The sequence below is a fragment of the Parafannyhessea umbonata genome (assembly GCF_900111255.1).
In the GTDB taxonomy this organism is placed as follows: domain Bacteria; phylum Actinomycetota; class Coriobacteriia; order Coriobacteriales; family Atopobiaceae; genus Olsenella_J; species Olsenella_J umbonata_A.
In genome coordinates this window covers 501,400-558,566 of sequence record NZ_FOGP01000001.1, presented here as the reverse complement: position 1 = coordinate 558,566, position 57,167 = coordinate 501,400, and the positions used below count along the sequence as shown (strand labels likewise).

The window sequence follows — 57,167 nt, the reverse complement described above, 5'->3', positions numbered from 1 at the left end:
CTCCACGCTATCATCATAAACACGCGTAGGACAATCGCAAACAGAGCAAGTCGCTCAAGAAGAACAGTCGGTAATCCAACCCTCTTCCCAACCAGTTCCGCGCGACGGCGAGGACCACGTTGAATCGGCACTTCGATTGACGGCGCATTCTCAGACACTATGACAGCCCAGCCTTCCACCTTAAGTGACGCAAAACTCCATGCGCGTCGCGCGGCGATTCTTCGCATTGACCGACATCGGCTCAGGGACGCGCCCGACCCCTTTCACGAAGAGAAAACCAACTGCTCTTACGGCACCACGCTGAGCACATTACTCAACAATCAGTCCTCATCAGTTGAGTATAAACATACGATTCGGCTATCAGTCGCTTAATCCGACCACTTGTGGTTGATTTAAAGCGACGGATTTAAAGCGACGTCAACGTCGGGGAGCGCCATCTTCTATTATTATGGTTCGGGCATGAGAGGCTCATTCCATTCAGTCGCTCACTTCTTAAACTATTGCCCATGCCGAATTAGGCGGGATTTCAAGATGGACCTATCCGTTGTCATAACGATGTACAACACGGAAGCCTATGCCTCGCAGTGCCTCGACAGCGTTGCCTCGCTTCCCGGTGAAAGGTGCGAGATCATAGTCGTAGACGATGGCTCCACGGATGGCACGTCCTCCATCTGCAGGGAATGGGCATCTGGTCGCGACAACGCGCATTTCATTTCTCAGCACAATTCAGGCGTTTCCGTCGCACGCAACGTCGGCATTGGAAAGGCTTCCGCACCCTACATAGCCTTTCTGGATGGAGACGACTGGATCGAACCGGATCTTCTCATGTCGCTACTAGATTGCGCGCTGGAGCACGACCTGGACATCGCCATCGGAGCCTTCTCCTCTAGCTACCGAAACAGAATCGAGCGGTCACGTTTCTTCAACTTCAAACGCCACGTCTTCTCTCAAGACGAAAAGAAGTCACTGGTGAAGAACTGCATGGTGACATGTGACTTTGGCAGACAAGGAATACCCACGAACTGCGGGGTACCCTGGGGCAAGCTATACCGGAGCTCCTTCATTCATGACAAAAGGCTGGGCTTTGTGCCTGGGCTGAAGAGAATGCAGGACAGCGTGTTCAACATATCGGCCTATGCGCAAGCGACGTCCATAGAGGTATTCGATCTGCCCTTCTACAACTATCGCATCTCGTCCCAATCCTCGGTAAACAAATGCAACCCCCATTTCCGCGACGTCGCCATGAGCGTTCTGAAGAATATGAGATGCGCGCTCGCCGAGAACGGCCTGTTCGATTCATGCAGGGGCGTGTACACCACAAAAGAGTTTCTCCTGTTGCTAGAGACCATCCGGCTCGCGGTTATATCGGATGGAAGCCTCGGACTGCTTGGCAAGCGAAAGAAAATTGCCGAGCTTTCGAACGACAGCGTCTTTCGGGAGGGGGTCTGCAATTGCGATCCAGGCCTGCTCACGAGGAAAGAAAATGTGCAGCGCCAACTAATACAGCGACGCTTATACATGCCCTTTTGCATCACGTTGATGATCAGGAGATCCATTAAAAAGAAATCGATGTTCGCGTGAGGCCACCAACCCAAGCCAGCACAGGACAGCGGCTTCTTCGCGCCAAAGGCTAGCGACCGGTCGAGTGGAACAGGTGCCGAAGGGTCGTATACGCCGGTCCGTAGTCAAATGGCAGCACGATCATCGACTTCATGAAGCCGATCCTCCAGGTGGACCCAAAGAAGTCGCGCTTCAGCAGCGAGGGATGAGCGACGTAGTCCGCCCTCCCCCGTCTTTCGACGATATGCTTCGTCTCGCCGAAGTCGAGGAACTCAAGGTCGCCGAACAGCCTCACGAGGTCAACGGTGGGACGCGTCCCGCAACGATGCACGCCCGCAAGGGCATCCTCGCTGTCCATCGGGCCGACCTCGGCCAGGCCGAGCCGGACAGCGTCCGAAAGGAACCGTCTCGCGCCATCCTGCACCGACCGTATCAACTGCAGGCTTTCCGGAGCGAGCTCGCAGGATTCCATGAGCGGAACAATACGGGACCCCGACACGACGTAGCCGCTCGTTATGCCGTCGCCGCTGGCAAAGAACGACTCGAAGAGTCCCCAATACCCTGCCATCAGCGACTCGCCGTCGCGCGAGAGGTCGTTATATACATACCCCTCCGAGTCAAGGTCCTCCGTCTTGGTCGTTCCGATGTAGCGCCCCCGCAGGCGTCCCCGCACCACCCTCTCGAGCGCACGCTGCGCAGAACCATGCCACCCCACATCGACCAGGGCACACCCGTCAGAAAGCCCCTCCTGCCTCACGTACTCCTCGAGAAGGCGCCGCATCTGCGCCGCATTGCCGCGCACCGCCCGCAGAATGCCCTGCGAGGCACGGACGACGCGAGGGTCGGCGAAGAACGCGTCCCTGTCAAACGCCTCGTCGGCGGAAATCGAGTCGGAGGGATCAAGGGCGGGCACGAAATCCTCGTCGTACTTGATGCCCACTGCCGAGCAGAAGGCGTATGCGGTCATCACCCTGGGGAAGCCCACCGCATCTCGCAGATCTTCCAGAGTGCTGCATCCCTCCAACGCCGAGCTGTTCATCGTCCTGCGAGACACTCGCAGGTAGCGGGTGGTCGAGGACTCGGAGGGATACAGCAGCCTATAGCACTCGAGGATGAACTTCGCGTCGCGTGCGAGGAAGAAGGCCTCCCCCATGCCCTTCGCCGCAAGCTCCTCCTTCAGCCACTGGCAGAAGCCCAGCATCAACGGACCGAGGGTTCGGTATCCCACCTCGAACTCGGGCGACTCGCCGGAGCACCGATGTGACAGGAGTGGGTCGAGCCTATCGGACAGATCGACACGCGCGTGGTGGTGGCCGAGCTTGCCGAGCAGCTTGCTCTGAACGCGATCGCCGACATAGAAGGGCTTGACGCCAGAGAGGCGGGCGCCCCTCACGTCGGCCGCCAGCGAGTCGCCGACGTGGAGGACCCTGTCCGGCTCCACGCTCAGTTCGCGCGCAACGCTGGCCAGCAGCCGCCCGTCCGACTTCCCGCATCCCCACTCGCAGGACACGAAGATGCATTCCGTCTCCTCATAGCCGTTCTCCTCGAGCAGCCCGGACAAGACCTCGGACGAGAGGTACATGTCTGAGGTGACGACGATCCTCTTACCGCACGCGACCGCCTCGTCGTACATCGCACGCACGTCCGGCCTTGCAAAAAGCACCCTCCGCTCGCAATCGACCTCAAGCCGCTTGAGCTCATCGCGCTCGCTCGGAGTAAGAATGGGCAGGGAGCCGTATATCTCGTCGAGCGTCATGGGGCGACCATGCACCGATGTGTCGTCCGCGGCCGCCCTCGCCCTCGCAAACGCGCCATCGCACTCGAGCGGAAGCCCAGACCAACGGGCGAACGCCAGATCGAAAACGAAGTTTGGGCTGGAGCAGGCGCGCTGGAGGAGCGTGCCGAACACGTCGAACGAGACCACGTCGACGTCGGAGAGAAGCTCCGTGAACCTGCTCCTCGAGGCATCACCAGAAAGCTCATGCATGACGATAAACCTCCTCCAAATACGCAACACTGGCCCCCACAGAGAAGCCAGCGGCTGCCACGTCGTCCGAATAAGCACGCCTTTCAGAATGGCGCACCGCTTCATCAGAAACCGCCACCGCCCACGCGGCAGAGCCTTCGGAGAGCGGTACCATCCTCACCAGAGGCGTAACGCATGCCTCGTCCTGGATGGCCTCGCTCACGACACACGGGAGCCCCGAGCATTGAGCTTCGATAAGTGAGTAAGGAAGTCCTTCAAAAAATGACGGCATCAGAAACGCATCGAGGGCACAGTAGTAGTCCTCGGGATTCTCGACCGATGGGATGTGGGTGTACAGATCCGCGACCCCGAGTCTCTCTGCCAGCAACAACGTCTCCCCCTCAAGGCTGCCATCCCCTATGAGCAGAAGCCGTGCATCCACACCAGACGCGATAAGCTCAGCCAAGACGCGGACCGAGAAGAGCGGGTTCTTTTGCTCCGAGATTCTACCGAGGCTTCCCACGACGAGCGTCTTCTCTCCAACGCCGAGGTTCTTGCGCACGCTTCCACGCGCCTCGACGTCGAAGGCAAAGCGACTCGTGTCTATCCCGTTTGGGAGGAACTGGAATGGTGACCCCGCGAAGAGGTAGGCTCCCGCCTCCTCCGAGCACGCAAGCCTGACCGTCGCAGCCCTCTCCCAAAGCCTTTGGCCAATACGATGAAGCACAGACTTCAGCGCACGCGCCACACCGGTGAAGTCCGAATTATGCGAGTGCGCAACCCTCACGGGCACGCCACACTGGCGCGCAATGTCCACATAGGCAAGAGTCGAGCCGTTCATCGCATTAACGTGCACAATATCGACATCGCCCCTAGAGAGCCTCTCGCGCCACATTTTCGTCCCAACGCGAAAGCGGCGCACCAAACTGGGCATCTCACCCGGAAAGGCCGCGGTCCTCGGAACTCCAAGCGACGCAAGTTCGTCATCAAAACCGTCATACCAATCGTATGCAGACCAAATCTCAAACGAGTATCTCTCTGTACCTAGAACACGAATGGCATTCATGACAAACGTCTCAATACCACCGTGCCCCCAAGCCTCTTGAAAAATAAGAATGGTTATTCTGTCTTCATTCACGTCCACATTACCCTTCGTCAACGCATAAAGAACAAGGCAGCAGGAGAGAAAAGCGCGGCAAGCGAGACTGTCGAATGCCTCTTCGACTAGCCTTGCGACGAGCGCCCCTTAGAAGTTTCCTCAACAACTGGCTCATACCGCAAGCCCTCGGCTAAGCTGGAGTAAAGCGTCCTGAGCTTACCGATCCTGTCGCCTTTGGAGCGCAACAGAACGTTGGCTGTCGTAAACCCTGCCTTCGCCACGAGATACGCCCAGCCCTTGGCGCCATACCGACGGTAGAGGTGAACGTCGTTCCTGTACAAGTAGCGATAGCGCCAAACGCGGTCGGGCGAATCGCGGGCAAAGTCCACTTTCATGTTGACTGCCGTATTATGAAGTACGGTGCTACTCGGAACCATGTAACACGTGAACTGCTCTGAGATCCTCGAAGTGTATTCGTAGTCGTCGGAGTAGATAACGTAGTCGGCAATGGGATAGCCGATCTGTTTTACGGCATCAGCATTCAAATAGAGGGATGCCATGGCCGCAATCTTAACGGGCACCAAACCCAAATGACGGTCCCGATCCCCCACAAAAGAGAATACGCCAGTCTTCTGAATATTGGCTTTACACGGAGTGCCGTCTTTCCACCTGGCAAAGCTCGAGAGGAATCCCCAATCCCCTTCCAGAAACTCATCCGCATCCGCAAGCCTCTTCAGAGCAGTCGCATCGGGAACGACGTCATCATCCATGACCCAAATCCGAGAATAGCCAGCCTCGTATGCCTCTTTCACGCCATGATAGAAACCACCAGCAGAGCCGGTATTCTCGCCAGTGTCGACAAAACGAACACCCGAATCGGTGCAGCCGCTAAGAAACTCGGCGGTTCCATCCGTGCTTCCGTTGTTGACCACTAGGACGTCACAGGTCGCACCATCCTGATTTCGGATTGCCTGGATGCAGGCCTTGAGTTGATCGAGACGGTTATACGTCACTACGACAGCGACTATTTTTTTGTCAGGTGACATCAGTAGCTCCCGTCGCCGCGCAATACTGCACCAAAGGTCCTAGCGATAATCTTGACATCTGTCAAAATTGACATGTCCTGGATGTAGTCGAGGTCGAGCTCAACCCACTCCTCCCAGTCAATTCTAGATCGACCCATCACCTGCCAGTAGCAGGTGAGCCCAGGCTTAACGAGGAGTCTCTGCTCCTCGTGGGGCGTGAACTCCTTGGTGCGCTGAATGGCACGGGGCCCAACGATGGACATTTCGCCCTTGATGATATTCACAAGCTGGGGGAGCTCGTCAATGGAGGTCTTGCGGATGAAGTCCCCCACCTTAGTGATGCGGGGGTCGTTCTCGATCTTGAAGGCAGGCCCCGTCTGCTCGTTCTGCTTGAGCAGGTCCTTGAGCTTAGACTCCGCGTCACGGTACATCGAGCGGAACTTGTACATCTTGAAGGGCTTACCGTCGAGCCCCTCACGAGGCGCCGCATAGATGACGGGCCGACCGTCCTCGATCATGATCGCAATGGCAGCGCCGAGCAAAACTGGCGAGAGAACAACGAGGGCGCTACTCGAGAGCACAATGTCTGCGGCACGCTTGACGACCTTGTAGTAGAGAGGTTTGCCGTCGCGCACGAGCTTCATGTTCTCTCTGTCAACGAGGGCGCGACGAGCGAGACGCTCGGGACTAACCTGGAACTTCTTGGCTGGAGCCTCTTCGGCAGCCTCGTTGGCTGCAATCGTTGCTGCCTCTGACATACTCTCCCCCTAGCTCTAGTCGCGTCCAAAGAGGTCACGCGTATATACCTTATCCTGCACGTCGGCAAGTTCGCCGTTCCACCTGTTGGCAACGATCACGTCGCACCGATTCTTGAGCTCATCCAAGTCATGAGTCACCTCATGGCCAAAATAGCTCCCCCCATCGAACGTGGGCTCGAATACAAGCATGGGAACACGATGCTCTTGAAGCCTACGCATGATGCCCTGGATGGAGCTAGCGCGGAAGTTATCGCTCCCGCTCTTCATGGTAAGGCGATAGACGCCAACGAGAGGCGCCCTCCCCTCCTCGAACACAATACGCATGACCCGGTCCATGACCTCATCTGCAACGAAGTTCTTCCGTACCCTATTCGCCTCGACGATGGCACCAACGAGCGACTGCGGAACGTCCTCATAGTTGGCAAGCAGCTGCTTGGTGTCCTTGGGCAGGCAGTAACCGCCATAGCCGAAGGACGGGTTGTTGTAGTGGCTGCCCACGCGCGGGTCCAGGCACACGCCCTCGATGACCTTGCGGGCATCCAGGCCCTTCGAGGCGGCATAGGTGTCGAGCTCGTTGAAGTAGGAGACGCGAAGCGCCAGGTACGTGTTGGCGAAGAGCTTCACGGCCTCGGCCTCGGTCGACCCCATGACGAGGGTCGGCACGTCCTCGTCCTCGGCCCCTTCGGCGAGAAGCGCGGCAAACTCGTCGGCCTTGGCCTTCTGGGCCGCATCCTCCGCGTCACACCCCACCACGATGCGGCTGGGATGAAGGTTGTCGTAGAGGGCCTTGCCCTCGCGAAGGAACTCTGGCGAGAACAGGATGTTCCGATCCCCCAGCTGCTCGCGCAGGCGGGCCGTGTAGCCGACAGGGACCGTAGACTTGATAACGATGGTCGCGCCTTGGTTCACGGCCCTAGCGGCCTCCACAACGGCCTCGACGGCTGACGTATCGAAGAAGTTCGTGGTCGTATCGTAGTTCGTGGGAGCGGCGATGACGATCCAGTCGGCATCCGCATACCCATCAGCAGAGTCGCACGTGGCGCGAAGGCTCAGCGCTCCCGAAGAAAGGGCCTGATCTAGCTCAGAGTCTTGTATGGGCGAACGGCCAGCGTTGACAATCTCGACCTTGCTGGGAACCACATCGACCCCAACGACGTCGTGGTGACGCGCCAGCAGCGCCGCGACCGAGAGGCCCACGTATCCGAGCCCTGCCACCGCAACCTTCAAACCCAGCCTCCTCAGAACAGACCCGGCGAAGCCAGGCCCTGCAGTCTATGCATGAGCCAGACAAACGCCTTGGGGACCCCGCCCGCATCAGTCACGAAACAAACCTATAACTTTCAAATTTTTCACATCATATACAACAGTTATTGTCGGCACACACATAGAAGGACTCTTGTAGACCACATGTGGCCCGCGTGACCCTTCGACGGCCCTTTTCGCCGCCCGTTTAGTTGTCGATTTATCGTTTCTCGGTCCGCCAAGGGGCACCCCTAGAGCTCCATCTTTACAATTACGCTTTGGGCGGTAACGAGTCGCTCCATTCAGGCGCCCACGATTTAAACGCCCATCTTTAACGGTTGGCACCACGACTATCATTTGTATGTCAAATATGGGACCACCGCAGCCTTCACCCGTCGCCCGTCTCCCAATCGCAGCTCCCAACCCACCACCGGACGCCACGCGCCAACGTATCGACACGAATCGTCGCAGGCGTGGCACAGCGCTTGCGCGGGAAAACAACATCATCCGGCGCAAGCGCTAAGTAAACCTAAGAGTACATCACGTCAACATTAAACTGAGACTAGAGGAATGAGACGCGATATGTGCCTAACGGATACAGATTATCAGAGCTGTCGCCGCGTCTCACCCAACACACGTTGATACATTACATAGACGCTTTCGTTCGAATCGTGTGCCGCAAAGCGCCTCGAGGCTTCGACGAATTACTTAGAGATGCCCTCCATGTCAATCGACCCATCAAGAATGTCCTTCAAGCGCTTGCCCCAAAGAGGCTCAATGGACGGCCTCCTATGGCGAATGGATCGGCGGCCGAGCGGGTGTTCTCGTGGTATCGCCACTCGAGGCGGCGTTGGAAGTCGGCGCTGCCGATGTGCTCGATCTTGCGAACGATCCGCAAGTCGCAAACGCAATCGGAACGTCGTCATTCCTCGTACCAGCGGGCTTGACGCACAAACCATCGCCGACCATGCTCGAGCACGTAAACATACCGTACCGCTTGAACTCAAACGGGACCCCGAGCGCCTCGCCAACGGCCCGACCTCAGACGCAGTCGCACAAAGCTGCCTTCGTCTCTGGTCCGCGCACACGATCTCATCTGACTGATGTGACTAGATTTCAACGCGCGGATGATTGATGCCAGCCGCGACCTTACAATAGAGGGCCTGGCTCTTCTCGGCCGCTGGGATGGCGCTTTCCTACTTCCCGGTGGCGTCGAAGACGGCGGAGAAGGTGCGCAGGACGATGTTGAAGTCGAGCGTGGCGGATGCGTGGCGAGCATAGTAGAGCTCGAGCTGCTGGCGGCTGCCGTCGGCGTAGGTGGCGTCGTTTCTCGCCTGCACCTGCCACCAGCCCGTGACGCCGGGCTTGCAGCCGAGGAACTCGTCGAGGTCGTCGCCGTAGTGCGCGAGCTCCTCGTCGACGATCGGGCGCGGGCCGACGACGCTCATCTCACCCTTGAGGACGTTGACGAACTGGGGGAACTCGTCGAGGGAGGTCTTGCGCAGGATGCGGCCGACGGCCGTGATGCGCGGGTCGTCCTCCACCTTGCGCTCACGCTCCCACTCGGCGAGCTGCTCGGGCGTGAAGTACTTCTCGACGTCGTTGGCGTCGGCCACCATGGAGCGGAACTTGTAGAGGTTGAAGTGGCGGCCGTGCAGGCCGACGCGGCGCTGCGTGTAGAAGGGCGAACCCTTGCTCTGCAGGGCGATCACGAGGCAGAGGATCGCGCCCGGGATGACCATGAGCACCAGCACCACGAGGCTGAAGAGGATGTCGAACGCGCGCTTGAGGACGTGCGCGTAGAGCCACCCTCCCCTTCCGGCGTAGTTGATGGTGGACAGCTCGCCGAAGTAGCCGAGCGTAGCGCCCTGGATGGTAGGGTCGATGAGGTCGAGTGCGACGTGGCAGGTGGCGCCCATCTGCGCGGCGGCGTCCACGAGGGTGGTGAGGTGGACCTTGGTGGCGTGCGGGGTGGAGACGAAGACGTCATTGACATCGAGGTCGGAGAGTGCGGCGGAAAGGCCACCCAGCTCGCAGTCGATCGCCTTTCCCGAAACGTCGCCGCAGAGGCGTCCCTCAGGCCTGAACGTGAGCCAGCCCAAGACCTCGTAGGTTTGGCCAATGACGAACCTCTTCTCCAGCTCATCGCGCATGCCCTCATCGATCACCATGAGAACGGTAGAACGAGCGCCGGTACGGCCGAACAGGGCCCGCACAAGCCACTTGAACGTCACGCGAACCACGAACATCACGCCGATGCAAATCAGCGTGAACCAGATCAGAACCAGGCGAGACGGCATGGGCTCCGCATGCATGACAAGCGCCAGAAATGAAATACCAAGCACAAGCATGGCAACATAGGCAATCACGACGCCGAGCTCCTGAACGGCGCGACGCTTCATGAAGCCTCGATTAAGGTGGATGGCGTAGTTGAAAAACGTGACCAGCAACACCAGCGACAGGTAGACGATGCGATTGGTGCGAGCTTCAGACGGCTCGATGTGATCGCCGAAACGAATCGACACGGACGCCCAATATGCGGACAGTATGCATGCGACATCCATTGCCCAGAGTGCGAGCCTTCTTAGTGTTCCGCCCTTGTCCATTCGCTTCCCGTAGTCGAGTGATTAGTCATACTAATTCATATTAGCAGCCGGAGTCGACGAGCTTCCTCGCATGCGCCACAGAGGCGCTGACGTGTCGCAAAAAAGCATCGAAGCTACAACGACCCCGTGAGAGGCCGTTTCCACGTCGCATTCTCACGGGATTTCACTTTGCCAAAAGCATCCAATCCAAAAAGGGAGAACGTTTTGACTATCTTTCGGTGCGCGTTTGCAATTGTGAAGGGCGTCATTTCGGAACGAAACAATTATCCGATTACGCAAAACAATTCGCCGCGCACCAACAAAGCGAACGCGATTCAGATAATCCATCTTTGCGCTGATCGGTCGCAGGCAAGGGGCAGGCTCTTCTCCCCCGCTTGGGGCGTGGGGGAGACGGGGCTACTTGGCGTGCGTGGTGGAGACGGCCCACTGGCCGCAGCGCTTGAGCATATCCATGCGCATGGCGACGTAGGCCGCGACCACGCCGAGCTCCTGGACGGCGCGGCGGCGCATGAAGCCGCGGTTGATGTGGAGGGCGTAGTTGAGGAAGGTGACCAGCAGGACGAGCGAGAGGTAGACGATGCGGTTGGTGCGGACCTCTGCGGGGGCGACGCCGGCCTCGGCGAAGCGGACCTGGACGGCAGCCCAGAAGGACGCCAGGACGCAGGCAACGTCCATCGCCCAGAGGGCGAGCCTTCTGAGGGTTCCGCTTCTGTCCATTGGCTTCCTGTTGTTGGTGGCTGATTGGTCACACTAATGACAGCAGGCAGGGGCGATGGGGCGGACGCGGGGGCCTTTCTGCGCTGAGCCGGAAGGTCAAGCAGAAGGAATGGATCACTGTGCTGTCCCCGGAGGAATCAAAAAGTGTGATTCTGCAACTTTTGGGCGTTTCAAAAAGTGCGATATTGCAATAAGGCGTCGCGAGCAGAATTCTCACAGCTTGCTTAGGCTAGCCTAGTCGCCAGCCGCAAGGCCTAAGAATTGCAGCGCACTTATTGACGCTTCTCAAGCATTTTGGGCATGGCGGATAATCGGTGACTATGAAAGCTGTTCGCCGAGCCAATTGCAGAACTCGTTTGAATTCACGTAGAAGTTGGGATAAGCAATCTTCAAATCGTCCGCCGACGAGGCACGGGCAAGCAGGAAGATCCCTGCATCGTCACCCTCTTCCAACTCGGCATAACGCCTCACTGCCTTATTCGCGCAATCCGAATCATATACCTCAAGCTCAATCGTCTGATAAGCAAAGTAAGCCTTAATGACGCACAGGTTGGCGCGGCAAACCCCTTCAGCTCCATCAGTCATCGCATACATCGAGTCCGCAGTAGCTTCTAGCCGTTCAAACACATGCAGCTTTTCCTCAAGTACCTTTAGCTCCTCACGAAGCCCCTCGGCATCACTCGTAGACTCGGTCATGAGGTCGCTAATCAACCTGAAGTAGCGATCATAATCCTTCGGCGCTCGACCTCGTTTAAGTCCAACGTCGGACACCGTATCAAACAACTCAACAGTTGTCGCCCAAAGATGCTGTTTGTGAGACCGGATTTGAATCTCTGTCAGCATGTTCTGCAAATGGAGCTGGTCAAAGTTGCGCTTATAGGACAAGTGAATGCCCCTGTATCCATTCTCCTTTGGATCCTTGATGTAGTCGTTTATGACTCGAATATTTTTACCATCGAAGCCCTCAATCGCCTTACTTAATCGATAGACTTCTTCATCGTCGCGAACAATTAAGCGCGCGCCAGAGATATCACCCATGCGATCAAGATTATGCTTGGGGTCTGCTCTGAGCTTGTCGATAATGGTATCCAGGCGTTTGATTCTGCCAACAAGAATTGGCGAGCAAATGTCACCACAAGCAGACTCAAGCACGTCCAGAGCCTCTCGTAGCACCTCAATATGAATGAAGCGCCAGAGATTTACAGTTTCTAGCGCTTCATCTAATCTTGGCTGCTGGGTTCCGCCATCAGCTAAGAATTTACCTGCTTTTCTAACCTTCTTTTTCCCAACGCCATACGAGTCCATTAGGCAAAAAGAGGGTTGCTGGGATCGGGATAATATGAAGATATGGCCGATGGCTCTATCTCTCCGTTGCATCTCTCCGAAGGCGCGGCGTCTCCACGCGCATCCTTCCACGGCGCCTCGGCATGACTCAGTTCCCTAAGATCTTCACCCGAAAGCATGCCAAGCTTTTCCACAACAGTTCGAACAATCTCTTGATCCGCTTTAGACAACTTAGAGGAATCACCAATCGATTCAAAATCAGAAGGAGTCACCACATAGCGCCTGGCATGCGCCTTGAACAGAGCCGGAGAAACGGGACCATTCACCCATGCCTCTACCCTTTCGGGAAACATGACTTGTCCACGCTCCACCAAACTGAGGACTTGGCAATAATAGACCAGCTTCTCTAGCTTCATGGTTGAAACCGGACCCGAAGCGTCCAAGACGCCCTTTGCAACGTCAAATACAGATGCCATCATCCTCACCTCCCTGTGAATCTATGTATTAAAGCTACCCCCTCGACCGGACAATAATTACGTCGAATCATCAGAATGCTATAGATTAACGCATATTACACTTTTTTCGGTTCCCCACCACGCCGTCTCAGTTCGCCACCCAAAAGCGATATCCATGAGCAACCGTGACAATTGACCGGCGCATAGCCATTCGCGTACGAAACAACCAGATGCTTCGTTATCGCAAAAAACGGCCGTGAAAAGACCGGCGGTAATAACTCCACGCTCGCCAACGATAGTCATGGCGTAATGCCCCGCCAGCGGATTGTCGCTACTTAATAACTCGGCCAACTAATAAGTAGCTCAGTTCAGGGCCTTTTGAAACCCACAGTCACTATGACCTTCTCGGTGAGCGATGAGTGGGCGCTAGATCCTCTCAAACACAAGCGTCGCCTGGATGCGGTCGCCGCCGGCAAAGCCGCTACTGTGAGCAGATGCCGTAGTAATGGTGTGAAGCCTATAGCCCTTTGCAGCCTGACGATTGATGACGTTCTCAAGCTCAGTTAGATTTCCCGAACCCGTTCCAATGAACTTCTCTTTAAGCGTAACCTGGAGCACTACATACGGCTTCTGCTTTGAAGCCTTCGGTGAACGAGCGGGTTCCGATTGGCCGTCATTTACCGACGCCATCGTCGAGGATGCCTCTTCCATGATGCGATCCATGAGTCCCATAGCCTTATCTTCCTTCCCATAGTCACCGACGTGGCATCAGTTTACAACAGCAACTGAACTAATTGGCCTAAGCCATTGGGGCCTTAAGCAGGAACGACGTCCACGCAAAGCCCCAAGAGTCGACTCACCAGGAGGAGTTGAGCACGCTAGAGCAAGTCCTTGAAATCGGTCGTCTCCAGGGGATAGATCGGATAGCATCATGCGCGCGAGCAGGTCATTACCATCCTTAGCAACAGGCGTGATGTAGCTAGGTCGGAAGCATTTCAGCCGATTATGTAGCTAAGTCGGAAAGATTTCGCCCGATTATGTAGCTAAGTCGGAAAGATTTCGCCAGATTTTGTAGCTAAGTCGGAAAATGCGCGCAATGCAAGGAAGCGGTTCTTGAAGGAGCGGGGTCGCAAGTTTAGCATTGAAGCATAGAAAAAACGGTTCGACCGTTTTGCAGAGTGGTGGCCTCCCCCATGGAGGAAACCACTCATTTTATTTGCGCCAGGGACGAATCTCGAGCCCAAGCTCCAACACGGAATCAAGCTCGACGATGGTGCGCAACGTCACGTTTGCCTCGCCGGACAGAATGTGAGAGGCCTGACTGGGCTTCTTTCCAAGCTCGCTCGCCAGAAGTCGGCATCTCGAAGGTCTTCAGGGGATATCTCAACATCCCGACTGTCACCCAGGCGGTAGGCGTGTTCGTCTTCGTGCGCTATGCATGCGAACGCAATAACGTCGTGACGCAACGCATCACAGCCCTCTGCACCGCAATCGCCCCACAGACCTTTGGCGTGCACCTCATTCACTGGTACGTGCTGAACCTGATTAAGCGCAGCGGGATGGTTCCGATCCACTCCATTGTTTACCGTACGGTGGGATCGCTCCTCGTTTTCTGCCTCTGCATACTGCTCACGTGGTTGTTCAGGTCAGCCATCTCGGGGATTAGATTCATGTCGGCGCAAAGGAAAACCGAGGCCGCGTAGCTCACGGGTGCCAAGTGACGCACAGGACTCGATCAAGGCGAGGTCCTTCTCGGCAGCTTGGGTGCGCTTCGCTACTTGCCGGCTCCGTCGAAGACGACGGAGAAGGTGCGCAGGACGATGTTGAGGTCGAGCGTGGCCGAGGCGTGGCGGGCGTAGTAGAGCTCGAGCTGCTGGCGGCTGCCGTCGGCGTAAGTGGCGTCGTTTCTGGCCTGCACCTGCCACCAGCCCGTGACGCCGGGCTTGCAGCTGAGGAACTCGTCGAGGTCGTCGCCGTAGTGGGCGAGCTCATCGTCGACGATCGGGCGCGGGCCGACTGGAAATCAAGCCGAGATGGAGGGGTCATGATCAACGCGCTGGCCCTTGCTGGCTGGCTGACGCAGATGTTCGGAACGCTTGCCCTCTCGTCCCCCGAAGCCGGCATCTCCAAGGTCTTCAAGGGATACCTCAATATTCCGGCCGTCGCCCAGGCGATATGCGTGTTTGTCTTCGTGCGCCATGCGTGCGAGAGGAATGGCGCCGCGACGCAAAAAACCCGACAAATGACTGAACGGAAAAGTCAATTGAATGTCGGGTGATCATCCATTTCAAGCGCCAGTGACTCTGACTAATCTAAGGACTCATAGGTCGCGACTACAATCATCTCGTTTTGAATCTTCGCGTGCTTACAAATAACGTACTGCTTAACCACACTCAGGATGCATCATGAGGCATAGGGGGGTGTTCCCATAGTTTTGTCAACCAGGACGCCCGCACTTAGATTCGGTTAATCTGCATAGCGACACGGGCCCCTCCTCGAGGGGCCTTTCTCTTCCGTCTCTCGGTGGACTTGCTACAGTGTCTGGCGCCGCAACAGCGCGTCCTCTCGATAAGGCATGCGATCCCTCATCACGGCATATATGACTTTCATCCTCTTTCGCGCGGTGGCCTTCAACGCCGCCTTGTGCGTCATTCCTCGGAAGCGGCAGGAGTCGTAGTACTCGCGAAAGTACCCCTTGGCCCTTAGGAGGCTGTTGCAGCTGAATATCAGCACGTTCTTCAGCTGCTTGTTCCCCTGTCGCGACGCCGAGACGGAGTTCAGCGACGTGCCCGACTGCCGGTTCCTGGGAGTCAGCCCGCAGTAGCTCGCGAGGTGGTCGTGGTCTGCGAAGTCCTCGATCCTAACGTTGAGCACGAGCTGCGTCGCCGTCCTCCGGGCGATCCCGGGGATCGTCAGCAGGCATTGGTAGGTCTCTTCTTCCATGACCTGCTCGTCGATGAGCCTTTCGAGCTCCTCTATCTGCTCCGTGTCCTCGCGGATTCTGCGCGCGATCATCGGGACGAGGACCGTCTCGGCTTTCACTTGCTGCTCGGTGGGCCTCGTGGCCATCCCGAGGCTCCTCCATACCGCCTCGGCCCTCTCCCGGGGCGCCTGCGAGGCGGCGCGAAGGAAGCGCCGCCTTCCTGCGTCGAGGACGTTCCACGGCCCACCAAGCCTCTCGAGAACTGCGATGCACCACGCCGCCTCGGGTTCCAGCCTGCGCTCGAAGTCAGGATTGGACTCGAGCGGCAGGGAGCGCAGCCGATTGACCTGGTGCGTCCTGTCCTTGATCAGGTCTGCGCGTTGGGCCTCGAGCCTGCGGGTTCCCTCGAGGTCATCCTCCTCGGGAACCGGCCTCAGCGACTGCGGAACCCCCATCGCCGTTCTGGCGATGACCTCGGCGTCCCGCGCGTCGGTCTTCGCGTCACCGGGAAAGAGCGACGACGCCCTGTTCGCCGAGATGCCGGGAAGGTATGCGACCTCGACGCCCGCGGCACGGGCGCGCCTGATCGCCAGCATGCCGATGTTCCTGCGTTGGTCGACGACGACCAGGGGAGTCCCCAGCTCGGCCGCGTCCGCGATCACCCTGTCCATCGCGGCCTCGGAGTTGTCGACGCCCGTGCTGAAGGCGTCGCGACCGTCCGCCAGGACGGCGTGAGCGTGGTGGGCCCGCTTGCCGACGTCGAATCCGACGTAGAGGTCGTAGGGCCCTTCGAAGCCATGCATGATGTATCCTCCAACCAAGTCGGCCGGCCGAAGGCCCGCGCGAGGACACCCACATTACCGAGCCGTCTGGTGCGGCAGGTTCCCATTAGTCCACGACGCGCGCCGCGCCGCCCTCCGCTGGCAACACCCCCCGGGCCCTCGATGGGGCAGGGGCATACGGCCATGCGGGGGCGGCCGGTCGGCGGCCCCATGCTGGGGTTGAGAGAAAGATAGCCCCGGCCGTCGCCGGGGCTATAACTCAATCCGCGAGGGGCTATTTCGAACTGTAATGGGGTTGTCGACGACCTGACCGACGACGACCTGGTACTGGCCTTGGGCATGCATGACCTTGATGACGTCCCTGGTGGCCTGGAGCTTCTCGTCGTCGGCCTTCGACTCGTCCTTCGGCCTGACGCGAAGCCGAGTGATGCAGTGTGCGACGGAGTTGATGATCCACCTACCGCCAACGAGCCCGATGATCGTCTTCGCGAGCTCGGTGTAGTCCTTGACCACGGCAAGCCCCTTTCCCCTATCGCAACCAGACCCCATGTCTAGTGCATTTCAACAAATATGAAACTATCTATCTGCATTGCCCTTGCGGGACGCAAGCATTCCGCCAATCAGTTCGTGCTGGATATCAACCCGTTGACGTGCATCAAGAGATACAGGAGCTCCTCCTCATTGCAGCGCCAGCCCATCTCGTCACGCAGCCAGGCGTCAACCTTCGAGACACAGGCGTACGCATCGGGAAAGTCATCGACCGCCTGTCTGAACAGCGAACGATTGGTGGTCTCGCTAACGACTCCGCGGGAGAAGCGCCCGACCAGAAAGCGAACGTGGGCGGCGAAGCGGGCGAACTCGTAGGAGTGTCCGCAGCAATGGAGAAGGACTCTTCGATCAGCTCGACGATCTTCTCGATGACGCGCGTCGATTCCATGACGTAGTGCATGTTGGTGGGCACGGCGGAGTCCATGCCGGGCGCGCCCTCGGAGTTCACGATGTGAAGCGCATTGTTGACGGCCTCGGCCTCGGGAAGCTCGAACCCCGTACGGCTCTTGATCATGCCCACGCCCGTGCGGGCGATCTCGAGCTCCACGGGATAGACTCGACGGACCTCGGCCTCGAGGGAGCTGTGGATGTCGACCCCCTCCTGCAGACGCTTCTGGGCGTACTGGATGTGATCGGCAAGAGTGAACGGAAGGTTGGGGTTGGGCTTGCGGTTGAGCTCGAACGCCACAAGGTCGTTGATGTCGGCCGCGACAATAATGTTCTCGAACGAAAGCGACTTGACCGCAGCGGCGACAGACTTAGAGACCCCACAGAAGGAGCGCTCGACCAGGGAGTCGTCAACCAGCGTGTAGGGCGCCTTGGGAAAGCCGATCCCTTGCCGAAGACAACGACCTCGCTGTCGGAGTCATCCAGCACGAGGGCCACGTTGTTGTTTATCTTCTGGGAGATGAGCATAAAAAAATCCTCACAAGACACCAGGCATGGCAAGGACAGAGAGCGATGGCTCAGCTGACGCTCTTGCGCAAGTGATGCCTCCCGAGGAGTAACAATCTCGCTGGAAAAGACGATGGAAATGCACGCGCGCGATGGCAACAACAAATTCTTCATTTCTTGGCGGCGGTCGCCTAGCGGCATGATGAGTTGGTAAGCATCGCCAACAACCAGCGCCAGCACTCCCCCGTCTGCTACAATCACTCACGCGAAGTGGGCCAGACGATCGCGGGACGCGCTTGCGTGTCATGAGGAAAGTCCGGGCTCCACAGGGCAGGAAGCAGGCTAACGGCCTGGCGGGGTGACCCGACGGAAAGCGCCGCAGAAAAGAAGACTCCCGCTGCTCGCGCAAGCGAGTGAGAGAAAAGCTGAAACGGTGGTGCAAGAGACCACCAGCGTCGTGGCAACACGGCGGCTTGGCAAGCCCCTTCCGGAGCAATCGCAAATAGGAGCGTCATGGTGCGGCCCGCACCGCGCTCGGGTTGCGAGCTAGAGGGCGTCGGTAACGGCGTCAGTAGATAAATGATCGTCCACGACAGAACCCGGCTCATCGGCCCACTTCGCACTATCTTCCCCTGGAAAACCCACTGCACGAGCTCCCGCGCACCGCATCGGACGAGGCTCTTCTCCCCAAAAAACAGAACACTTGTACTACGTGGCTCCTCGCACTAGACTGTATAGAACAGTCGTTCTATTTTTGGAGGCCCTCGTGGACACGCTCGAAAAGCTCGAAATACTTGCCGAGGCGGCAAAGTACGACGTCGCATGTACCTCTTCGGGTGCCCGAAGGGGACCAAAGGCGGGAGCGCTGGGACAGGCGAGCCCGGCAGGATGCTGCCACAGCTTCACCGCGGACGGCCGCTGTGTCACCCTTCTCAAGGTGCTCATGAGCAACGCCTGCAGCTACGACTGCGCCTACTGCGTGAACAGAAGGGGCGCCTCGTGTAAGCGGGCCACCTTTTCGCCGCGTGAGCTCGCCGAGCTCACGGTCGACTTCTACAAGCGCAACTACATCGAGGGGCTGTTTCTGTCGTCCGGCGTGCTGGGCACACCGGACGAGACCACCGAGCGCATGATCTTGTGCCTCGAGATCCTTCGCGGCGAGCTGTGCTTCAACGGCTACGTGCACGCCAAGGTCATCCCGGGAACGTCGGCTGACCTCGTCGACAGGCTGGGGAGGCTCGCGGACAGGCTGAGCGTCAACCTCGAGCTGCCCAGCGCCAAGTCCCTCTCGCTCCTCTGCCCGGACAAGGGAGTCAACAACGTGAAGGCCCCGATGTCGCAGATCTGTTCCAAGAGAAAGCAGGAGGAAGGGGCCCTCACGGACGGGCACCCGAGCCTCCCCTCCCGCCGGAGCGCGTCCGGCGTGGGGCTCGCCACGAACGGTGCAAGGCTCACGCTCAGGAAGACCTCCTCGGTATCAAGCTCAAAGAGGACCTTCGCGCCGGCAGGGCAGTCGACGCAGATCATCATCGGCGCCACGCCAGAGGACGACAACCACATCCTGCAGCTCTCCAGCGCACTCTACCGGCGCTACGACCTCAAGCGCGTGTTCTTCTCGGCCTACATGCCCGTGATGGAGGACGACCGGCTACCCGGACGTGAGACACCCGTGCCGCTTCGTCGCGAGCATCGCCTGTACCAGGCAGACTGGCTCATGCGCTACTACGACTTCTCGGCAGACGAGCTTGCCTCGCCAGATGCCCCGTGGCTCGACCTCGAGGTGGACCCAAAGCTTGCCTGGGCGCTCGCGCACATCGACCGCTTCCCCGTCGAGGCGAACGACGCCCCGCTCGAGGCTCTCCTGCGTGTGCCGGGAATCGGTCCCATCGGGGCAAGGCGCATCATACAGGCAAGGAGGCGCCACCCGCTGGGATTCGACGACCTCAAGCGTCTCAACGTCACGCTCAAGCGGGCAAGGCACTTCCTCACCTGTCACGGCAAGCGCGACGAGAGCTGCCCACTGGACGAGGAGCTCATTCGCAAGAGGGTGGTGAGCGATGCGAGTGCGACAAGCTACAACAGGCGTCGGAGGCAGGCCGAGGGGCAACTCGCGCTCTTCTAGCACGTTGTCCCAGCGCGAGGCTCTCGCCCACAGGAGCGAACACGCAGACGAGGTAGCACCCGAAGTCCAGGAGATCGTCGAACGCGTCAGGAACGCGATATCAGGCTGCGACGGCCTGCTCGTGTCCACCCCGGCGACGCTCGAGGGGGTCCTTGCGGCCGTGGGCGTGGGCTACCTGGCGCACGTCCCCCACGAGCGGATGCGCCTATGCGTCACGAGCTCGGCGCAGCCGATGCTCGGCGAGGCGTTCGAGACGATCCCAGAAGTCCTTCCCGAGGGCCTAGCGGCCCTCGCTCGGCGCGTGTACGCCGGCCTGCAGACAAGGCTCGCCGCCACCTGCCCGCGCGCCCAGGAAGGCAGATGCCCCGCACGCTGCTCTGGCGAGTGCGCGTTCAAGCTCGCTTGGGCATGCGCCTCTGACAGCAAGGGGATGCCCGAAAGCGTCCACCGCTATGTCGTGAGGTGCTTCGCGGAGGGCGCGGGCGCGGCGCAGGATGCCACGGACCCCGTCACCGCAGAGGTTGACGCCCTCGCAAGGCAGGTCATGGGCGAGTGCGAGCACGCACGGCAGTTCGTCCGGTTCTCGCACATGGCCGACGACACGCTAGGCGCGTCCTTCTCGCCCAACGCCGACGTGCTGCCCTTCGTCTCGCGCCACTTCGCGAGGCGCATGCGAGAAGAGCGCTTCTACGTCGTCGATCCCGTCCATGCCACCGCGATATTCCACGACCGCGGGTGGAAAGCCTGCGAGGTCGCGCGTCTCGACGCACGGACGGTCACGGGACTCGCAGGTCGAGGGGACCTCGCCCCGGACGAGCGCTACGTGCGAGCCCTCTGGAAGAGGTTCTACGACGGACTGGAGCTCAAGGGCAGAAACGCTTCCCAGCGCGGCTATGACCTGCGCAAGGGCTGGATGCCCGTACGATTCTGGAGAGGGCTCTTCGAGCTTGACCCCCGCTCCGACGACCCGGGTCCCCACGTGCCCGAGCGCTACCGGGGAGGACACCGCAACAGGCCCGCCTAAGACGAAAAGGCCCCTCCCATGGGAGGGACCTTGCTTTGGAAGTCGCAATTCTGTCGGTGGGCCTTCGCTATACGCTAGTCGAGGTCGCTGAAGTCCATGTTGCCAGCAAAGCCGTTGGTGTCCTGCTCTGCGATCGGCGCGGGAGCGGCAACGGGAGCGGGGGCAACAGGAGTCTGCGCAGCGGGCTTTGAGCCGTTCGGGGTGCTGAGGCTCTGCTGCGGGAAGACGGCGTCGGCATCGTCGATGAAGTGCTGCAGGAGCTTCTTGTACTCGCTGCGGAAGTCCTCGCGGGACTGCTTCAGACGATCAATCTCATCAAGCTCGTTCTGCTTCTCGGCCAGGGCCTGGCGAATGACCTCGCGAGCCTTCTGGTCAGCCTCGTTGCGAATGTTCTCGGCGTTGGCGCGGGCGTCGGCGACAAGCTTGTCAGCGCTCTGCTGAGCGACGATGAGGACCTGGGAGATCTGGTGCTCGGAGGCGGAGTAGTCGGGTGCGGGAGCGGGAGCGGCAACGGGCGCGGGAGCGGTGCCCTGCTCCTTGAGCTGGGCAACCTGGGCCTGAGCGGCAGCGAGTTGCTGCTCGGTGGTGTTGAGACGACCCTTGAGGTCGGCGATCTTCTGGAGCATCGCGTCGACCTCGGTGGCAAGCTGGTCGAGGAATGCGTCGACCTCTTCGGTGTTGTAGCCGTCCTCATGCTTCTTGGCCTGGTCAAACGTCATCTGTTCAATGTCTGCTGGGGTGATAGCCATAATGTTCCCTTTCAACTATGTCTCATGCTACGTCAGCAGTGCGTTTTACCGCTTTAGGTAGTATAACCCGAATCCTAAATGAGTATTCGCTGCATCAGCCTAAGGATAACCTCAAGGACGAGTATCGCGAGGACGGGCGAGAAGTCCACTCCGCCAAGGGGCGGAACGAATCGCCTAAAGAGACCGACGTAGGGCTCGGTGAGCGTCAGGAGCGCGCCGCGGATGTCTTCCACGACGCCTCCGGCCGTAGAGAACCACGAGAGCACCGCGGCCGCGACTATGAGCCAGGAGTATATGTCGACGAGCCGATAGAACGCGGTAAGAAGCATGTCCTACTCCCCCGCCAGCTCAACGGTGCGCCTGAGAGCCGCGTCGATGGCACCCTGGACGCCCCCGATCAGCGCGGGCTCGAGCTCTCTCAGGCCCGCGGCCGTGGTTCCGCCCGGAGAGGTGACCTTCTCCATGTAGGCACGCGGATGCTCGCCCGACTCGAGAAGCTGGTCGCAGACGCCGCGCATGGTCGAGAGGACCATCTCGCGGCAGGCCTGGGCCGGAAGCCCCTTCTCGACGCCGGAGCGCGTCAGGGCATCCACCATGAGGGCAACGTAGGCGGGACCGCAGCCCACCACGGCGCCCTCGGCGTCCAGCTGGTCCTCACGCATGACCTTGGCGGAGCCGAGCGCGCCGAAGATCTGGAGCGCGACGTCCATGTCGGCATCGCTCGCCAGGTTGCCCCGACAGAGCGCGGATGCGCCGGAGAGCGCCTGGACCGGCAGGTTGGGCATGACGCGCACCACGCGGGAGTCGGAGAGCATCTCCTCGAGAGTCGCGATGCTCACGCCCGCGGCGATCGAGACGACGAGCTTCCCGGCAAGCTTGGCGCGAACCACCTCAACGGACTGGCGCAGGACCTGGGGCTTGATGGCGAGGACGACCACGTCGGGGTCGCACGCCAACATCTCGCCGGCATCGGGAAACGTGCGGACGCCCTTTGCCGAGAGGGCCGCGAGCTTGTCGTCGTTGTGGTCGCAGGCCATTACCCGAGAGGGGTCTGCGCAGCCGGAGTTGACCAGGCCGGCAGCAATGGCCCCTCCCATGGATCCAGCGCCGATTACGGCAACGGTTGCTTCGAGCATGCGCATCGCTACCTTTCGATGGTGCCGTCGGCGGCAAGCTTGTCGATGTCTGCCTGGGAGAGCTGGACGCCCTGGGGCATGACCACGAAGACGCGGTCGCCGAGCTCGTCGACCTGTCCGCTGATGCCGCAGGCGAGGCCGAACGAGAAGTCGAGGATGCGCTTGGCGGTGTCGATGTTGGTATTCTTGAAGACCAGGACAACAGGCTGGCCCGTGCGAACGCGACGGACGACCATCTGGACGTCGTCGTAGGAGACGGGCTTCAGCACGTAGGGCGGAAGCTGCCCGGAACTGACGCGCGGAACCGCCTTGAGCCCCCTGTCCGCGGGGGTGTTGCCGTTGGTGGTGTTGCCCAGGACGGAATCGTGGGCGGCTGCGTGAGCGGCGCCCTGCGGGATCTGCGTGGTCTCGTCAGAGGCAAAGCTGTCAGAGTACGAAGGGCGCGGGGCGTACTCGGTGCGCGGCGCGTAGTCGGGGTTGGGCGCGGGGTGCTGGTATCCGCCGGAGTAGCTCGAAGTGCCGCGCGCGGGCTCGTTGCCCAGGGGCCTGCCGGAGCGGGTGTAGACGGAGACGCTCTCGGCCTCGGGACGGGGGCTGTTGCCCAGAAGGCCCGTGCCCTCGTGGGTGTTCTGGCCGTAGTCGTCCATCGGCTCGTCGTAGTCGTCGTAGTAGTCGTCGCCGTAGTAGTTGTCGTCAGCGGGACGAAGCCTGTCCCTGAGGTTGTCGAGGAGACCCATATTATCCCCGCCTTCCCGGCCCGGACGTCACCCGGGTCAATCAACAATCGTCCTATTATTCCGTCACGAGGTCGTGGTTGGGATCGAAAACCGTTCTACCAAGCCTAACGAGGGTAGAGCCCTCCTCCACCGCGATGGCGAAATCATCACTCATTCCGCAGGAAAGTGTAGCAAGACCGAGGCCGCTCTCCGAGCTCAGCTGCTCCCGAAGTTCGCGCAGACCCGAAAACGTTCTGCGAGCGGCGTCGGGGTCGTTGGCGGGGGCCATGGTCATGAGGCCGCAGATCTCGATGCCGCCCATGCCAAGAAGGTCATCCATCTCGCTATGAACCTCCTCGGGGGTGAAGCCCGACTTGGACTCCTCGCCCGAGACGTTGACCTCGAGCAGGACGCGCTCGCTATGGCCGCGAACCTCGGCGCGCTTCGAGATGGCCTTCGCCAGGTGCGCGGACGAGACGGAGTGAATCAGCGACACCCTGCCAAGGACCTGGTTGATCTTGTTCGTCTGCAGGTTGCCGATCATGTCGAAGCGGACGCCGTCCATCTCGGGATGGCTCTCGATGCCCGCGAGCTTGCGCACGAGCTCCTGGGGACGGTTCTCACCGAAGGCACGCCATCCGGCCCGCCAGGCGAGCACCACCTCGTCCACCCCCACGGTCTTGGAGACCGCGATGGCCTCCACCTGATCGGCGCCGCGCCCAGAGACGCGAGCAGCCTCCTCGATGCGCGCCAGAATCCGCGCGCGGCGTGACGTCAGGAATTCGAGATATCCCTCGCGCTCCTCATCAGTCACAAGTGGTCACCTTCCCAAAAGATGTTGGTTGTGACGGCACCGGTATCGGAGCCGTCTCCGCGCATGAGCGCGATGGCGCCATGCCGGCCGCACGAGCCGCCCTCGGCGCGGTACGAGTAGAACCTGTCGGTGGAGCGAGGGGTCGAGACCCTGGAGTCCACGACGTTTTGCGGATCAACCCCGACATCAGCCAGGGCCAGCCCGATGGCGCAGGCAAGGTCGAGCCGCCGTCCGGGCAGCGCGACCTTCTCGCCGAACTCGTCGACGAAGCGAGTCAGGAGCTCCTCGGAGACCTCGTAGTCCTCCCCCGCGATGTGCGGGCCAATGTAGGCCACGGACGCAGCCGGGTCGGAACCGGTCACGCGCGAGAGCTCGAGCGTCGCCTTTGCGGCGATGCGGGCGATGGTGCCACGCCATCCGGAATGGGCGACGGCGAATCCGCCGGGCTGGGCCACGACAACCGGGACGCAGTCGGCAAAGCACAGGAGCACCGGCACGTCGGCGACGGTGCACACGACGGCATCGGCACCCTCGCGAGCCTCAAGCCGCGAACGCTCAACGGCCTCGTCGGAGGCCGACGTGACGCTCACGATGCGGTCGCCGTGGACCTGCCTGGGGTTGACCAGCCTGCCAAGGAGTCCCCCGGCGCCGACCGCGCAAAGCAGCCTGCGACGGTTCTCGGCCACGTCAGCGGGGTCGTCTCCGCAGGCGTCGCCCAGGTTGAGCGAAGAGAACTGCCCCTTCGAGACGCCACCGGTACGCTCGGTAAATGCGAACGTGACCCCGCACGGGCGAGAAAGGTCGCCCAGCAGGGTCACGCCGCAGGATTCGTATCTGTCAAGCCCCGCCACAATCGTCCCTAGAGACGGCTGTGCTTGAGGAACTCGGGGATGTCGAACTCCTTGTCGTTGTTGGAGCCCGAGCTGTGGGGCGCGGGGGCAGACGGCGCCGTGGGAGCGGGCGCGGGACGGCTGGAGGGGCGGGAGCTGCTGCCCAGGTTCAGCGTGGGGAGCGGCTGCTGCACGTTGCCGTCGTTAAAGCCGGTCGCGATGACCGTGACGCGAACCTGGTCGCCCAGGCTCTCGTCGACAACGGTGCCGAAGATGATGTTCGCGTCGGGGTCGACGTTCTGCGCAACGAGGTCGGCAGCGTCGTTGATCTCCTGAATGCCCAGGTCCTTGTTGCCCGCGATGGACAGAAGGACGCGCGTGGCACCGTCGATGGAGGTCTCGAGCAGCGGGCTCGAGATGGCCTCGGCGGCGGCGTCGGAGGCGCGGGTGTCGCCAGAGGCGAGGCCGACGCCCATCATTGCGGTTCCGGCGCCGCGCATGATGGTGCAGACGTCAGCGAAGTCGAGGTTGATCAGGCCGGGGACCGTAATCAGGTCGGTAATGCCCTGGGTGCCCTGGCACAGGACGTCGTCAGCCATGCGGAAGGCCTCGAGGAAGGAGGTCTTCTTCTCGGAGAGATCGAGCAGGCGGTCGTTCGGGATGACGATCAGCGCGTCGACGTTGTCGGACAGCGTCTGGATGCCGTCCTGGGCGCGGTTGGTGCGGGGACGGCCCTCGAAGGTGAAGGGCTTGGTCACGACGCCGACGGTGAGGGCACCCACGTCGTTCTTGGCGATGTCGGCCACAACGGGAGCCGCACCGGTGCCGGTGCCGCCGCCCTCGCCCGCCGTGATGAAGACCATGTCAGCGCCGGCAAGGGCCTGCTTGATCTCGTCATGAGAGTCCTCGGCCGCCTCTGCGCCGACCTCGGGGTTGGCGCCCGCGCCCAGGCCGCGGGTGATGTCCGCGCCGATGTGGACCTTGATGTCGGCATCGGAGATGGCAAGTGCCTGCGCGTCGGTGTTGATGGCCACGAACTCGACGCCGCGGATGCCCTCCTCGATCATGCGGTTGACAGCGTTCGTTCCGCCTCCGCCAACGCCTACGACCTTGATGACGGCAAGGTAGTTGCTCGAAATGTCGTTGTCGATCATGGTTCCTCCTCGCTTGGCGGCGGACTTGGGTGCGCTCGCCTCTTCCCTCACGGGCGCAGTCTGGACGCCGTCGATAGTCATCTCGGCCTGCTCCACGACTTCCTTCTGCTTGTTGCGCTTCGTATCCATAGGTTCGTTTCTGTTCGTTGTCTCACTGGTGTCGTCAGGCTCTGAAAAACCCTAAACCTCAGGTATAGGCATATGCCCATCTCAAAGCGACGTATATTTGCACACTTGAAGGTTGCACGTCAACAGATTTGTGTGAAATGTGAATTACAAAGATAGAAGGCGCGTTCCACCTGCGAAAACAATGTCGACCCTAACCTGAGCCTTAGGTTCCGTCCGTTCCGTCTCCCGAGGTGGAGTCGCCGTCGGCGGACGTCTGTCCGGACCCCCTGGATTCGCCGGCGATCCCCGAGGATGCGGCGGCCGACGACGAGGCGCTCGGGTCGCCGTAGGCGTAGTCGGTGCCGGACGTGCCGCTGCCCTGCCCAACGTAGTCCGAGTCAACCTTGCGGAAGGAGGGCTTGGAGGGCACGCGGACGTTGATGTAGGTAATCTTGCCGGCGTACTGGTCAAGGATCTCCTTGATCACGCTCTCCTTTGACGAGATGTTCGAGGGCGACCCCAGGGCGATCTCGACGCCGCTCGAGAGCGTGCACCTGATGCCCTCGAGGCTCGATGCCGAGAAGCTTACGATCTGGCTCGAGATGTCCTGCCCGAGCTCGTTGCGATAGCTCTCAACGGCCTTCAGGACGTCGTCGGTCGCAGTGGAGCCGGCAACGGGGCTCACCGTGGAGGGCACGTCGGTGACGAGCACGGCCCCCGCCTGCTGGGCCATGGCCAAGGCGACCGAGTCGCGAGACTGCCCCTCGGCCACCTGTATGGTGACCGGCTCGATCCACGTGTTGTCGGAACTGAGGTACCAGGCGACGTCACCGGTGCTCATGACCACGAGCGCGTCAGCCCTGCGCTCCTCCACCACGATGTTGAGGGAGTCCGGGAACTGCTTCTCGAAGGTGACGTTGCCTACCCAGGGGTTCTTGCGCAGGTTCTTGACGACGGCGTCCTCGTCGAGGTTGAGCAGCGTCGAGCCCTCGGGCAGTCCCGCGAGCTTCTCGACGTTCTCGGCGCTCACGTGCTCGGTGCCCTGGGCCCTCACGTGAGTGATGGTGAAGGCGGGCGTGTACGAGAGCAGGAGGTAGCCCAGAAGGACCACAAGGAGGATCGCCGCGACGACGATGCCAACGATGATCGCGATGCGCACGCGACCGGCGACCTGCGTGCTCTCGGCGCTCCCCTTGCGCGTGCGAGGCGCAGGGGTCTCGGAGGGGGCGCCGGCCTTGTCCTTGGCCCTCTTGCCGAAATGCGGCAGCCTGGGCGAGAAGTCCGTGGCCTTCGCGCTCGCGGCCGCCCTGACGGTCGCCACCTTGGCGACCTTGCGGCCGGCCGCGACGGGACGGCCCACGCCGGCGCGCACGCCCCTCTGCGGGACCGCCACGGCACGTCTCTGGGCGCGAGCAGCACCCGACGAGCCGCCGCCCAGGACGCTGGGACGGGGCTTCGCAGAACGCGCTGCCATGCCCCGCCTGGGGACCGCTCCGCCGGGGCGCGGGGTTCCCTTGGGGGCGTTTCGCTTTGTGGGCCTCCTCGTTGCCATCGTTGGGGCCTACGCCCTTCGCTTGTCGAAACCGAGGCACTTTACCTCGGGCTGGAGGTTGATTGAGTACTTCTCCAAGACCGTGTCATGCACGTGGCCCATGACGGCGATGACGTCGGAGGCGCTGGCGCCGCCCAGGTTGACGATGAAGTTCGCGTGCTGTGTGGAGACCTCGGCGTTGCCAACGCGGTAGCCCTTGAGGCCGCAGGAGTCGATGAGCTGGCCGACGGAGCGGTCGCCGGGGTTCTTGAAGACTGAGCCGCAGGAGGGCTTTCCCATGGGCTGGCGGCTGCGCCTGCGCGAGATGAGGCGCTCCATCTCGTCGGTGATGCGACGCTTCTCGGCGGGGGTCAGCTGGAAGGTCGCCTCGAGGATGATCTCGTCGGTGGGGATGGAGCACCAGCGATAGCCCCACTCGATGTCGCTCGCCTCGTAGCGCTGCAGACCGCCCTGGGGCCTGAGCGTGACGACGTGGTGCACGCGCGATCCGATCCAGTCGTGGCGGGTTCCAGCGTCCATCGAGACGGCACCGCCCACAGTGCCGGGGATGCCCACGCAGAACTCGAGACCGGAGAGCGAGTGCGAGATGGTCTCGCTCACGAGCTTGGAGAGGATTGCGCCGCCGCCGGCCGAGACCGTATCTCCCTCGAACGAGATGCGCGAGAACTCCTTGCCGAGCTTGATGACGCAGCCGTCGTAGCCCTCGTCGGCGACGAGGATGTTGGAGCCGCGCCCCATGACGACCCACTCGACGCCCTCCTTCCGGAGGATGTCGATGGTCTTGAGAAGTGCCTTGTAGCTGTGTGCGGTCACCATGAGCGCGGCCGGGCCGCCGATGCGGTAGGTCGTGTGGTGCGACAGGCGCTCGTCCCTCAGGACGTCAGCCTCGAAGGCGCCGGAGAGCGCCATGTATGCGTTGAAGACGCTCATTAGGCCTCGGGGTTCTCATCGAGCTCGCGCTTTGCGGCGATGAACATGGGACCGATGGCGGTGACGTCGCCGGCGCCCTGGGTAATCAGGAGGTCGCCGGGGCGGCAGGTCTCGACCAGGTGCTGGACGAGGTCCTTGCGCTTGGCGATGAAGCACACGTCGCCGACGGAGCCGGCCTCCTGGACCTTGCTCGAGACGGTCTTGCCGGTGACGCCGGGGATGGGCGTCTCGCCAGCCGAGAAGACCTCGGTAACGACGAGCACGTCGGCGTCGTCGAAAGCGGTGGCGAACTGGTCGGCCAGAGACTGCGTGCGAGAGTAGCGATGCGGCTGGAAGACGCAGACGATGCGGTCAAAGTCCAGGTCCTTGGCCGCGGCGAGGGTCGCCGCAATCTCGGTGGGATGGTGGCCGTAATCGTCCACGACGGTGATGCCGTCGATGTCGCCGACGTGGGTGAAGCGACGGTGCGCGCCCTTGAAGGTCGAAAGCGCGGCCGCGGCCTTGGCCACGTCGCAGCCGAGGGCCTCAGACACGGCGATGGCCGCCGTGGCGTTGGACATGTTGTGCCTACCGGGATTGGCGTGGATGGTAACGCGCACGACGTCTCCGGAGGGGGTGCGCACGCCGAAGTGACTCTCGAGCTTGTGGTGGGAGTCCTCGGGGAGGCAGACGTAGTCGCAGCTCTCGTCGAAGCCGTAGGTCACAACCTTGCGGCCGGTGGACTGGGCGAGCTCGACGTAGTGCCTCACGTCGCCGTTGATCACGATGGTGCCCGCGTCACCGACAAGGTCCATGAACTTGCAGAAGGTCTTCTCGATGTTCTCCAGGGTGCCGTAGTGGTCGAGGTGGTCAGCCTCGATGTTGGTAACCACCACGACGTCGGGGTCGAGATAGAGGAAGGAGCCGTCGGACTCGTCGGCCTCGCAGACGAAATAGCCTCCCCTGCCGTCGCGGCCGTTGGTACCGTACTCCTCGACGATGCCGCCGATGAGGAAGGAGGGGTCCATGCCCAGGTGGTCGAGCATGCTGGCGACCATCGAGGACGTCGTGGTCTTGCCGTGCGTGCCGGCAACGGCGACCGTGGTCGCGTCAAGGGAGAGGTACGAGAGCATCTTCGCTCGGGGCCAGACGGGGATGCCCAGCTCTCGCGCTCGGATGACCTCGGGGTTGGTCTCGGGGATGGCCGAGGAGGTCACGACGACGTCGGGGGCAACATCGTCGATGGTGGACGCCTGGTGGCCCAGGTGAACCTCGACGCCGGCCTCCTCGAGGTCGCGGGCGTAGCGCGACTCCTTGAGGTCGGAGCCGCTCACCTTGCAGCCTCGCTCGTGAAGGACAAGGGCGATGCCGCTCATGCCGGCGCCGCCGATACCGATGAAGTGGGCGCGCTCGACGTGCGCCGGAACCATGGTCTCAGTCATGAAAGCCTCTCTATGCAACGCTAGGGAGCCCGCGTCGCGCGGGCTCCCCACTACTGTACAAGAACGTGGGAGCTATGCCCTGAGCGAGGCGGCACTCTCCACTTGGTCTGCGAGTGCGCTGGCCGCCTTGTCCTGCCCCAGGCCACGCGCCGCATCGGACATAGCGCGGCGTCGATCAGGCTCGTCGATGAGCGAGAAGAGGCTCTTGGCGAACTCAGGCTCGTCGATGCGGTCGTCCGCCATCATGACGGCCGCGCCGGCGTCCACCAGGTAGCGGGCGTTCGTGGTCTGGTGATCGGCGGTGGCCAGCGGGTACGGGACCAGCATGCTGGGAATCGCAAGCGCCGCAATCTCAGCGACGGAGGAAGCGCCCGAGCGCGACAGCACGAGGTCCGCGGCGGCAAGCACTTCTCCCATGTTGTCGATGTAGGGCATGACGCGCCATCGGCGCGCCTCCTGTTCGCCGAGCGCGAGCTGCTCGACGACGGAGTCGTACTCGCCCTTGCCGGTTGAGTGGACCACGTAGAGGTCGTCACGCGAGAGCAGCTGCTCCTTCAGGCCCGCAACGACCTGGTTGAGGTGGCGCGCGCCGAGCGATCCGCCGAACACCAGCAGCATGGTGGCGTCCTCGGGGATGCCGAGGGAGGCGCGGCCGCGGGAGCGCTCCGCCTCGATGACGCTGCGGCGGACCGGGTTGCCGGTGACGATGATCTGCGTGCCAGCGCTCACGCGGTCGCGGAACGCGTCGATGGCGACGGGGAGCGAAACGCAGACGCTGCGGACCTTTCCCGCAGAGGTCTTGTTGGCGAGGCCGGGCACGGAGTTCTGCTCGTGTACGAGCGCGGGCACGCCGTGCGAGTGGCACCAGTTGATGAGCGGGAGCTCGATGTAGGCGCCAAAGCCGATTGCGACGTCCGGCCTGCCGCTCTGGGCGAAGTCGGCGCCAAGCGTGCGCTCGGCACGCTTCATCTTGACGAGCGCCTGTATGAGCGTCCAGGGGCGAGAGCGATCGAAGCCCTTGACGTCGATGGGGCTGAACGGGAAACCGGCCTGTGGGACCAGCGTCGCCTCGAGGCGCGTGGGTTGTCCGTAGAAGTGAACCTCGTGACCGCGGTCCGCAAGCTCCTCCGCGAGCGCGAGCGCCGGGTTGATGTGACCCGCCGTTCCTCCCGCCGCGATTGCGACCTTGAGCCTATCTGCCACGCCTACCACTCCTTCTGTCCCCGAGGTCATAGTTGGTCCCGCGGACCTCGGGCCTTGAATCATCTTTCCTCAGGCGGTCGCCGGCAGAGGGGCCAAGGTCTATGCGCCTGCGACCGTTTCGGTCGGTAGTATACCTTGCGCCCTTGGACCTCGCACGCTCTTCACGCTCTCGTCTGAGCGCCTCCGGGCTGTTCGCACGCTCGGTTCCTCGCGCGGCCATGCCCTCGCGATAGGCCTCGCGCCTGCCGGGACGCTCGCGGCGCTCGACCGAGTCGGCGTGGCCTTCTCGCCCACCGCCCAGTACGGTAAAGGAGTGGCGCGGGGCCTCGAAGGAGGTCTGCAGCAGGGAGTGCCCGCGGGCGCTGCGGGGCGTGGGGCGACCCGCGTGCGAGAAGCCGTCGGAGCGCTCGTCGGAGGTGGCGCCGTCGCAGTCGTAGTCGTCCTGGCCCTGGCGCAGCGCGAAGCTGCGGCGGCGCGCGTCGTGCTCGGTATCGGGCAGCGTCGAGCGCAGCGAGACGTTGACCACCAGGCCGGCGAGCAGCAGGCTGGCGATGACCGAGGAGCCACCGTACGAGATGAACGGGATGGGCTTGCCCGAGAGCGGGAACACGCCCAGGACGCCCGACACGTTCAGCAGCATCTGGACGATGAGCATCGTGGTGCATCCCGCCGCGACGAGAGTGCCCGTGAGGTCGGGGGCGTAGCGCGCGATGCGGAATCCCGCCCAGAGCAGGACCATGAACGCGCAGATCATGCCCAAGGTCCCCACCAGCCCGCACTCCTCTCCGATGACGGCGAAGATGAAGTCGTTGTAGGCCATGGGAAGAAAGCCGTACTTCTGCTTGGACATGCCGATGCCCACGCCGAACAGCCCGCCCGACCCAAACGCATAGAAGCCCTGGATCAGCTGGTAGCCGGTGTTGTAACGGTCTGCCCACGGGTTAAACAAGGTGACGATGCGCTGGCGCGAGTAGTCATCCTTGAGCGAGATGAACAGGAAGCCGGCGATGCCAGCAAAAAGAAGGCCGATGATGAACTTCGCCGGGACGCCGCCGAGCAGACACATCGCCAGGAGCGTGGCCACGCAGATCATGACCGTGCCCTTGTCGGGCTGCAGGAGGATGAGGACGAACGGCACCACAAGGCCCAGCCCTCCAACCATGCGGGCACGCCCCGCGTCCGCGAAGCGGTCGCGGGAGTACTGGGTGATGAGGACCGCGCCGGCGATGACGACGGTGGCCTTCGCGAACTCGGAGGGCTGTAGCGAGAAGCCGCCGACGCTGATCCATCGCGTCGCGCCGTAGGCGTCCTGTCCGGCCGATGGCAAAAAGACAAGAAGGAGCAGGAAAATGGACCCAAGCATGAGGAACGGGAGGCCACGCCCGACGATGGAGCGATAGTCCACCAGGGCCGCAATGCTCGCGAGCCCCAGGCCGACGATGACGAAGACTGCCTGGCGCTGCAGGTAGTGCGCGGGGTCATACCCACCCTCCGCCGTAGTGAGCGCGGTAATGGAGGACGACGAGAAGATCATGAGTAGGCCGAAGCCCACGAGCGCCGCAACGGCCCCGATGAATACCAGGCGCGGCACCATGAAGCGCGCGGGCGTGCCGAAGAGCGTGCGCTCCTGCGGACGCGATTCCGCGCGGCGCCTCCTGCCGATGCGCGAGACGGGGGCACCCATTTACAGCTCCGCCTTGTCGGAGTCCGATAGCCCGGCTACGAGGCCCTTGAAGACCCGGCCGCGCTCGGCCATGTTGCGGAACTCGTCAAACGAGGAGCAGGCGGGCGAGAGGAGCACGACATCGCCCTCGCGGGCGGCCTCATGGGCCGCGTCGAACGCCTCGCGCAGGTGCGGGGCACGAATGACGGCGAGGTTGGAGGACTCAAGGACCGCCGCGTCCTCGACGGCGCGCGCGATTCTCTCGCCGGCAGCGCCAAAGCACACGGCCGCCTTGCAGTGGCGCGCAACCAGCCTGGAGAGCGAGGCAAGGTCCGTCCCCTTGTCGTGGCCGCCCAGAAGCACGATGACGTGGCCCGCCTCATAGGCGACGAGGGCCTTCTCGACGGAGTCGGTGTTGGTCGCCTTGGAGTCGTTGACGTAGAGGACCCCGTCGACGGTGGCGACGGGCTCGTTGCGGTGCTCGAGCGCCTGGAAGCCCTGGAGCGCATCGGTGAGTTCGCGCGCATCACAGCCCAGCTCGAGAGCCATGGCGCACGAGAAGAGCGCGTTCACCACGTTGTGGGTCCCCTTGAGGGTGAGGTCCTCCACGCGAGAGAGCTCGCTCTCGCGGCCCGCGAGGCGCACGACGAGGACGCCGTCGCGGACGAAGGCCGCGTCCGGTCCCTCGGGCTCGACCGTGGCGCTGACCATGAGCGTACGGACGCCGCGCGTGGCGAGACGCGCGGCGACGCCGCGGCAGTACTCGTCGTCCTGGTACAGGACCGCAAGGTCCCCCCCGTCGAGGTTCTGGAAGATCTTCTCCTTTGCCTGGGCGTAGGCCTCGAGCGAGCCGTGCCACTCGACATGGTCCGGAGTGACGTTCAGGAGCGCCGCGACGCGGGGGTGCAGGAGCCTGGTGGTCGCAAGCTGGAAGCTGGAGAGCTCGGCGACGAACCACTCGCCATCGACTCGCCCGGAGACCTCGTCAGTGCAGAGGTTGCCGATGTTGCCAACGGCGACGGCCTGACGCCCAGCGGCATGCAGAAGCGCGGTGGTCAGCGAGGTCGTGGTGGTCTTGCCGTTCGACCCCGTGATGGCGACCCAGTCGCGGGGACTCTCGCGCCAGGCGAACTCGGGCTCGCCGATGATCTCTCGCGCATGGTCACGAGCAGAAAGGAAGAAGGGGCAGAACTCGGATATGCCGGGGCTTGCGATAGCGAGGTCGTAGCTCCCCTCGACGTCCTCGCTGCCCAGGACGACGCGGCCGCCCAGGGACTCGAGCTCGCGGGAGGCGTCTCCCTCGGTTGACGCGGATCCTCCGTAGACGGTGACCGAGCCGACGCGGTCGCCGAGGCCCAACAGGTAGCGGGCCACGTCCACGCCGGTCTTGCCCAGTCCGAGCACCAGGACATCCCCCAGGTTTTCCGCAGTGCGTGCGAGCGTCAAAACGAGCCTCCTAGCTCAGTTGGAAGTACAGTGCGAAGCCAAGTGCCGCAAATGCAGCGGAGACGATCCAGAAGCGGATGACGACCTTGGTCTCGCTCCAGCCCTTCTTCTCGAAGTGGTGGTGGATGGGAGCCATCAGGAAGACGCGCTTGCCCGTCGCCTTGAAGCTGATGACCTGGATGATGACGGAAAGCGCCTCGCAGATGAACAGGCCTCCCATGAGAAGTGACGTCACCTCGGTCTTGGTGAGGACCGCGAGGGCGGCGAACGCCGCGCCCAGCGCGAGCGAGCCCGTGTCGCCCATGAAGATGGACGCGGGGTAGCAGTTGTGCCAAAGGAAGCCGACCAGCGCACCCGCGATCGAGGCGGCAAACACGGCCAGGTTGACCTCGTTGTAGCGGAAGGCGACCATGGCCATGGCCATCATCACGACGAGCGTGCAGCCGCCCGCGAGGCCGTCGAGGCCGTCGGTCAGGTTGACGGCGTTGGAGAGGCCCGCCATGAGCAGGAACACGAAGAAGATGTAGAGCCAGGGCACGTAGAAGATGGTCCCCATGGCCGTGAAGGTCGTAGTGAGGACGCCCAGGTCGATGGTGAAGCCGCCGGGAAACTCGACCGTCGGACGGATTCCGCAGAGGCTGACCGCCAGAACGCCGAAGACGACGGAGATCAGGATGAGGCCGATCATCTTCTGGGAGGGCGTGAGGCCCAGCGAGCGCTTGTGGGCAACGGACTCGATGTCGTCCAGAAGGCCGAGCGAGCCGGTGAGGTAGGTCGCGATGACGGCGAGCGTCAAGTCGACCGTCCAGCTTGCCTGCAGGAAGCAGGTGATGAGGACGGCGAGAAGGAACACGACGCCGCCCATGGTGGGCGTGCCCTGCTTGATCAGGTGGCGCTGGGGGCCGTCGGCGCGGATCTGCTGGCCGACGCCCTCGTGGCGCATCAGCTTGATGAAGGGCGTCATCAAAAACGCGGTCAGCACGCCGGCGATGGCGGCGGCAAGGAACACCTGGTAGGTAGGATAGCTTGGGTTGCCGAACATTAGGCAAGCACCCCTTTCACGAACGCGTCAAGGCCGGCGGAGCGCGATGCCTTCACGAGCACGAGGTCGTCCTCGCGCAGGATGGGAGCGATGACGCGGAGCGCCTCGTTGACGTCAGAGACGACCTCGAGCCTGTCCTCCGAGAAGCCCATGGTGCGGGCGGCCTCGACGGCGTGGCGGATGTCCTTCTCGCCCACCCAGACCAGGAGGTCGAGGGGCTTTGCCGCGGCATACGCGCCGATGTAGCCGTGGAGACGGGCGGCCTCGTCGCCCAGCTCTCCAACCTCGCCCAGGATGGCGACGCGCCTGCCCTCGCAGGACATCGAGCACAGCACGTCGAGCGCCGCCGCGATGGAGCTGGGGCTGGCGTTGTACGAGTCGTCGATCATGCGGGGCTTGCCCTCGGCGGTGACCACCTCGAGGCGCATGTGCGTCTGCGGCATGGTCGCGATGGCAAGCGCCGCCGCGCGGCGGTCGACGCCCAGGCGGTCGCAGATGGCCATGGCGAGCAGGAAGTCGCTCACGACGTGGCGACCGGGAACGTTCAGGCTGACGCTCAGGCTCTGGCCGTCCGAGAAGACGAGGCCAAGCGTGGGAAGGCCCTCCTCGTCGAGCGCAAGGCCCTCGGCCCTGACGTCGTCGTCAGGCGAGAAGCCCACCCTCTGGGTCTCGACGCCGGCCGGCTTCGCGAAGCCGTCGTCGATGAAGTCCGCAAAGTCGTTGTCCGAGGTCATGACCAGGAGCGAGCGTGTGACGTCCCCGTCCGAGCTCGGGCGCATGCCCTCGATGATCTCGGCCTTGGCGCGGGCGATGTTCTCGCGAGAGCCGAGCAGGCCGATGTGGCTCGTGCCGACGTTGGTGATGACGGCGACGTCCGGGCGGGCGCAGGCGGTCAGGCGCGAGAGCTCGCCCTTGTGGTTCATGCCCATCTCGGCCACGACGACCTCGTCGGTCGCCTCGGCGCCGAGGATGGTCAGCGGCAGGCCGATCAGGTTGTTGAAGTTGCCGGCAGTAGCGTGGGTGCGGTAGCGCGCGGAGAGGCCCTGGGCCAGCATATCCTTAGTCGTGGTCTTACCCACCGAGCCCGTCACGCCGACGACCTTCCACTGCGGGTTGCGCCCGCGCCAGAGGCCGGCGAGCCTCAGCATGAACTCCTCGGGGTCGTCGCCCTCGGCGCGCAGGACACAGGAGCCCTTCTCGCGTGCCAGGGAGAGGAGCTCCGGGGAGGGCTCCGCGGTCACGACGACCGCGACCGCTCCGGCCTCGACGGCCTGAGGGGCGAAGCGGTTGCCGTCGACGCGCTCGCCGCGGAAGCACACGAAGACCGTGCCCTCGCCCACCTGGCGCGAGTCGGTCGCGACGTTGGTTGCCACGCGACCGTCCGCGCAGGCGAGCGCCTGGGCGCCCGTTGCGGCCACGATGTCGCTGACTGAGATGTCAAACATGAAATAGCCTCTATCCAAAAATCCAACGGAGCAGCGTTTTCGCTCCGAGCTTACGAGCTGGGCTCAACACCCATGTCAGAGAGGGCCTCACTCATGATAGTCGAGAAGAGCGGGGCAGACGAGCTCGACGCGAGGTACGGGGTGCCGTTCAGGCCAACGTAGACGAGCACCTTGGGGTTATCCGCCGGCGCAAAGCCGATGAGCGACGAGACGTACTTGTACTCGATGTAGCCGTTCTCGTCGGCCTGCTCGCCGGTACCGGTCTTGCCAGCGATGTCGTAGCCCTTGACCTGGGCAGCGGTTGCGGTGCCCGACTGGACGACGGTGCGCATCATGTCGGTCACGGCGTCGGCGGTCTCCTTCGAAACGGAAGTGCCCACGGGGTCCCAGGTGACCTCCTCGCCGCCCTTGCTGACGAGGAAGTGCGGCGTGACCAGGGTGCCGTCATTGGCAATGGAGCCGACCGCCTTCACCATCTGGACGAGCGGGATGGCGAGCGACTGTCCGAACGACATGGCGCCGATGCTCGCTCCGTCGTACTGGTTAAGCTGCTTGACCATGCCCTGGACCTCGCCAGGGAAGTCGATTCCCGTGGCTTGGCCGATCTGGAAGGCCGAGACGCCGTTGGCGAAGTTCGTCTCGCCGATCTCGTTCTGCGTGACCAGGGCTATGCCGGTGTTCGAGGACCTGCGAAGTATCTCTCTCAGGTCCATGGTCATGGTCTCGGTTCGACCATCGTCGTCGCGCACGATGTCGTCGCCGACCCTGACGCCGCCGGGAACCGAGAACGTGTCCATGGGACTGACCGAGCCGCTCTCCAGGCCTATGGCGGCCGTGAGCACCTTGAAGATCGAGCCGGGCTCGTAGGACGACGAGACGAGCTTGAGTGAGGTCGCGCCCTCCTCGATCGTGGACGTGTCGGTAACGTCGAACAGGGGCGTCGAGCAGGCCGCCAGAATCTCGCCGGTGGTGGGATCGGTCACCATGACCGAGCCGGAGTCGGCCTTGTACTGCTCGGTGCCCTTGACGATGGTCTCCTCGGCGACACGCTGGATGTCGATGTCGAGCGAGATGACGATGTCAGTGCCGTCCCGCGCCTCGTCAACCTCGGAGTGACCGCCCGCGATCGGCGTGCCGCCCTGCCCCGTCTCGAGGTACATGGTTCCGTTCTTGCCCTTGAGGATGTCGTTGTAGTAGTACTCGAGACCGGTCAGGCCGTCGCCGTCGATGCCGACGATGCCGAGCACCTGGCTTCCGATCGCGCCGTAGGGATAGACGCGCTTGGAGTCCTTCAGGCGATAGATGCCCTTGATGCCCTTCTCCTTGAGCTTCTGCTCTATCTCGTCGGCGTCGTCGGAGTCGACCTGGCGACTGATGTACGAGAACGTGCCCTGAACCCTCATCCTGCTGACGTAGTTTTTGGACTCGCCGCCCAGGACCTCCTCGAAGACGTCGCCGGCGCCGTTGGGGTCGTCGACCTCCTCGGGGTTGCAGTAGAACGTGGCACACTCCTTGCTCATCGCGAGCACGTTGCCGTTGCGGTCATAGATGGTGCCGCGCTTCGCCTGCAGCACGATGGCATTGCTGCGGCTCTGCTGGGCCTCTGCCGAAAGCGAGCTCGCAGTGACCACCTGGAGGTAGATCAGCTTGCCCACGACGAACGAGAGGACAAGCAGAAGAATGCAGCCGAGGATCTTGATGCACTGGTCAAAGTCGCGTGGCGGAACGCTGTTTGCGCGTCTACGCAAACGTGAGGCCTCGTCATACGAAGCCCCACGCATCTGGTTGCGCCCACGGCGCCTATTGTCTGAATGATATCTCACAACTCAAGAGTTTACGACTGCATGCTTGCCGAGCCCCCAGCGTTGGAACTCTGCGCAGCATCTGCAGAAGACGCGGGGGCAGAGGCGTCCTGGGCGGAGGAGCTTGCAAGGGAGGCCTGGGAGCCAGCCGCGGGGGAGCCAATCGTGAGCGTCTCGCAGGAGTCGGCGCGAACCATGCCATAGCACTGGCCGGCGATGTGGTCGATGCGTGAGGAGCTGGAGAGCACGGAGCGCTCGGCCTGGAGGTCCTTGTTCGTCGACTGGGCGGAGGCGATGTCCTGCCTGAGGGAGGCCGTCTGCTGCATCTGGACGACGGTCGTCGCGGAGAGGGCGACGCGCACGACACCGCAGCACACGAAAACGGCCACGGCCGCCATGACAAGGACGAAACGGGAGAAGAACACGTGCGAGATGCCCTGGCGAACCTTTGCGTCAAGCCCGCCACCAGTGACGACGCCAAATGGTGCGTGGCGATGGACTTCCTGCTCACGCTCCCCCGCGACGCCGTAGAGGCTGTAGGCCTCGGAACCCTGGTACATGGTGAACTCCCCCGTTGACTGGAAGGGCCACCGCGTGCGGTGGCTCCTTGTGGTGTGGTAGTAGTACGTTTGAGCTGCGTTTGTAGTACGTACTGCTTCATTTATGTTGTATGTCCACGGCCCGAGGGCCGGTGGAGCCTAGTTTGCGCCCTCTTGCGAGACGTCGCGCTTCACCGCGACCCTCATGAGCGCGCTTCGGGCCCTTGGGTTGAGGCCCACCTCCTCGTCGCTGGCGACGAGGGGCTTGCGTGTCTTGACGTCGACTATCGGCACGTGACCGCATACGCACACCGGAAGGTCCGGCGGGCAGACGCAACCCTGCGACATCTCCGAGAAGACGTGCTTGACGATCCTGTCCTCGAGCGAGTGATACGAGATCACGCAGATGCGGCCACCGGGGTTCGCCCAGCGAATCGCAGCCCTGAGGCCCTGGTCGAGGACGTCGAGCTCGTGGTTGACCTCGATGCGCAGGGCCTGGAAGGTCTTGCGCGCCGGATGCCCACCGTGTCGCCTGCCCGCAGCCGGGATGCCGGCCTTGATGACCTCGACCAGCTGGAGTGTGGTCTCGATCGGCGCCTTCTCGCGCGTTCGCACGATCTGGCGGGCAATGCGTGACGCGAACTTCTCGTCCCCATAGACGCGCAGAATCCGGGTGAGGTCGGCTTCGTTGTAGTTGTTAATGACCTCGGCTGCGGTTTGGGTGTTGTTCCCCGGATCCATACGCATGTCAAGCGGAGCGTCCTCGTGGTACGAGAAGCCCCTTTCTGGGATGTCAAGCTGAGGAGAAGAGACTCCGATGTCGAACAGGAAGCAATCGACTCCTGGGACCTCGGCCTGGACGAGAAGCTCGTCGAGGGAGCCGAAGTTGCCCTTGAGGAACCTGTGCTCCGCCCCAGGGACCTCGCGCTCGAAGCGCTCGGAGGCTGCGGCGAGGGCCATGTCGTCCTGATCGATGCCAAGCGAGAGGCCATCAGGCTGGATTCGCTTGGCCATCTCGACCGAGTGCCCGGCCCCACCAAGAGTGCAGTCGCAGACTACCTCGCCTGGTTTGGGGTCAAGCTCGGCCAAGACCTCGTTGATCATCACGGGTATGTGCCGATATTCTCCTGTCAAGTTGCTCACTCCCCCGCTCTAACCGAACATCAGGTCCTCGAGGTCATCGGCGACCTCGCTCATCTCCTGCTCGTAGCGAGCAGAGTCCCAGATCTCGAAGTGGTCCACGTTACCCAGGACGGTGACCTCACGCTCGATCCCGCACTTGCCGATCGTCTCTGCGCCGAGCTTGCCAAGGGCAATCCTTCCGGCAGAGTCGAGCTCAACAGTGAAGGCCATCGAGGTGAGCGCGCGGCGAAGCTTCACATGGTTCTTGTTGCGAGGATCGAAGCCCTCTGCGAAGAAGCTCTCCACCCACTCCCTGTGGCCCTCGGGAGTAAAGCCGTAGATCTTGCCACTGACGGGAATGAGGACGACCTTCTCGTTGAACTCCTTGCGGAACGGAGCCGGCAGGGTAATGCGCTGCTTGGCGTCAAGGTTGTGCTTGAACGTGCCAGTCAGATACATTGACCCTCCCCTCTCAACTACCAGGGAGCCATATCCCCTCAGTGCGTGACTAGAACTATACGTTCAATTGCGACACCATGCAACACTTTCCGACACTTTCTGACACCAGGCGGCTCCAAACGACACCCGAGTGGTGGCCAATGGGGAATTAGGCACTACATGTTGTAAGAACAAGCGTTCTGCAACACAAACCGCAGGAAGCTTTTCGCACCCGTGCCGTACGCTAATGTGACGGGAATATGAAGCGCTCCCACTGGTCGTTCGCGCCGCTTACGATACAGCCATTTACCTGCATTTATATTGCGCTGACACATTATTGCGAGGTGTCGAGAAACACGCGTTCCTCCCCTCTAGGGCAACCTTTTCCGCCATGGGCCCCAAAGTTCGAGCCGCTCGAGTGCGTCGCCCAGACGACGGTGTGGGGCCATCCCACGGTTGGTGGGACATCGTCCCACGCCGGTGGGGGACCCTCCCACGGACGGTGTCAGGCCGTCCCACGGGTGTGTGGGAGGCTGCGTGGCCAATGGGATGCGGCACGAGACGCGCCGCGGCCAAGGCGTCAGTCTTCTTCGAAGCGCGACGCGCCCGTCCTGGCGCGGGGATGGGCCTGGAGGTAGGCCATGCGCACGTGCGTGCGGTCGACGTGGGTGTAGAGCTGCGTGGTCGAGATGCTCGCATGGCCCAGCAGCTCCTGCACGGTCCTGAGGTCCATGCCACCCTCGAGCATGTGGGTGGCGTACGTATGCCGCAGCGTGTGGGGATGCAACCCCTTGATGCCCACGATGCCCCCATAGGTCTCGCAGATGCCGTGGACCGCCTGGCGCGTGATGCGGCCGCCGCGGACGTTCAGGAAGACCGCCGAGTTCTCGCGGCCGGAACCCGACAGGATCGGGCGCCAGTCGTCCAGGTAGGCCCTGAGCGCCGCGGCCGCCGTGCCCAGAATGGGGACGACGCGCTCCTTCAGCCCCTTGCCCATAACGCGGACGACTTCCTGCTCGAACACAACGTCTCGCAGGTCGAGGCCGCACAGTTCGCTCACGCGCAGGCCGCAGCCGTACAGAACCTCGAGGATAGCCTTGTCGCGATGGAAGCAGGCCTGACCCCTCACATCGACCTTGCCGCTCTTGAGGGTGCGCGGGCTCGGCTCGAGCTCCGGCCTGAAGGGCTCGTCCAGAAGCGCGAACACCTGCTCGTGCGAGAGGACGTCCGGAAGGCGGTCGGGCTTCTTCGGGAGCATGACGTCCGCGGCGGGATGGCTCTCGCAAATCTGCTCGCCGACCATGAAGCGGTGGAAGCCCTTGATCGCCGAGGCGGCTCGCTGCACCGAGGCGGGCGCGAGCCCCAGGTCCTGCAACGCCGCAAGGTGCTCCTCGATGTCCATGCGCTGCGGCCCGTCCACGGCCTCGATGCCCCGGTCGGACAGAAATGCCACGTAGCGCCGGAGGTCCCGACCATAGGACTCGATGGTGTTCTCGGCGCTGCCACGCTCGACGGCAAGGTAGCCCAGGTACTCCTCGAGGGCCTGTGTCAGGTTCATCGTGGGCCTCCCCGCCATCGCTTCGTTGAAGACGCCGACGTCCGGGGACAGCCGACGTGCGTAAAGGAATGCGGGCGCCGCGCCGCGCGCGCCGCCCGCAAGAACAGCTTAGCTCAAATGGGTTCGCCTCGATGCGCCGCATCCCATGCCCGAAGCTGCGGATCGGCCGAATAGACGCACGTCAGGACGATGTGTGAAAAGCCTTAGTCAGCGCAGATCTCGTGACGGTCGACGCCCTCGTGGCGGGCGATGGAGGCGCGGACGAACTCGCGGAAAAGAGGGGCCGGGTTGGTCGGACGGCTCTTAAACTCGGGGTGCGCCTGGCTGGCGACGAACCAGGGGTGGACGTCCTCGGGAAGCTCGACCATCTCGACGAGGCGGTCGTCGGGAGAGAGGCCCGAGATGACGAGGCCGGAGTCGATCAGCTGCTGACGGAATGCGTTGTTGACCTCGTAGCGGTGACGATGGCGCTCGTAGATGAGCTCCTCGCCGTAGGCCTCGGCCGCAAGCGTGTTGGGGGCAACCTTGCAGGGATAGGCGCCAAGTCGCATGGTGCCGCCCTTCTCGGTCACGTCCTCCTGGTCGGGCATGAGGTCGATCACGGGATAGCTGCAGCCGGGAACGAACTCGGTGGAGTTGGCGCCGGGCATGCCCGCGACGTCACGCGCGAACTCCGAGACGGCCACCTGAAGGCCGAGGCAGACGCCCAGGTAGGGAATTTTCTCGACGCGGGCCTTCTGGGCCGCAAGAATTTTGCCCTCGACGCCGCGCTGGCCGAAGCCGCCGGGAACCAGGATGCCGTCGGCACCGTCGAGCATCTCGTCGACGTTCTCGGCCGTGAGCTCCTCGCCGTCGATCAGCGTGATCTTGACGTGGCGGCCGTAGTGGACGCCGGAGTGGTGGAGTGCCTCGATGACGGAGAGGTAGGCGTCGGGAAGCTGCGTGTACTTGCCGACGACCTTGATCTCGGTCGTGTCAGCCTTCTTGTTCGCGGCGTGCATGCGATCGGTGAAGGAGACCCAGGCGCTCATGTCGCGCTCGCGGCGCTCGAGACCGAGCCTGTCGAGGACCTTGCCGTCGAAATCCTGCTCGGCGAGGTGCATGGGGACGTCGTAGATAGAGGCGCAGTCGGAGTTCTCGAACACGCAGCCCTCGTCGACGTCGCAGAAGTGGGCGATCTTGGCGCGGATGTCCGCGTCGACCTCGTGGTCGGAGCGGCACACGATGAAGTCGGGCTGGATGCCCATCGAGCGGAGCTCCTTGACGGAATGCTGGGTCGGCTTGGTCTTGACCTCGTGCGCAGCAGCGATGTAGGGAACCAGCGAGCAGTGGATGACGAGCGTCTCGCCCAGGCCCTTCTCCTTGCGGAACTGGCGGATGGCCTCGACGAACGACTGGCCCTCGATGTCGCCGATGGTGCCGCCGAGCTCGGTGATGACGACGTCGGCGTCGGTCTGCTCCTCGATGCGCAGGAAGCGGCTCTTGATCTCGTTGGTCACGTGCGGGATGACCTGGACGGTGCCGCCCAGGAAGTCTCCGGCGCGCTCGCGCGAGATGAGCGACTGGTAGATCAGGCCGGTGGTGAAGTTGGAGTTTCGGGTGAGGTTCTCGTCGATGAAGCGCTCGTAGTGGCCCAGGTCGAGGTCGGTCTCCTTGCCATCCTCGGTGACGAAGACCTCACCGTGCTGGAAGGGGCTCATGGTGCCGGGGTCAACGTTCAGGTAGGGATCGGCCTTCTGCATCATGACCTTGTAGCCACGTGCCTTCAGAAGCCTGCCGAGCGACGCGGCGGTGATACCCTTTCCCAGGGATGAAACGACGCCGCCGGTAACAAAGATGTGCTTGGTCATGTTGGGACCTTCCCGTAAAAAAATTCCTCTTCTCTACGGGATTTCATCCTACAACCCAAGGGCGCCCCGGTTTTTTCTCAGCGCGAAAGTTTTAGAAAAAAATGGCTTGAACACACGCCAGTGGTCAACTGGCGACCGGCTCCACACGACGGCACAAAGGCGGGGCAAGGAGGACCCGCCGCCACGCTAGCTGGTGGGGGATGCCCCCGAGAGCATCTCGCGGGCATGGTCAAGGGAGGCCTGCGTCTGGTCGCCCGAGAGCATGCGGGCTATCTCGGCCACGCGCTCCTCTCCCCCGATCTCCTCGATCGTTGTCTCGGGCACTTCGTCGCCGCGCTTGCTCACCAGGTAGTGCTTCTGCGCGACCACGGCCACCTGGGCCAAGTGCGTGACGACGATGACCTGGTGCGTCTGCGCGAGCCGCGCGAGGACCTGCGCCAGTGCCACGGCCGTCGCACCTCCCACGCCGGCGTCGACCTCATCGAACACCAGGGTGTCGGTGCCGTCGGCGTCGCCCAGCACGACCTTGCACGCGAGCATCACGCGAGAGACTTCGCCGCCCGACGCGATGCGCCTGAGGGGCCTTGCGCTCAGGCCCGCGGCGGGACGATAGGTCATCTCGACCCTGCTGGGGCCGACGCTCGTCCACTGGGCGCGGTCGAGCCGCTCGAAGCCGAGCTCGAGCGAGGCGGAGCCCATCTGGAGGAACGCCATCTGGTCGGTAATGGCGGCGGCAAGCTTGGGGGCGGCCTCTCGCCTGACGGCGTCGAGCTCGTCGGCCCTCGCGCGCAGCTCGGCCTCGGCGGCGTCGAGCGTCTCCTGCGCAGCGCGCACGACCGCGTCGCCGTCGTGGGCCGCGCTCACGAGCTCTGCTGCCTTGGCGCGCCTCTCGAGCACGTCCTGCATGCGCGGGCCATAGCTGCGCAGGAGCCCCTGCAGCTCGCCCATCCTCTCCTGCATCTGAGCGAGCCTGTCGCCGTCGAAGTCCATCGCCTCGGCGTAGTCGCGAAGCTCCGCCGAGACGTCCTCCAGGTCGATGAGCGAGCTCTCGACGCGGTCTGCCAGCGCGCCCAGGCGCTCGTCGTTTCGCGCGGCTCCCCTGAGGTCCGAGACGACGGAGGACAGGACGTCCTCCGCGCCCCCGTCGCCGGACATGGCCTCGCGCGCCTCAGTGGCCGAGCGCATGAGCGACTCGGCGTGCTCCGCCTTGGGAAGCGTCTGCTCGAGCTCCTCGTACTCGCCCTCCGCAGGCCCGACCTCGTCGATGCGCCTGAGGACGAACTCCGCCTCCTCGAGCCTCTCGCCGGCCGAGCGGCTCATCTCCACCTTCCGCTCGAGCTCGCTCTGCGCATCGCGGGCGGCGTCGAGGGCGTTCCGGTATGCCTTGAGTGCCTCCTGGGCGGCATCGCCCACCCAGGCGTCCAGCATCTGGACGTGAGTCGAGCCCTGCAGCAGACGCTGGTGCTCGTGCTGGCCGCACAGGTCGATGGTCGCTCCCGGCCCCTCGGCGAGCTCGCGCACTGATGCCATGTGCCCGTCAACCTCGACGCGTCCGCGACCCGCGGCCTCCACGCGACGACGCACGACGGTCCCGTCGGGATCTCCCCCAGGCTCGAAGAACCGACCCTCCACGCACAGGGCGTCTGCCCCCTCGCGCACGGCAGAGGCGTCGGCGCGCTCTCCCATCAGCAGCTTGACTGACGAGAGGAGCGCGGACTTTCCGGTTCCGGTCTCTCCGGTCAGCACCGTAAGGCCGCGCGCGGGGATGATGGACGCCTCGCGGATGAGCGCGACGTCCTGTACGTGAAGTTCGTCAATCATGCGTTGCTACTCTCCGGCCCTTCCGTAGAAGACACGAGAAACGGACTGATAGAAGCTCTTGGAGTTGCGGTCAAGAAGGATGAGGTCACCTGGGCCGCGGCGCACGGTCGCGCGCTGGGCGACGAGCCCCTCCCCTCCCACGAGCTGGCCATCGGCAAAGAAGAGCCGCTCGGACTTGCGCTCGGGGTTGATCGCAATCTCGACGACGTCAGAGGGCGAGGTCAGAAACGCGCGCGCCAGGATCGTGTGCGGGGCGACGGGAACGCAGACCATGCCTCCGTAGTCAGGAGAAACGATGGGGCCGCCGGCCGAGAGAGCGTAGCCCGTCGAGCCCGTGGCGGTCGAGACCACGAAGCCGTCGGCGCGGAGGGTGTCGATGTGGTGGCCCGAGACGGACACGTCGAAGACGATCATGTCGCCCTTGATGCCATGCGTGAGCGAGAGGTCGTTCAGGGCAAAGCGGCGCTCGGTCCTGATGTTGCCGAGCTCGTCTTCCAGATCGACCGAGACGTCCAGGGTGGCTCGCCTCGAGGCGTGAAGGTTGCCCGAGAGGGCCTCGGCGACGAGGTACTTGACGTCCATGGGGCCACCGCTCGTCAGAAAGCCCAGGTGCCCGTAGGAGATGCCGATGACGGGAATCTCGTTGTAGCCCACGATCCTGGCGGCACGCAGGAGCGTGCCGTCCCCGCCGAAGGAGACGACAAGACCGACGCCGGTCGTGTCCACGACCTTGTTGGGAAAGAGCTTCTTGTCGTGGGCCCACTGGACCTCGACGCGCTCGTCCTCAAGCCACCGTGACAAGGACCGCGCGCTCTCGACCGCATCCTCGCGAGAATAGTTGGGAACCAGAAGTACCTTCACGCCGCCCTCCCCCGATGAAGTCAGATAGTCCCATCGAGTGTAGCACCCGACCGGGTGGGAGGGACGCTCGCGGGCGTGCCGCGGCGCCGAACGACGCGGCAGGCTTGCGCAAGTATTTCTCGAAGAAGTGCCTAGAGCGCGCCGGCGAGCTCAACCGCACCGTCGGCCACGACTGACCGATAGTCCAGGGCGCGGTCTGCCCTGGAGCCGCGCTGACCCAGGAGCAGGAACTCGACATTGCCCTTGTGCCCGTGAATGGGGCTTTGGCACGCGCCCAGCACCCCAAGGCCCCTTGACTCAAAGGCAAGTGCCACGTCCTCGAGCGCGCGCAGGTGGACGGCGGGATCGCTCACCACGCCGCCCTCGCCCACCTCGTCGCGGGCAGCCTCGAACTGAGGCTTGACCAGGGTGAGGAACCGCCCGTTGCCGCGCAGCAGCTCGACGACGGCCGGAAGCACGGTCTTGACCGAGGTGAACGAGACGTCGCAGACCGCAAGGTCGATGGTCGAGCGATTGTCGTCGTCGGGCAGGTCGACCATGTTGGTTCGCTCGCGCAGGTCGACGCGCGGGTCCTCGCGCAGGCTCCAGTCGAACTGCGCGTAGCCCACGTCGACCGACAGGACGGATGCCGCGCCGCGCTTGAGCAGGCAGTCGGTAAAGCCCCCGGTGGAGCAGCCCACGTCGAGGCAGGACATCCCCGTGGGGTCGACGCCGAACGAGTCGAGGCCGCGCTCGAGCTTGAGGCCACCACGCCCCACGTATGGCAGGCGCCCCTTTACGTGAAGCTCGATCCCGGGCCTTACCTGCTCGCCCGGGCTCTCCATCCTGCGGCCCGAGGTCGAAACCTCACCGGCAAGCACGGCTCGCATCGCGTCGTCGCGAGAGGAAAAGAGCCCGCGTGAAACGAGCTCCTCATCCAGTCTATGTTTCTTGGGCCTGGCCACGCTACGCCTCCTCGCCCCCCTGGGAAGCGACAGGAGCCTCGTCTGCCCCCTCGTCGTCGGAGCCGTCTGAGGCGGAAGGCGCATCGCCCTTCTCGGCTTCGGCCTTGGCGGACTCCTTCTCGCGCAGGCGCGCCTCCTCCTCGGGGGTGAAGTCGGTGGTGTCGACCATGTCAACGGCCTTAGACCCCAGCGCGATGGCCTCATCAAAAAGGTCCAGCGAGCGCTCGAGCGAGGTCTCCTTGTCGCGTACCGCGTCGACGATCTGGTCCAGGCGGCCAGTGATATCGTCAAACGTCTTGTACTGCGCGATGTTGGGCTTTGCCATCGCTACTCGCCGTCCTGCTCTCCGTCGTCGGGCTCTTCGGAGCCGGCGTACTCGTAGTCATCGTTCGGCTGCTGGGCCGCGGCCTTGAGGTCGTCACGGACGCGGACGGCCTCGCGGGCCTCCGCCACGACGTCGTCTCCGGCCTCGAGCTTGCGGGCCACCTTGCCCAGGAGGCCGTTGATGAAGCGGGAGGACTCGTCAGAGCCGTAGGCCTTGGCGAGCTCGACGGACTCGTCGATGGTGATGGGGATGGCGACCTCGTCGACCTCGAGCATCTCGTAGAGGGCGAGCCTCAGCAGGTTGCGGTCGACCTTCGGCATGCGCGAGACGCTCCAGTTGACGGAGTGCTCTGCGATGATGGCGTCGAGGTCGCTTCGCATGTCGTCGGTACCGCGGGCAAGCATCTCGCCGAACGGGTCAAGCGGGCCCTGCGAGAGCGCGTAGTCGCCCTCGAGAACCTCGAAGACGGTCCTGTTGGTTGCCTCGGCCTGGAAGAGAACCTGAAGGGCCTGGCTGCGGGCAAGGGTGCGCCCGCCGAAGTGAGTTGTATCAGACACTGCCCTCTACTCCTTGGGGAAAACGAGTGAATCGATGCAGATGTCCACCGAGCCGACCTCGACGCCGACCTGCTCGCGAATCGCGGTCGCGATGGCGGCGCGAACGGACGCCGCAAGCTTGGTGAACGGATAGCCGTAGAACACGGCAAGATGGACGGCGACCTTAAGCTCGCCGTCGACCACCTCGGACTCGACGGTTGCCTCGGGCGGAACCGCACGACTCGTGAATACGGACACGAGATTGGAGGCGATGTCGTTGCCGCCGACGCGGACGACGCCCTCGACCTTCTCGGCCGCAAGGGTGACGATGGTAGAGACGACGCTCTTGGAGACGCCGATTCCCGCTATGAAGAGCTCGCTTTCGCTCATGTGAAGGTCCTTTCGAAGTAACCCGACCTGAGGCCAAGCCGGCCGCAGGTCTTCGTGCTCAAGTATAGCCTTTGGGAGAGGGGCGTCATCACTGTCGCCTTTGGCACGAAGGGGCCCGCCAACGCAGCTGCGCTCGCGGGCCCCTGCAGTCAATGTGCCAGTCCCTAGACGCGGGAGACGAACTTGCCGTCACGCGTATCGACCTTGATGATCTCGCCCTGGTTCAGGTACATGGGAACCTGGATGGTGGCACCGGTCTCGATGGTCGCGGGCTTGGTGCCGCCCTGGACGGTGTCGCCCTTGAAGCCGGGATCGGTCTCGGTGATCTCGACCTCGATGAAGGTGGGCGGCTGGACCGCGTAGAGAACGTCGTTGGCATACTGGAGAAGGCAGACGTCGTTCTCCTTCAGGAACTTGTCGTTCTCGCCGATGAGGGAGTCCTCGACGGGAATCTGCTCGTAGGTGTTCATGTCCATGAACCAGTAGGTCTCGCCGTCAGCGTAGAGGTACTGCATCTCGCGCGTCTGCATGTTGACGCTCTCGAACTTGGCAGACTGCTGGAAGTTCTCCTCGTTCACGCGACCGGTGCGGATGTCACGGTACTTGGTGCGAACGTAGGTGTTGCCCTTGCCAGGCTTGACATGCTGTGCCTCGAGGATGACACAGTCCTTGCCCTTGATGTTGACGCCGAGGCCGACCTTGAGGTCGTTGATGCTCAGAGATGCCACTGAAAGCTCGCTTTCTCGATAACGTCCGCGAAAACACGGATGCAAAAATCACATACAGAGAAGAATTATAGCCATGCGCACGCAAATGCAATGCGCCGTGGCTCGGATTCACAGAGGCAACAGCTCGGCCGCTGCATTGCCATGGGCACGCACGAAAAAAGCCCCGGCTGAGTCGGGGCAGCAAGGCAGGGCGTTGTCGGGGCAGGGCACGCGGAAGGTGCTACGCCCCAAGGTGTAGAAGACGCTTCACGCCCAGGCCGAGTACCTGAAAGAAAGTGGGAGACTTCACGAGTCTGTCCTCGGGGACGTACTCCCTCATGGCTCGCAGGATCTTCTTGTTGTCCCTCGTGGAGAACGAGAAGTGCCCGTTTTGCTTGGTGAAGATCGCAAAGCGGGCGATGCGGGCGCCGCCGAACATGACCGAGGCGGCCACGTGGTCGATCTCCTCCCAGGGAATCTGGATGTAGTCCTCAGGGTTGCGCTCGTTGTAGAACTCCACGGCCTTGTTGCCGACCATCATGTCGCCGTAGCTCGTGAGACCGTGAAACGACGTCGCCTTGATGGTCATGTCGACGCTGTTGTTCATTGAGATTGCCATGATGCGAAAACTCCTCGGATCCAATCAGAAAGGTCGCGCCCCGACGTTGAGGGTGCGGATGCACTTTCAAGCGTACAGGGCGCGACCAGATGCGTCTAGCACGGCAGGCCAGAAGCTGCCAGCGCACGACTCCTTACATGAAGTTGAGGAGACGACCGATGATGCCAACCGCGAAGAGCGCGAGGATGATGGCGATCGGGGAAACCTTCTTCTTCAGGAGCTTGCAGCACAGAAGCGTGAGAGCGACTGCGGCAAGACCCGGAATCAGGGCGTCGAGGTTCTGCTGGAGCGTGGTGACCTTCTCGACGTTCAAGCCGTTGGCACCCAAGGAGGCATACTGCTCGAGGGCGCTCTTGATGCCCTCGGCGCCACTGGGAAGGCTGGACCAGTCGATGTAGGCACCCTTGGACTGCGTGACGGTGGAGACGACCGGGGTGAAGGAAATCGAGACCCAGCGCTCGACCAGCGAGCCGATGATGAACATACCAAGGATGGAGGCACCCTCGGTGATCTTGCCCAGCAGGCCGCCGGAGAGGTCCTTGGTGATCTCGGTTCCGACCTTGTAGCCGAACTCCTGCGTGTACCAGAGGAAGGCCATGCGGATGACGTTCCAGAGGACGAAGAACAGGATGGGGCCGAGGATGTTGCCCGAGAGGGCCATGGACGCGCCGAGCGCGCCGAGGATTGGGCGGATGGTAAACCAGAAGACGGGGTCGCCGACGCCGGCGAGCGGACCCATCATGCCGACCTTGACGCCCTGAATGGCGGCATCGTCGATCTTCTCGCCGTTGGCGCGATCCTCCTCGAGTGCGAGGGTGACGCCGATGACGGGGGCGGACACGTACGGGTGCGTGTTGTAGAACTCCATGTGACGCTCGAGAGCAGCAGCCTGCTCCTCCTTGGTGGAGTAGAGCTTCTTGATGGCGGGGACCATGGCATAGCACCAACCGCCGTTCTGCATACGCTCGTAGTTCCAAGAGCCCTGCAGGAACTGGTGGCGCCAAGCGACCGCCTGACGATCCTTCTTAGAAAGAGTGATCTTCTCTTCTGCCATTGTGTTCACTCCCCTTCCTACTCGTAGTCATTCAGGATGTCGCCCAGCGGGTCGCCGGAGCCGGCAGCGCCGCCGCCTGCGGTCGCAAGCTCCTTGAGACCGAGGTAGATGAGGGCGAGGGAGACGCCAATGGCGCCGAGGGCGATGAGCGTGAGCTCAGAGAGGGCAGCCAGGACGAAGCCGAGGACGAAGAACGGCCAGGTCTCCTTGGTGGCCATCATATTGATGACCATTGCGTAACCGACTGCAGCGACCATGCCGCCGCCGACGGCCATGCCGCCGGAGAGCCATGCGGGCATCGAGTTCAGGACTGCGGTGACCGACTCGGCAGGGATGAAGCAGAGGGCCGCGGCCGGAATGGCGATGCGGACGCCCTGGAGGCAGATCGCGAGAACCTGCCAGACCTCGATGCCGCGGAAGTCAGCCTTGGAGGCGGCGGCATCCATGGCGTGGACCATCGGAATTGCGATGGTGCGGCAGATCATGGTCAGGAACAGGCCCGCGACGGACAGAGGAACTGCCACGGCAATTGAGGTGTTGATCGCGGCGACGGTGTCGGTAGCGCCACCGTCGAGAGCGATGACCATGAGGATTGCGGAGGCCACGGACGCGAGAGCCGCGTCAGGGGCGACGGCGGCGCCGATGTTCGCCCAGCCGAGGGCGATCATCTGAAGGGAGCCGCCGAGGATGATGCCCTCCTGCGGGTGGCCGCTGACCAGACCGATAAGGGTGCAGGCAACAAGCGGCTGATGGAACTGGAACTCGTCGAGAATGCCTTCCATACCAGCCAGGAAAGCAACGATAACGATCAGAAGAATCGTAAGTGCCGACATGAATTCCCTCCTTCTTTCTATCGAGGCCTTTAGGCCATGTTCTTTTCTTTGAGAAGGGCCCAGATGTCGTCGACGTGATCGGACGGGACCTTCTGGACATAGAAGTCAGTGCCCTTGGCACGAATCGCCTCGAGGGTCTTGACGTCCTCCTCGTCGCAGGCGATGGCCTGGTTGATGACAGTCTTGCCGGCAGAGTGAGCCATGGAGCCGATGCAGACCTTGTCGAACTCGACGCCACCCTCCTCTGCACGCAGGAGGTCCTGAGGATTCTCAAAGAGAACCATGGCCTTCGTCGCGCCAAAGCGCGGGTCCTTGTCAACCTCGACGAGCTTGGCGATGGGGATGACGTGGACCTTGACTCCAGGAGGAGCCGCCTGAACGATCATGTTCTTGCGGAGCTCGTCGTGGGAGACGCCGTCGGAGACGACGAGAATGCGATCCGGCGAGACCTGCTTGGTCCATGCGGTCGCGACCTGACCATGGAGAAGACGGGTGTCGATACGGACGTACGCATACTTGATGTGGCCATCGCCGAGAACGGTGCCCTCGGGAATGGCGCCAACGGGTGCTGCGGCAGTTGCGGCAGTTGCGGGTGCGGCGGCGTCGGCGGGCTGAAGCTCTTCGGGCTTCACCTTCACGCCAGCGCGTGCCTCGGGGTAGACCTCCTCCATAACAGCCCTCGCCGTGTCGGCGCCCATGCGGGAGCCGTAGGCGGTGACGAGCATGGGAAGGCTGAGGCCGGTGATGGCTACCCAGTCGTCATGCCCCTCTTCGCTGATGAGACGGGAGACCTGGTTGAAGGGAGTACCTCCCCACAGGTCGACCAGGAACAGGGTGTGCTCCTGATCATCGAAGGTGGCGATCGCGTCAAGCAGCTTCTGGTGCATGTCGTCGGGACCCATGTCAGGCGTCAGAACGACGGCCGCAACGTTTTCCTGCGGTCCGAAGATCATGCTGCCCGATTCCATGATGCCCTCGGCGAATTTACCGTGGCTTGCAAGGACAATATTGACCATCCAACTTCCTCCTTTGCATCCTTCTGCTTCCTACAGAACCGTGGTGTGATGAATGACGTTCACGCCGTCTGCGCAGTTCCTTCATCGTTGCTCCACAGGTTCTGAATTATAGGCCCATTTGCCGATAAATGCTACACATCATCTCGCCATTTCCTACATATCAGTGTTCTACCTGCGAATTCATACTGATTGTTTGCGTCATTTCGCTAGTTTTGACAGCCATTTCCTGAAACGGGCGCACCGATAACTCTGTCAAAGTGCTTACCAATTCGTTTCGCTTTGGTCATATTTTGTTTTTCTTTGGTCACCTTTCGCGCCCAAGCGCTAGTCGACATCTCCAGGACGATCGGAACATGAAAAATCGGCCGGCAAGCGCCGACCGATTAGGCATTTGACAAAACAGCCGATACTACTTGTTCTAAATCGTGGACTAGCAGGGAATCACCCTCAGCTCGTGGGACGACTGCGTGAAGGGGTGATAGCCGTCCTCCCCCATGACGCCGAAGTCCTCGAGGCGAACGCCGAAGTTGCCGGGCAGGTAGATGCCGGGCTCGTCGGTGATGACGGCGCCCACGGGAATCTCCCTGTCATAGTTGCGGCCGAAGAAGGGCTTCTCGTGGATCTCGAGGCCGACGCCGTGACCTAGGCCATGCTTGAAGTAGTCGCCGTAGCCTGCCTCGGTGATGAGGCGAACAGCAAGGTTGTGGATGTCCTTGCCCTTGCAGCCGGGAACGGCGGCCTTGGCGCAGGCCTCGTTGACGCCGCGGACAATCTCATAGACCTTGCGCTGCTCCTCAGTCGGCTCGCCAAGGCAGACGGTCCTGGTCATGTCCGATCGGTAGTCGTGATAGCCCGCGCCGTAGTCCATGACGATCATGTCGCCCTTCTGGACCTTGCGCTCGCCAGGCTGCGCATGGGGGTTGGCGCCGTTGGGGCCGCTCGCGATGATGGTGCCGAAGGCAAGCGAGTCGGCACCGTGCTGGAACATGTAGTTCTCGAGCTCGACTTTGATCTCCATCTCGGTCACGCCCGGCTTGATGAAGCCGCAGATGTGCTCGAAGGCTGCGTCGGTGATGGTCTGCGCGTGGCGCATCAGCTCGATCTCTTCGGAGTCCTTGACGATGCGAAGCGAAGCGATGTCGCCATGCATGCGCGGGAGGAGGCAGGCGACCGAGCCCTTTGCGAGCTCGACGCCCAGGGCGTCGAAGAAGGCAAGGTCCATGGTGTCCTCGATGGCGACGACGCGAGAGCGCGTCTTGCTGACGCGCTCGGCCGCCCAGGAGGCGGGGTCAACGATCTCCATGTCAAGCTTCCAGGGCGTATTCTCGCCAAGGCGGTCGACGAAGGTGCCGAAGTAGCGGGAATCGGTGTGGAGCCAGAGCCCGTCCCTGGTGATGAACGCCGTGTGGGCCACCTCGTCGTCGAAGGTGCGCTCGGCTCCAGTGAGCCAGCGAAGGTCAGGGTTGTTCCTCAGGATGGCGGCGTCGTAGCCCCTCTCCTCCATGAGGGAGCGGAACCTCTCGACGCGAGCCGCGCAAGCTGCAGCATCAGCCATGTCTAAATACCTCGATTCTCTAGGTCGTATTGAGCCTCATATAGGTTAGTCCGCGCGGTGGGCCTCACACCATGCAGAGACGTGCTCATTCAAAAGTTCATCGTCTGCAGACGCGAGGCGCACGCGGCCGATGGCCTGAGGCACCGCGACGAAGAATCGGTTCGAGCGCTTGAACTGGTCGCCCTTGAGCGACTTGATGACCCGCTCGGGCTCGACGGAGGCCTCCACGAAGCCGAAGCCGAGCCTGTCGAGGAGCTCGTCCTGAGTAAGGACGTCATCCACCGAGAGCTTCCCCATGCCGCACGAGAGGCGCGCGGCGAACCGCAGGCCCTCGGCCATCAGGTCGGCGACGCTGACGCCGTCGTCAAGCAAGGGCCTAAGGCCACGCACAAAGTCGCGGCCGTAGGTGACTGACTGCTTGACCGCAAGCGCGGTCGACGAGACGAGGCGCCCACGGGTCTTGAGCGTGTCGACCGCCTGCTCCATCAGGACGTCGACGTCGCCCTCCATGATCTCGGGCGCCCTGTCCCAGAGACGCGAGAAGGACTTCTCGTTCTCAGCCGTGGCAGAGGAGGCCATGAGCGCGAGCGCAAGGCGCGTGCGCTCGTCCGAGAGGCCGCACTCCATGAGGTCGGGATCGCAGAGCAGGTAGCGGCAGAATGCGTTGGAGCGTGCCATGTCGTCGCTTTCCCCAACAGCGATGCCGCGCGGCGTGACGGCCACCTCCACCATGGCGTCGAGGTCGACGGGGATGGCGGCGAGGGGCACGCCGGCGCACCACAGAGAGCAGGCCTGGGCCGCGCAGCTGAGGCTGTCGACGCCTCCGATGGCCACGACGAGGTCGTCGGAAGTAACGCCCTTCTCGCCCAACCAAACCATGAGCTCGGAGACGAAGTCGAGCGTCCTGGCGTTGGCACCCGCCGCGAGCAGGCGCGCCTCGACCGCGAAGCCCGCGTCAGTCAGCTCCCGGCGGAGCAGCTCGCGACGCTCTTCGGAGACGCCATCCTCGCACAGGAGCGCGGCTACGCGCGGCTTGCCGACTGCCGTGCGCAGGATCGACCCGCAGGTCTCCACCACTCCGTGTCCCATGCGGACGTCGCATGATCCGCCCGGCGCCGAAACCCACTGCCTCGTGACCTGCGCCTCGAGGCCCTCTTCCTCGCTCATAGAAGTCCCTTCTCCCAAAGCAGCTGCCCTGCCTCGGTCATAACTTGGTCAAACGACTTGCCCCTGATATCAATGGAAAGGTCGCACTCGCGCTCGTAGAGCGGCCTGCGGTACGCGTAGAGGCGACGCGCGCAGTCGGCCGAAACGAAGTCGGGTCTAAGCTCAGGGTGCTGGATCTGCCGCAGGGAGTCCTCGACGTCGCCGTCCAGGAAGACCACGGTGCCCATCTCGTGCATCAGGGTGCAGCTCTCCGCACCCTCGACGATGCCGCCACCACAGCTCACTAGGAGAGACTTTCGATCCCTGAGCTTGCGCAGGGCCTGCGCCTCGCCCCTGCGAAACGCCTCCTCGCCGTCCTGCTCGAAGACCTCGCACACGGTCTTGCCCATGATGCGCTCCACCATGCGATCCGTGTCGACGAAGTCGCGATTGAACAGTCCCCCGAGGTTACGCGCGAGGGTCGACTTTCCCGCCCCGAGAAAGCCGACAAAGAAGATATGGTCGCAGCCCTCGTGGACCACGTACCCTGGCGTTGCAGTGTTCATGAGCAAAGACTCCGTACAGACAATCGAGTGTTCGCCCAAATTCTACCATCAACGGCAGAAGGACACGGGACCGCTATGCGCGAGGGATGCCCTCGTAGGTCTTCCCCCTCAGGACGAGGTTCTCGCCAAGCCTCATGATGTGGGTGTACCAGAGGTCGCGCCTCGACTGGGGCCTCACCAGTACCGTGCGGACACCGGCGGCGTTTCCGGCCACGACGTCGGTGAACACCTGATCGCCCACGAGAATCGCGTGCGCGGCGTCGCAGCGCT

General features: G+C 62.7%; 54 protein-coding genes, 1 other RNA gene and 3 pseudogenes (1 of these 58 running past the window's edge). 5 read left to right on the top strand and 53 right to left on the bottom strand.

What is annotated here, in order from left to right; genetic code table 11:
* Positions 1-531: 531 nt before the first annotated feature.
* Positions 532-1,581 carry a glycosyltransferase family 2 protein gene (locus BMY31_RS02405; RefSeq protein WP_180371331.1) on the top strand — a complete coding sequence of 350 codons (1,050 nt, stop codon included), beginning with the start codon at positions 532-534 and terminating at the stop codon, positions 1,579-1,581.
* Positions 1,582-1,630: 49 nt separating this feature from the next.
* Here BMY31_RS02405 and BMY31_RS02400 read toward each other — a convergent pair whose 3' ends face one another.
* From BMY31_RS02400 to BMY31_RS02345, 12 genes and pseudogenes are all read right to left on the bottom strand, one after another.
* Positions 1,631-3,547, bottom strand: coding sequence for an HAD family hydrolase (locus tag BMY31_RS02400; RefSeq protein WP_091007899.1), 1,917 nt, complete (start codon positions 3,545-3,547; stop codon positions 1,631-1,633).
* The gene (locus BMY31_RS02395) at positions 3,540-4,670 is read right to left on the bottom strand and encodes a glycosyltransferase (protein ID WP_091007897.1); all 1,131 of its coding nucleotides are present in this window, start codon (positions 4,668-4,670) and stop codon (positions 3,540-3,542) included. The genes BMY31_RS02400 and BMY31_RS02395 overlap by 8 nt, the downstream gene beginning before the upstream one ends.
* Positions 4,671-4,750: 80 nt before the next feature.
* Positions 4,751-5,671, bottom strand: coding sequence for a glycosyltransferase family 2 protein (locus tag BMY31_RS02390; protein ID WP_091007894.1), 921 nt, complete (start codon positions 5,669-5,671; stop codon positions 4,751-4,753).
* On the bottom strand, positions 5,671-6,408 hold the full coding sequence (locus tag BMY31_RS02385) for a sugar transferase (RefSeq protein WP_219334837.1): 738 nt from the start codon (positions 6,406-6,408) through the stop codon (positions 5,671-5,673). The genes BMY31_RS02390 and BMY31_RS02385 overlap by 1 nt, the downstream gene beginning before the upstream one ends.
* 15 nt (positions 6,409-6,423) lie before the next feature.
* Positions 6,424-7,635 carry a nucleotide sugar dehydrogenase gene (locus tag BMY31_RS02380; RefSeq protein ID WP_091007891.1) on the bottom strand — a complete coding sequence of 404 codons (1,212 nt, stop codon included), beginning with the start codon at positions 7,633-7,635 and terminating at the stop codon, positions 6,424-6,426.
* Between the two features lie 1,211 nt (positions 7,636-8,846).
* Positions 8,847-10,214 carry an exopolysaccharide biosynthesis polyprenyl glycosylphosphotransferase gene (locus BMY31_RS02375; RefSeq protein ID WP_091007887.1) on the bottom strand — a complete coding sequence of 456 codons (1,368 nt, stop codon included), beginning with the start codon at positions 10,212-10,214 and terminating at the stop codon, positions 8,847-8,849.
* Between the two features lie 438 nt (positions 10,215-10,652).
* Entirely contained in the window at positions 10,653-10,973 is a 321-nt protein-coding gene (locus BMY31_RS02370) for a hypothetical protein (protein WP_091007884.1), read from the bottom strand.
* A gap of 318 nt (positions 10,974-11,291) precedes the next feature.
* Entirely contained in the window at positions 11,292-12,278 is a 987-nt protein-coding gene (locus tag BMY31_RS02365) for a hypothetical protein (RefSeq protein WP_180371329.1), read from the bottom strand.
* Positions 12,278-12,736, bottom strand: coding sequence for a Panacea domain-containing protein (locus BMY31_RS02360; RefSeq protein ID WP_091007879.1), 459 nt, complete (start codon positions 12,734-12,736; stop codon positions 12,278-12,280). Before BMY31_RS02360 ends, BMY31_RS02365 begins: the two co-directional genes overlap by 1 nt.
* A 402-nt stretch (positions 12,737-13,138) precedes the next feature.
* Positions 13,139-13,423, bottom strand: a complete 285-nt coding sequence (locus BMY31_RS02355) for a DUF4177 domain-containing protein (RefSeq protein WP_219334836.1) — start codon at positions 13,421-13,423, stop codon at positions 13,139-13,141.
* Positions 13,424-13,924: 501 nt separating this feature from the next.
* Positions 13,925-14,062, bottom strand: a complete 138-nt coding sequence (locus BMY31_RS09015) for a hypothetical protein (protein ID WP_143802922.1) — start codon at positions 14,060-14,062, stop codon at positions 13,925-13,927.
* A 424-nt stretch (positions 14,063-14,486) separates the two neighbouring features.
* A pseudogene (locus BMY31_RS02345) lies at positions 14,487-14,717 on the bottom strand (sugar transferase); the annotation flags it as partial.
* A gap of 39 nt (positions 14,718-14,756) precedes the next feature.
* Here BMY31_RS02345 and BMY31_RS02340 point away from each other — a divergent pair.
* Positions 14,757-14,990 carry a hypothetical protein gene (locus BMY31_RS02340; RefSeq protein WP_091007869.1) on the top strand — a complete coding sequence of 78 codons (234 nt, stop codon included), beginning with the start codon at positions 14,757-14,759 and terminating at the stop codon, positions 14,988-14,990.
* A gap of 254 nt (positions 14,991-15,244) precedes the next feature.
* Here BMY31_RS02340 and BMY31_RS02335 read toward each other — a convergent pair whose 3' ends face one another.
* From BMY31_RS02335 to BMY31_RS09000, 5 genes and pseudogenes are all read right to left on the bottom strand, one after another.
* Complete coding sequence (locus tag BMY31_RS02335; protein ID WP_091007866.1) at positions 15,245-16,438, bottom strand: IS110 family transposase; 1,194 nt, start codon at positions 16,436-16,438, stop codon at positions 15,245-15,247.
* A 231-nt stretch (positions 16,439-16,669) separates the two neighbouring features.
* Entirely contained in the window at positions 16,670-16,930 is a 261-nt protein-coding gene (locus tag BMY31_RS02330; RefSeq protein ID WP_219334835.1) for a PTS transporter subunit EIIB, read from the bottom strand.
* Between the two features lie 107 nt (positions 16,931-17,037).
* Positions 17,038-17,244, bottom strand: coding sequence for a PRD domain-containing protein (locus tag BMY31_RS09010; protein WP_369821288.1), 207 nt, complete (start codon positions 17,242-17,244; stop codon positions 17,038-17,040).
* A gap of 176 nt (positions 17,245-17,420) precedes the next feature.
* A pseudogene (locus tag BMY31_RS09005) lies at positions 17,421-17,654 on the bottom strand (PRD domain-containing protein); the annotation flags it as partial.
* Positions 17,655-17,785: 131 nt separating this feature from the next.
* Positions 17,786-17,881 (bottom strand): annotated as a pseudogene (locus tag BMY31_RS09000) (CAT RNA binding domain-containing protein); the annotation flags it as partial.
* Positions 17,882-18,127: 246 nt separating this feature from the next.
* Between BMY31_RS09000 and rnpB the strand changes: the two are divergent.
* From rnpB to BMY31_RS02310, 3 genes are all read left to right on the top strand, one after another.
* An RNA gene (rnpB, locus tag BMY31_RS02320) (RNase P RNA component class A) lies at positions 18,128-18,483 on the top strand.
* Positions 18,484-18,626: 143 nt separating this feature from the next.
* Positions 18,627-19,982, top strand: a complete 1,356-nt coding sequence (locus tag BMY31_RS02315) for a putative DNA modification/repair radical SAM protein (protein WP_091007857.1) — start codon at positions 18,627-18,629, stop codon at positions 19,980-19,982.
* Positions 19,918-21,006: a TIGR03915 family putative DNA repair protein gene (locus BMY31_RS02310; RefSeq protein WP_091007853.1), complete on the top strand. Its 1,089-nt coding sequence runs from the start codon at positions 19,918-19,920 to the stop codon at positions 21,004-21,006. The genes BMY31_RS02315 and BMY31_RS02310 overlap by 65 nt, the downstream gene beginning before the upstream one ends.
* A 74-nt stretch (positions 21,007-21,080) precedes the next feature.
* On the opposite strand, the gene BMY31_RS02305 is transcribed toward BMY31_RS02310, so the two are convergent.
* The 36 genes from BMY31_RS02305 to BMY31_RS02130 form a co-directional block, all read right to left on the bottom strand.
* Complete coding sequence (locus BMY31_RS02305; RefSeq protein ID WP_078686709.1) at positions 21,081-21,755, bottom strand: DivIVA domain-containing protein; 675 nt, start codon at positions 21,753-21,755, stop codon at positions 21,081-21,083.
* Between the two features lie 74 nt (positions 21,756-21,829).
* The gene (locus BMY31_RS02300) at positions 21,830-22,084 is read right to left on the bottom strand and encodes a YggT family protein (protein ID WP_091007850.1); all 255 of its coding nucleotides are present in this window, start codon (positions 22,082-22,084) and stop codon (positions 21,830-21,832) included.
* A 3-nt stretch (positions 22,085-22,087) separates the two neighbouring features.
* Complete coding sequence (gene proC, locus BMY31_RS02295; protein ID WP_234970631.1) at positions 22,088-22,891, bottom strand: pyrroline-5-carboxylate reductase; 804 nt, start codon at positions 22,889-22,891, stop codon at positions 22,088-22,090.
* Between the two features lie 8 nt (positions 22,892-22,899).
* Positions 22,900-23,628, bottom strand: a complete 729-nt coding sequence (locus BMY31_RS02290) for a cell division protein SepF (protein WP_091007846.1) — start codon at positions 23,626-23,628, stop codon at positions 22,900-22,902.
* Between the two features lie 55 nt (positions 23,629-23,683).
* Entirely contained in the window at positions 23,684-24,421 is a 738-nt protein-coding gene (locus tag BMY31_RS02285) for a YggS family pyridoxal phosphate-dependent enzyme (protein ID WP_091007844.1), read from the bottom strand.
* Entirely contained in the window at positions 24,418-25,272 is an 855-nt protein-coding gene (locus BMY31_RS02280) for a polyphenol oxidase family protein (protein WP_091007841.1), read from the bottom strand. Before BMY31_RS02280 ends, BMY31_RS02285 begins: the two co-directional genes overlap by 4 nt.
* A gap of 8 nt (positions 25,273-25,280) precedes the next feature.
* A complete protein-coding gene (gene ftsZ, locus BMY31_RS02275) occupies positions 25,281-26,405 on the bottom strand; it encodes a cell division protein FtsZ (RefSeq protein ID WP_078686749.1) in 1,125 nt (374 codons plus the stop codon).
* Positions 26,406-26,736: 331 nt separating this feature from the next.
* Positions 26,737-27,987 carry a cell division protein FtsQ/DivIB gene (locus BMY31_RS02270; protein WP_180371327.1) on the bottom strand — a complete coding sequence of 417 codons (1,251 nt, stop codon included), beginning with the start codon at positions 27,985-27,987 and terminating at the stop codon, positions 26,737-26,739.
* Positions 27,988-28,074: 87 nt separating this feature from the next.
* The gene (gene murB, locus BMY31_RS02265) at positions 28,075-28,995 is read right to left on the bottom strand and encodes a UDP-N-acetylmuramate dehydrogenase (protein ID WP_091007836.1); all 921 of its coding nucleotides are present in this window, start codon (positions 28,993-28,995) and stop codon (positions 28,075-28,077) included.
* On the bottom strand, positions 28,995-30,416 hold the full coding sequence (gene murC / locus BMY31_RS02260) for a UDP-N-acetylmuramate--L-alanine ligase (RefSeq protein ID WP_078686701.1): 1,422 nt from the start codon (positions 30,414-30,416) through the stop codon (positions 28,995-28,997). Before murC ends, murB begins: the two co-directional genes overlap by 1 nt.
* A gap of 72 nt (positions 30,417-30,488) precedes the next feature.
* Positions 30,489-31,619 (bottom strand): undecaprenyldiphospho-muramoylpentapeptide beta-N-acetylglucosaminyltransferase, encoded by a 1,131-nt coding sequence (murG, locus tag BMY31_RS02255; protein ID WP_078686700.1) that lies wholly within the window; start codon positions 31,617-31,619, stop codon positions 30,489-30,491.
* Positions 31,609-33,303, bottom strand: a complete 1,695-nt coding sequence (locus tag BMY31_RS02250; RefSeq protein WP_091007834.1) for an FtsW/RodA/SpoVE family cell cycle protein — start codon at positions 33,301-33,303, stop codon at positions 31,609-31,611. The genes murG and BMY31_RS02250 overlap by 11 nt, the downstream gene beginning before the upstream one ends.
* Entirely contained in the window at positions 33,304-34,728 is a 1,425-nt protein-coding gene (gene murD, locus BMY31_RS02245) for a UDP-N-acetylmuramoyl-L-alanine--D-glutamate ligase (protein ID WP_078686698.1), read from the bottom strand.
* 10 nt (positions 34,729-34,738) lie between these two features.
* Positions 34,739-35,770 carry a phospho-N-acetylmuramoyl-pentapeptide-transferase gene (gene mraY, locus BMY31_RS02240; protein WP_091007832.1) on the bottom strand — a complete coding sequence of 344 codons (1,032 nt, stop codon included), beginning with the start codon at positions 35,768-35,770 and terminating at the stop codon, positions 34,739-34,741.
* Positions 35,770-37,215 carry a UDP-N-acetylmuramoyl-tripeptide--D-alanyl-D-alanine ligase gene (locus tag BMY31_RS02235; protein ID WP_078686696.1) on the bottom strand — a complete coding sequence of 482 codons (1,446 nt, stop codon included), beginning with the start codon at positions 37,213-37,215 and terminating at the stop codon, positions 35,770-35,772. The genes mraY and BMY31_RS02235 overlap by 1 nt, the downstream gene beginning before the upstream one ends.
* A 50-nt stretch (positions 37,216-37,265) precedes the next feature.
* Positions 37,266-38,963: a peptidoglycan D,D-transpeptidase FtsI family protein gene (locus BMY31_RS02230; RefSeq protein WP_234970630.1), complete on the bottom strand. Its 1,698-nt coding sequence runs from the start codon at positions 38,961-38,963 to the stop codon at positions 37,266-37,268.
* An 86-nt stretch (positions 38,964-39,049) separates the two neighbouring features.
* Positions 39,050-39,577 (bottom strand): cell division protein FtsL, encoded by a 528-nt coding sequence (locus tag BMY31_RS02225; RefSeq protein WP_078686694.1) that lies wholly within the window; start codon positions 39,575-39,577, stop codon positions 39,050-39,052.
* Between the two features lie 138 nt (positions 39,578-39,715).
* Complete coding sequence (rsmH, locus tag BMY31_RS02220; protein WP_078686693.1) at positions 39,716-40,690, bottom strand: 16S rRNA (cytosine(1402)-N(4))-methyltransferase RsmH; 975 nt, start codon at positions 40,688-40,690, stop codon at positions 39,716-39,718.
* An 18-nt stretch (positions 40,691-40,708) separates the two neighbouring features.
* Positions 40,709-41,137 (bottom strand): division/cell wall cluster transcriptional repressor MraZ, encoded by a 429-nt coding sequence (locus BMY31_RS02215; RefSeq protein WP_078686692.1) that lies wholly within the window; start codon positions 41,135-41,137, stop codon positions 40,709-40,711.
* A gap of 559 nt (positions 41,138-41,696) precedes the next feature.
* Entirely contained in the window at positions 41,697-42,674 is a 978-nt protein-coding gene (locus tag BMY31_RS02210) for a site-specific tyrosine recombinase (protein WP_091007830.1), read from the bottom strand.
* A gap of 203 nt (positions 42,675-42,877) precedes the next feature.
* Complete coding sequence (locus BMY31_RS02205; protein ID WP_078686690.1) at positions 42,878-44,524, bottom strand: CTP synthase; 1,647 nt, start codon at positions 44,522-44,524, stop codon at positions 42,878-42,880.
* Positions 44,525-44,710: 186 nt separating this feature from the next.
* Positions 44,711-46,345 carry a DNA repair protein RecN gene (locus BMY31_RS02200; protein WP_091007828.1) on the bottom strand — a complete coding sequence of 545 codons (1,635 nt, stop codon included), beginning with the start codon at positions 46,343-46,345 and terminating at the stop codon, positions 44,711-44,713.
* Positions 46,346-46,351: 6 nt separating this feature from the next.
* The gene (locus BMY31_RS02195) at positions 46,352-47,206 is read right to left on the bottom strand and encodes an NAD(+)/NADH kinase (RefSeq protein ID WP_078686688.1); all 855 of its coding nucleotides are present in this window, start codon (positions 47,204-47,206) and stop codon (positions 46,352-46,354) included.
* 131 nt (positions 47,207-47,337) lie between these two features.
* On the bottom strand, positions 47,338-48,150 hold the full coding sequence (locus BMY31_RS02190; RefSeq protein WP_257612355.1) for a TlyA family RNA methyltransferase: 813 nt from the start codon (positions 48,148-48,150) through the stop codon (positions 47,338-47,340).
* Between the two features lies 1 nt (position 48,151).
* Positions 48,152-48,475, bottom strand: coding sequence for an exodeoxyribonuclease VII small subunit (locus BMY31_RS02185; protein WP_091007823.1), 324 nt, complete (start codon positions 48,473-48,475; stop codon positions 48,152-48,154).
* 2 nt (positions 48,476-48,477) lie between these two features.
* Complete coding sequence (gene nusB, locus BMY31_RS02180) at positions 48,478-49,032, bottom strand: transcription antitermination factor NusB (RefSeq protein ID WP_078686685.1); 555 nt, start codon at positions 49,030-49,032, stop codon at positions 48,478-48,480.
* Between the two features lie 6 nt (positions 49,033-49,038).
* A complete protein-coding gene (locus BMY31_RS02175) occupies positions 49,039-49,401 on the bottom strand; it encodes an Asp23/Gls24 family envelope stress response protein (RefSeq protein WP_078686684.1) in 363 nt (120 codons plus the stop codon).
* Between the two features lie 164 nt (positions 49,402-49,565).
* Positions 49,566-50,129 (bottom strand): elongation factor P, encoded by a 564-nt coding sequence (efp, locus tag BMY31_RS02170; protein WP_078686683.1) that lies wholly within the window; start codon positions 50,127-50,129, stop codon positions 49,566-49,568.
* A 220-nt stretch (positions 50,130-50,349) separates the two neighbouring features.
* Complete coding sequence (locus BMY31_RS02165) at positions 50,350-50,727, bottom strand: DUF956 family protein (protein WP_078686682.1); 378 nt, start codon at positions 50,725-50,727, stop codon at positions 50,350-50,352.
* A 133-nt stretch (positions 50,728-50,860) separates the two neighbouring features.
* Positions 50,861-51,781: a PTS system mannose/fructose/sorbose family transporter subunit IID gene (locus tag BMY31_RS02160; protein WP_091007820.1), complete on the bottom strand. Its 921-nt coding sequence runs from the start codon at positions 51,779-51,781 to the stop codon at positions 50,861-50,863.
* Between the two features lie 17 nt (positions 51,782-51,798).
* Positions 51,799-52,614 (bottom strand): PTS mannose/fructose/sorbose transporter subunit IIC, encoded by an 816-nt coding sequence (locus BMY31_RS02155; RefSeq protein ID WP_091007819.1) that lies wholly within the window; start codon positions 52,612-52,614, stop codon positions 51,799-51,801.
* Between the two features lie 29 nt (positions 52,615-52,643).
* Positions 52,644-53,630 carry a PTS sugar transporter subunit IIB gene (locus BMY31_RS02150; protein ID WP_091007816.1) on the bottom strand — a complete coding sequence of 329 codons (987 nt, stop codon included), beginning with the start codon at positions 53,628-53,630 and terminating at the stop codon, positions 52,644-52,646.
* A gap of 430 nt (positions 53,631-54,060) precedes the next feature.
* Complete coding sequence (locus BMY31_RS02145) at positions 54,061-55,185, bottom strand: M24 family metallopeptidase (protein WP_091007813.1); 1,125 nt, start codon at positions 55,183-55,185, stop codon at positions 54,061-54,063.
* 45 nt (positions 55,186-55,230) lie between these two features.
* Positions 55,231-56,352 carry a 3-dehydroquinate synthase gene (locus BMY31_RS02140; protein ID WP_091007812.1) on the bottom strand — a complete coding sequence of 374 codons (1,122 nt, stop codon included), beginning with the start codon at positions 56,350-56,352 and terminating at the stop codon, positions 55,231-55,233.
* The gene (locus BMY31_RS02135; RefSeq protein WP_078686676.1) at positions 56,349-56,897 is read right to left on the bottom strand and encodes a shikimate kinase; all 549 of its coding nucleotides are present in this window, start codon (positions 56,895-56,897) and stop codon (positions 56,349-56,351) included. Before BMY31_RS02135 ends, BMY31_RS02140 begins: the two co-directional genes overlap by 4 nt.
* 73 nt (positions 56,898-56,970) lie before the next feature.
* A protein-coding gene (locus BMY31_RS02130; protein WP_078686675.1) for a YqeG family HAD IIIA-type phosphatase crosses the window boundary here: on the bottom strand, positions 56,971-57,167 show its end. The gene runs 313 nt beyond the window's last position; only the last 197 of its 510 coding nucleotides appear in the window; the start codon falls outside the window, past its right edge; it ends in the stop codon at positions 56,971-56,973.

Excerpts from the sequence above, each read along its gene's own strand:
- BMY31_RS02405 (WP_180371331.1), top strand. The coding sequence starts at position 532 with ATGGACCTATCCGTTGTCATAACGATGTACAACACGGAAGCCTATGCC.
- BMY31_RS02400 (WP_091007899.1), bottom strand. The coding sequence starts at position 3,547 with ATGCATGAGCTTTCTGGTGATGCCTCGAGGAGCAGGTTCACGGAGCTT.
- BMY31_RS02390 (WP_091007894.1), bottom strand. The coding sequence starts at position 5,671 with ATGTCACCTGACAAAAAAATAGTCGCTGTCGTAGTGACGTATAACCGT.
- BMY31_RS02385 (WP_219334837.1), bottom strand. The coding sequence starts at position 6,408 with ATGTCAGAGGCAGCAACGATTGCAGCCAACGAGGCTGCCGAAGAGGCT.
- BMY31_RS02375 (WP_091007887.1), bottom strand. The coding sequence starts at position 10,214 with ATGGATGTCGCATGCATACTGTCCGCATATTGGGCGTCCGTGTCGATT.
- BMY31_RS02370 (WP_091007884.1), bottom strand. The coding sequence starts at position 10,973 with ATGGACAGAAGCGGAACCCTCAGAAGGCTCGCCCTCTGGGCGATGGAC.
- BMY31_RS02365 (WP_180371329.1), bottom strand. The coding sequence starts at position 12,278 with ATGGACTCGTATGGCGTTGGGAAAAAGAAGGTTAGAAAAGCAGGTAAA.
- BMY31_RS02360 (WP_091007879.1), bottom strand. The coding sequence starts at position 12,736 with ATGATGGCATCTGTATTTGACGTTGCAAAGGGCGTCTTGGACGCTTCG.
- BMY31_RS02355 (WP_219334836.1), bottom strand. The coding sequence starts at position 13,423 with ATGGAAGAGGCATCCTCGACGATGGCGTCGGTAAATGACGGCCAATCG.
- BMY31_RS02340 (WP_091007869.1), top strand. The coding sequence starts at position 14,757 with ATGATCAACGCGCTGGCCCTTGCTGGCTGGCTGACGCAGATGTTCGGA.
- BMY31_RS02335 (WP_091007866.1), bottom strand. The coding sequence starts at position 16,438 with ATGCATGGCTTCGAAGGGCCCTACGACCTCTACGTCGGATTCGACGTC.
- BMY31_RS02310 (WP_091007853.1), top strand. The coding sequence starts at position 19,918 with ATGCGAGTGCGACAAGCTACAACAGGCGTCGGAGGCAGGCCGAGGGGC.
- BMY31_RS02305 (WP_078686709.1), bottom strand. The coding sequence starts at position 21,755 with ATGGCTATCACCCCAGCAGACATTGAACAGATGACGTTTGACCAGGCC.
- BMY31_RS02300 (WP_091007850.1), bottom strand. The coding sequence starts at position 22,084 with ATGCTTCTTACCGCGTTCTATCGGCTCGTCGACATATACTCCTGGCTC.
- proC (WP_234970631.1), bottom strand. The coding sequence starts at position 22,891 with ATGCTCGAAGCAACCGTTGCCGTAATCGGCGCTGGATCCATGGGAGGG.
- BMY31_RS02290 (WP_091007846.1), bottom strand. The coding sequence starts at position 23,628 with ATGGGTCTCCTCGACAACCTCAGGGACAGGCTTCGTCCCGCTGACGAC.
- ftsZ (WP_078686749.1), bottom strand. The coding sequence starts at position 26,405 with ATGATCGACAACGACATTTCGAGCAACTACCTTGCCGTCATCAAGGTC.
- BMY31_RS02270 (WP_180371327.1), bottom strand. The coding sequence starts at position 27,987 with ATGGCAGCGCGTTCTGCGAAGCCCCGTCCCAGCGTCCTGGGCGGCGGC.
- murB (WP_091007836.1), bottom strand. The coding sequence starts at position 28,995 with ATGAGCGTCTTCAACGCATACATGGCGCTCTCCGGCGCCTTCGAGGCT.
- murC (WP_078686701.1), bottom strand. The coding sequence starts at position 30,416 with ATGACTGAGACCATGGTTCCGGCGCACGTCGAGCGCGCCCACTTCATC.
- BMY31_RS02250 (WP_091007834.1), bottom strand. The coding sequence starts at position 33,303 with ATGGGTGCCCCCGTCTCGCGCATCGGCAGGAGGCGCCGCGCGGAATCG.
- mraY (WP_091007832.1), bottom strand. The coding sequence starts at position 35,770 with ATGTTCGGCAACCCAAGCTATCCTACCTACCAGGTGTTCCTTGCCGCC.
- BMY31_RS02235 (WP_078686696.1), bottom strand. The coding sequence starts at position 37,215 with ATGTTTGACATCTCAGTCAGCGACATCGTGGCCGCAACGGGCGCCCAG.
- BMY31_RS02225 (WP_078686694.1), bottom strand. The coding sequence starts at position 39,577 with ATGTACCAGGGTTCCGAGGCCTACAGCCTCTACGGCGTCGCGGGGGAG.
- BMY31_RS02215 (WP_078686692.1), bottom strand. The coding sequence starts at position 41,137 with ATGTATCTGACTGGCACGTTCAAGCACAACCTTGACGCCAAGCAGCGC.
- BMY31_RS02210 (WP_091007830.1), bottom strand. The coding sequence starts at position 42,674 with ATGAACCTGACACAGGCCCTCGAGGAGTACCTGGGCTACCTTGCCGTC.
- BMY31_RS02205 (WP_078686690.1), bottom strand. The coding sequence starts at position 44,524 with ATGACCAAGCACATCTTTGTTACCGGCGGCGTCGTTTCATCCCTGGGA.
- BMY31_RS02200 (WP_091007828.1), bottom strand. The coding sequence starts at position 46,345 with ATGATTGACGAACTTCACGTACAGGACGTCGCGCTCATCCGCGAGGCG.
- BMY31_RS02185 (WP_091007823.1), bottom strand. The coding sequence starts at position 48,475 with ATGGCAAAGCCCAACATCGCGCAGTACAAGACGTTTGACGATATCACT.
- BMY31_RS02175 (WP_078686684.1), bottom strand. The coding sequence starts at position 49,401 with ATGAGCGAAAGCGAGCTCTTCATAGCGGGAATCGGCGTCTCCAAGAGC.
- BMY31_RS02165 (WP_078686682.1), bottom strand. The coding sequence starts at position 50,727 with ATGGCAATCTCAATGAACAACAGCGTCGACATGACCATCAAGGCGACG.
- BMY31_RS02160 (WP_091007820.1), bottom strand. The coding sequence starts at position 51,781 with ATGGCAGAAGAGAAGATCACTCTTTCTAAGAAGGATCGTCAGGCGGTC.
- BMY31_RS02155 (WP_091007819.1), bottom strand. The coding sequence starts at position 52,614 with ATGTCGGCACTTACGATTCTTCTGATCGTTATCGTTGCTTTCCTGGCT.
- BMY31_RS02150 (WP_091007816.1), bottom strand. The coding sequence starts at position 53,630 with ATGGTCAATATTGTCCTTGCAAGCCACGGTAAATTCGCCGAGGGCATC.
- BMY31_RS02145 (WP_091007813.1), bottom strand. The coding sequence starts at position 55,185 with ATGGCTGATGCTGCAGCTTGCGCGGCTCGCGTCGAGAGGTTCCGCTCC.
- BMY31_RS02140 (WP_091007812.1), bottom strand. The coding sequence starts at position 56,352 with ATGAGCGAGGAAGAGGGCCTCGAGGCGCAGGTCACGAGGCAGTGGGTT.
- BMY31_RS02135 (WP_078686676.1), bottom strand. The coding sequence starts at position 56,897 with ATGAACACTGCAACGCCAGGGTACGTGGTCCACGAGGGCTGCGACCAT.